At 63.3% G+C, this 50,791-nt stretch carries 51 protein-coding genes, 3 tRNA genes and 1 other RNA gene (1 of these 55 only partly in view); 40 read left to right on the top strand and 15 right to left on the bottom strand.

What is annotated here, in order from left to right; genetic code table 11:
- The 4 genes from Q8Q80_RS00550 to Q8Q80_RS00535 all read left to right on the top strand — a co-directional run.
- On the top strand, window positions 1–1,405 hold a 1,405-nt coding region (locus tag Q8Q80_RS00550; protein WP_305631058.1), incomplete at its 5' end, for a GTP-binding protein.
- 187 nt (window positions 1,406–1,592) lie between these two features.
- Window positions 1,593–2,675 carry a selenide, water dikinase SelD gene (gene selD, locus Q8Q80_RS00545; RefSeq protein WP_305631057.1) on the top strand — a complete coding sequence of 361 codons (1,083 nt, stop codon included), beginning with the start codon at window positions 1,593–1,595 and terminating at the stop codon, window positions 2,673–2,675.
- A gap of 79 nt (window positions 2,676–2,754) precedes the next feature.
- Window positions 2,755–2,839 (top strand) — tRNA-Leu (locus tag Q8Q80_RS00540).
- A gap of 173 nt (window positions 2,840–3,012) precedes the next feature.
- Entirely contained in the window at window positions 3,013–3,969 is a 957-nt protein-coding gene (locus Q8Q80_RS00535) for a tRNA-dihydrouridine synthase (protein ID WP_305631056.1), read from the top strand.
- A 26-nt stretch (window positions 3,970–3,995) separates the two neighbouring features.
- Here Q8Q80_RS00535 and Q8Q80_RS00530 read toward each other — a convergent pair whose 3' ends face one another.
- Window positions 3,996–5,132, bottom strand: a complete 1,137-nt coding sequence (locus Q8Q80_RS00530; RefSeq protein ID WP_305631055.1) for a hypothetical protein — start codon at window positions 5,130–5,132, stop codon at window positions 3,996–3,998.
- 312 nt (window positions 5,133–5,444) lie between these two features.
- Here Q8Q80_RS00530 and htpX point away from each other — a divergent pair, with 312 nt between their 5' ends.
- The 3 genes from htpX to Q8Q80_RS00510 all read left to right on the top strand — a co-directional run bounded on the left by htpX (window position 5,445) and on the right by Q8Q80_RS00510 (window position 10,066).
- Window positions 5,445–6,320 (top strand): protease HtpX, encoded by an 876-nt coding sequence (gene htpX / locus Q8Q80_RS00525; RefSeq protein ID WP_305631054.1) that lies wholly within the window; start codon window positions 5,445–5,447, stop codon window positions 6,318–6,320.
- A 43-nt stretch (window positions 6,321–6,363) separates the two neighbouring features.
- Window positions 6,364–7,353 (top strand): YcjF family protein, encoded by a 990-nt coding sequence (locus tag Q8Q80_RS00520; RefSeq protein WP_305631053.1) that lies wholly within the window; start codon window positions 6,364–6,366, stop codon window positions 7,351–7,353.
- A gap of 1,426 nt (window positions 7,354–8,779) precedes the next feature.
- Window positions 8,780–10,066, top strand: coding sequence for a putative bifunctional diguanylate cyclase/phosphodiesterase (locus Q8Q80_RS00510; RefSeq protein ID WP_371132657.1), 1,287 nt, complete (start codon window positions 8,780–8,782; stop codon window positions 10,064–10,066).
- A 66-nt stretch (window positions 10,067–10,132) separates the two neighbouring features.
- Here the strand turns inward: Q8Q80_RS00510 and ssrA are convergent.
- The 5 genes from ssrA to Q8Q80_RS00485 form a co-directional block, all read right to left on the bottom strand.
- Window positions 10,133–10,495: a transfer-messenger RNA gene (gene ssrA, locus Q8Q80_RS00505) on the bottom strand.
- A gap of 31 nt (window positions 10,496–10,526) precedes the next feature.
- Window positions 10,527–11,186 (bottom strand): HAD family hydrolase, encoded by a 660-nt coding sequence (locus tag Q8Q80_RS00500; protein ID WP_305631051.1) that lies wholly within the window; start codon window positions 11,184–11,186, stop codon window positions 10,527–10,529.
- Entirely contained in the window at window positions 11,179–11,886 is a 708-nt protein-coding gene (gene ubiG / locus Q8Q80_RS00495) for a bifunctional 2-polyprenyl-6-hydroxyphenol methylase/3-demethylubiquinol 3-O-methyltransferase UbiG (RefSeq protein ID WP_305631050.1), read from the bottom strand. Before ubiG ends, Q8Q80_RS00500 begins: the two co-directional genes overlap by 8 nt.
- A gap of 120 nt (window positions 11,887–12,006) precedes the next feature.
- A complete protein-coding gene (locus Q8Q80_RS00490; RefSeq protein ID WP_371132658.1) occupies window positions 12,007–12,747 on the bottom strand; it encodes an OmpA family protein in 741 nt (246 codons plus the stop codon).
- Between the two features lie 138 nt (window positions 12,748–12,885).
- Window positions 12,886–14,217 (bottom strand): TRZ/ATZ family hydrolase, encoded by a 1,332-nt coding sequence (locus Q8Q80_RS00485; protein WP_305631048.1) that lies wholly within the window; start codon window positions 14,215–14,217, stop codon window positions 12,886–12,888.
- A 190-nt stretch (window positions 14,218–14,407) separates the two neighbouring features.
- On the opposite strand from Q8Q80_RS00485, the gene gyrA reads away from it, so the two are divergent.
- The 32 genes from gyrA (at window position 14,408) to rpoS (ending at window position 44,262) form a co-directional block, all read left to right on the top strand.
- Window positions 14,408–17,032, top strand: coding sequence for a DNA gyrase subunit A (gene gyrA, locus Q8Q80_RS00480; RefSeq protein ID WP_305631047.1), 2,625 nt, complete (start codon window positions 14,408–14,410; stop codon window positions 17,030–17,032).
- A 7-nt stretch (window positions 17,033–17,039) separates the two neighbouring features.
- Window positions 17,040–18,125: a 3-phosphoserine/phosphohydroxythreonine transaminase gene (serC, locus tag Q8Q80_RS00475; RefSeq protein WP_305631046.1), complete on the top strand. Its 1,086-nt coding sequence runs from the start codon at window positions 17,040–17,042 to the stop codon at window positions 18,123–18,125.
- 3 nt (window positions 18,126–18,128) lie between these two features.
- Window positions 18,129–19,244: a prephenate dehydratase gene (gene pheA / locus Q8Q80_RS00470; protein ID WP_305631045.1), complete on the top strand. Its 1,116-nt coding sequence runs from the start codon at window positions 18,129–18,131 to the stop codon at window positions 19,242–19,244.
- Window positions 19,241–20,338, top strand: a complete 1,098-nt coding sequence (gene hisC / locus Q8Q80_RS00465; RefSeq protein ID WP_305631044.1) for a histidinol-phosphate transaminase — start codon at window positions 19,241–19,243, stop codon at window positions 20,336–20,338. Before pheA ends, hisC begins: the two co-directional genes overlap by 4 nt.
- A gap of 8 nt (window positions 20,339–20,346) precedes the next feature.
- Complete coding sequence (locus tag Q8Q80_RS00460; protein ID WP_305631043.1) at window positions 20,347–21,225, top strand: prephenate dehydrogenase/arogenate dehydrogenase family protein; 879 nt, start codon at window positions 20,347–20,349, stop codon at window positions 21,223–21,225.
- A gap of 52 nt (window positions 21,226–21,277) precedes the next feature.
- Window positions 21,278–22,573, top strand: coding sequence for a 3-phosphoshikimate 1-carboxyvinyltransferase (aroA, locus tag Q8Q80_RS00455; RefSeq protein ID WP_305631042.1), 1,296 nt, complete (start codon window positions 21,278–21,280; stop codon window positions 22,571–22,573).
- The gene (gene cmk / locus Q8Q80_RS00450; RefSeq protein WP_305631041.1) at window positions 22,570–23,268 is read left to right on the top strand and encodes a (d)CMP kinase; all 699 of its coding nucleotides are present in this window, start codon (window positions 22,570–22,572) and stop codon (window positions 23,266–23,268) included. The genes aroA and cmk overlap by 4 nt, the downstream gene beginning before the upstream one ends.
- Window positions 23,269–23,358: 90 nt before the next feature.
- Window positions 23,359–25,077 carry a 30S ribosomal protein S1 gene (gene rpsA, locus Q8Q80_RS00445; RefSeq protein ID WP_305631040.1) on the top strand — a complete coding sequence of 573 codons (1,719 nt, stop codon included), beginning with the start codon at window positions 23,359–23,361 and terminating at the stop codon, window positions 25,075–25,077.
- Window positions 25,078–25,172: 95 nt separating this feature from the next.
- A complete protein-coding gene (locus tag Q8Q80_RS00440) occupies window positions 25,173–25,478 on the top strand; it encodes an integration host factor subunit beta (RefSeq protein ID WP_305613115.1) in 306 nt (101 codons plus the stop codon).
- Window positions 25,479–25,490: 12 nt separating this feature from the next.
- Window positions 25,491–25,721, top strand: a complete 231-nt coding sequence (locus Q8Q80_RS00435; protein WP_305631039.1) for a lipopolysaccharide assembly LapA domain-containing protein — start codon at window positions 25,491–25,493, stop codon at window positions 25,719–25,721.
- A 17-nt stretch (window positions 25,722–25,738) separates the two neighbouring features.
- Entirely contained in the window at window positions 25,739–26,914 is a 1,176-nt protein-coding gene (lapB, locus tag Q8Q80_RS00430) for a lipopolysaccharide assembly protein LapB (protein WP_305631038.1), read from the top strand.
- A 3-nt stretch (window positions 26,915–26,917) separates the two neighbouring features.
- Window positions 26,918–27,877 carry a D-glycero-beta-D-manno-heptose-7-phosphate kinase gene (gene rfaE1, locus Q8Q80_RS00425; RefSeq protein WP_305631037.1) on the top strand — a complete coding sequence of 320 codons (960 nt, stop codon included), beginning with the start codon at window positions 26,918–26,920 and terminating at the stop codon, window positions 27,875–27,877.
- Between the two features lie 50 nt (window positions 27,878–27,927).
- Window positions 27,928–28,581: a ComEA family DNA-binding protein gene (locus tag Q8Q80_RS00420; RefSeq protein ID WP_305631036.1), complete on the top strand. Its 654-nt coding sequence runs from the start codon at window positions 27,928–27,930 to the stop codon at window positions 28,579–28,581.
- 27 nt (window positions 28,582–28,608) lie between these two features.
- A complete protein-coding gene (gene cysM, locus Q8Q80_RS00415; RefSeq protein ID WP_305631035.1) occupies window positions 28,609–29,511 on the top strand; it encodes a cysteine synthase CysM in 903 nt (300 codons plus the stop codon).
- Complete coding sequence (locus Q8Q80_RS00410; RefSeq protein WP_305631034.1) at window positions 29,495–31,504, top strand: hypothetical protein; 2,010 nt, start codon at window positions 29,495–29,497, stop codon at window positions 31,502–31,504. Before cysM ends, Q8Q80_RS00410 begins: the two co-directional genes overlap by 17 nt.
- Window positions 31,505–31,568: 64 nt before the next feature.
- Window positions 31,569–31,736: a hypothetical protein gene (locus tag Q8Q80_RS00405; protein WP_305613130.1), complete on the top strand. Its 168-nt coding sequence runs from the start codon at window positions 31,569–31,571 to the stop codon at window positions 31,734–31,736.
- A complete protein-coding gene (locus Q8Q80_RS00400) occupies window positions 31,733–32,143 on the top strand; it encodes a YdbL family protein (RefSeq protein WP_305631033.1) in 411 nt (136 codons plus the stop codon). The genes Q8Q80_RS00405 and Q8Q80_RS00400 overlap by 4 nt, the downstream gene beginning before the upstream one ends.
- 22 nt (window positions 32,144–32,165) lie before the next feature.
- Entirely contained in the window at window positions 32,166–32,957 is a 792-nt protein-coding gene (locus Q8Q80_RS00395) for a 3'-5' exonuclease (protein WP_305631032.1), read from the top strand.
- Between the two features lie 61 nt (window positions 32,958–33,018).
- Window positions 33,019–33,095: transfer RNA gene (locus tag Q8Q80_RS00390), tRNA-Val, on the top strand.
- A 207-nt stretch (window positions 33,096–33,302) separates the two neighbouring features.
- On the top strand, window positions 33,303–35,225 hold the full coding sequence (gene thrS / locus Q8Q80_RS00385) for a threonine--tRNA ligase (protein WP_305631031.1): 1,923 nt from the start codon (window positions 33,303–33,305) through the stop codon (window positions 35,223–35,225).
- Complete coding sequence (gene infC, locus Q8Q80_RS00380) at window positions 35,194–35,775, top strand: translation initiation factor IF-3 (protein WP_305631061.1); 582 nt, start codon at window positions 35,194–35,196, stop codon at window positions 35,773–35,775. The genes thrS and infC overlap by 32 nt, the downstream gene beginning before the upstream one ends.
- A 169-nt stretch (window positions 35,776–35,944) precedes the next feature.
- A complete protein-coding gene (rpmI, locus tag Q8Q80_RS00375) occupies window positions 35,945–36,142 on the top strand; it encodes a 50S ribosomal protein L35 (RefSeq protein ID WP_008062636.1) in 198 nt (65 codons plus the stop codon).
- 12 nt (window positions 36,143–36,154) lie between these two features.
- On the top strand, window positions 36,155–36,511 hold the full coding sequence (rplT, locus tag Q8Q80_RS00370; protein WP_305631030.1) for a 50S ribosomal protein L20: 357 nt from the start codon (window positions 36,155–36,157) through the stop codon (window positions 36,509–36,511).
- Window positions 36,512–36,580: 69 nt separating this feature from the next.
- On the top strand, window positions 36,581–37,612 hold the full coding sequence (pheS, locus tag Q8Q80_RS00365) for a phenylalanine--tRNA ligase subunit alpha (protein WP_305631029.1): 1,032 nt from the start codon (window positions 36,581–36,583) through the stop codon (window positions 37,610–37,612).
- Between the two features lie 12 nt (window positions 37,613–37,624).
- Complete coding sequence (gene pheT / locus Q8Q80_RS00360) at window positions 37,625–39,994, top strand: phenylalanine--tRNA ligase subunit beta (RefSeq protein ID WP_305631028.1); 2,370 nt, start codon at window positions 37,625–37,627, stop codon at window positions 39,992–39,994.
- 33 nt (window positions 39,995–40,027) lie between these two features.
- Window positions 40,028–40,336: an integration host factor subunit alpha gene (locus Q8Q80_RS00355; protein WP_069039919.1), complete on the top strand. Its 309-nt coding sequence runs from the start codon at window positions 40,028–40,030 to the stop codon at window positions 40,334–40,336.
- Entirely contained in the window at window positions 40,320–40,688 is a 369-nt protein-coding gene (locus Q8Q80_RS00350; protein ID WP_305631027.1) for a MerR family transcriptional regulator, read from the top strand. Before Q8Q80_RS00355 ends, Q8Q80_RS00350 begins: the two co-directional genes overlap by 17 nt.
- 71 nt (window positions 40,689–40,759) lie before the next feature.
- Window positions 40,760–40,836, top strand: a tRNA-Pro gene (locus Q8Q80_RS00345).
- Window positions 40,837–40,919: 83 nt separating this feature from the next.
- Window positions 40,920–41,663 (top strand): 5'/3'-nucleotidase SurE, encoded by a 744-nt coding sequence (gene surE, locus Q8Q80_RS00340; protein WP_305631026.1) that lies wholly within the window; start codon window positions 40,920–40,922, stop codon window positions 41,661–41,663.
- Entirely contained in the window at window positions 41,660–42,313 is a 654-nt protein-coding gene (locus Q8Q80_RS00335; RefSeq protein WP_305631025.1) for a protein-L-isoaspartate(D-aspartate) O-methyltransferase, read from the top strand. The genes surE and Q8Q80_RS00335 overlap by 4 nt, the downstream gene beginning before the upstream one ends.
- Before the next feature lie 89 nt (window positions 42,314–42,402).
- Window positions 42,403–43,305, top strand: a complete 903-nt coding sequence (locus Q8Q80_RS00330; protein ID WP_305631024.1) for a peptidoglycan DD-metalloendopeptidase family protein — start codon at window positions 42,403–42,405, stop codon at window positions 43,303–43,305.
- Window positions 43,306–43,308: 3 nt separating this feature from the next.
- Window positions 43,309–44,262 carry an RNA polymerase sigma factor RpoS gene (gene rpoS, locus Q8Q80_RS00325; RefSeq protein WP_305631023.1) on the top strand — a complete coding sequence of 318 codons (954 nt, stop codon included), beginning with the start codon at window positions 43,309–43,311 and terminating at the stop codon, window positions 44,260–44,262.
- Window positions 44,263–44,628: 366 nt separating this feature from the next.
- On the opposite strand, the gene fliR is transcribed toward rpoS, so the two are convergent.
- Genes fliR through fliO form a run of 4 tightly spaced genes read right to left on the bottom strand, consistent with a single transcriptional unit; the run spans window position 44,629 to window position 46,863 of the window.
- Window positions 44,629–45,402, bottom strand: a complete 774-nt coding sequence (fliR, locus tag Q8Q80_RS00320; RefSeq protein WP_305631022.1) for a flagellar biosynthetic protein FliR — start codon at window positions 45,400–45,402, stop codon at window positions 44,629–44,631.
- Between the two features lie 6 nt (window positions 45,403–45,408).
- Complete coding sequence (gene fliQ, locus Q8Q80_RS00315; RefSeq protein WP_305631021.1) at window positions 45,409–45,678, bottom strand: flagellar biosynthesis protein FliQ; 270 nt, start codon at window positions 45,676–45,678, stop codon at window positions 45,409–45,411.
- Window positions 45,679–45,691: 13 nt separating this feature from the next.
- Window positions 45,692–46,444 carry a flagellar type III secretion system pore protein FliP gene (gene fliP / locus Q8Q80_RS00310; protein ID WP_371132655.1) on the bottom strand — a complete coding sequence of 251 codons (753 nt, stop codon included), beginning with the start codon at window positions 46,442–46,444 and terminating at the stop codon, window positions 45,692–45,694.
- On the bottom strand, window positions 46,441–46,863 hold the full coding sequence (fliO, locus tag Q8Q80_RS00305; protein ID WP_305631019.1) for a flagellar biosynthetic protein FliO: 423 nt from the start codon (window positions 46,861–46,863) through the stop codon (window positions 46,441–46,443). The genes fliP and fliO overlap by 4 nt, the downstream gene beginning before the upstream one ends.
- Before the next feature lie 250 nt (window positions 46,864–47,113).
- Between fliO and Q8Q80_RS00300 the strand changes: the two genes are divergently transcribed.
- Window positions 47,114–48,001 carry a GGDEF domain-containing protein gene (locus Q8Q80_RS00300; RefSeq protein WP_305631018.1) on the top strand — a complete coding sequence of 296 codons (888 nt, stop codon included), beginning with the start codon at window positions 47,114–47,116 and terminating at the stop codon, window positions 47,999–48,001.
- An 85-nt stretch (window positions 48,002–48,086) separates the two neighbouring features.
- Here Q8Q80_RS00300 and Q8Q80_RS00295 read toward each other — a convergent pair whose 3' ends face one another.
- From Q8Q80_RS00295 to Q8Q80_RS00275, 5 genes are all read right to left on the bottom strand, one after another.
- The gene (locus Q8Q80_RS00295) at window positions 48,087–48,278 is read right to left on the bottom strand and encodes a YqaE/Pmp3 family membrane protein (protein ID WP_305615755.1); all 192 of its coding nucleotides are present in this window, start codon (window positions 48,276–48,278) and stop codon (window positions 48,087–48,089) included.
- A gap of 184 nt (window positions 48,279–48,462) precedes the next feature.
- A complete protein-coding gene (fliN, locus tag Q8Q80_RS00290) occupies window positions 48,463–48,906 on the bottom strand; it encodes a flagellar motor switch protein FliN (protein ID WP_305631017.1) in 444 nt (147 codons plus the stop codon).
- Window positions 48,903–49,928, bottom strand: coding sequence for a flagellar motor switch protein FliM (gene fliM / locus Q8Q80_RS00285; protein WP_305631016.1), 1,026 nt, complete (start codon window positions 49,926–49,928; stop codon window positions 48,903–48,905). Before fliM ends, fliN begins: the two co-directional genes overlap by 4 nt.
- A 29-nt stretch (window positions 49,929–49,957) precedes the next feature.
- Window positions 49,958–50,563 (bottom strand): flagellar basal body-associated FliL family protein, encoded by a 606-nt coding sequence (locus Q8Q80_RS00280; RefSeq protein ID WP_305631015.1) that lies wholly within the window; start codon window positions 50,561–50,563, stop codon window positions 49,958–49,960.
- Window positions 50,564–50,704: 141 nt separating this feature from the next.
- Window positions 50,705–50,791: the 3' portion of a flagellar hook-length control protein FliK gene (locus Q8Q80_RS00275; RefSeq protein WP_305631014.1), read on the bottom strand. 948 nt of this gene lie beyond the right edge of the window; the window shows 87 of its 1,035 coding nt (coding positions 949–1,035); the start codon falls outside the window, past its right edge — the gene reads right to left on this strand; its stop codon occupies window positions 50,705–50,707.

The following is a 50,791-nucleotide window of genomic DNA, read 5'->3' as shown; positions in this document are numbered from 1 at the left end:
CGACACGCCGGGCCACGAGCAATACACGCGGAACATGGTGACCGGTGCGTCGACGGCCGACCTGGCGATCATCCTGGTCGACGCCCGTCACGGCGTGCAGACGCAGACGCGCCGCCACAGCTTCCTGGTGTCGCTGATCGGCATCAGGCGCGTGGTGGTGGCGATCAACAAAATGGATCTGGTCGGCTTTTCGCAGGACGTGTATGACCGCATCGAGCGTGACTACCGTGCCTTCGCGGCGCAGATCGGGCTGAACGACATCCTGTGCATTCCGATGTCGGCGCTCCGGGGCGACAACATCACCGACAAGAGCGATCGCACGCCCTGGTATGCCGGCCCGACGCTGATGGAGCATCTCGAAACGGTGCCGATCGACGACATCCAGACGAGCGGCCCGTTCCGCCTGCCGGTGCAGTGGGTCAATCGACCCAACCTCGACTTCCGCGGCTTCTCCGGACTGATCGCTTCGGGCACGGTGCGCCCGGGCGACCGTATCCGCGTGCAGCCCTCCGGTCGAGACAGCACGGTCGAGCGCATCGTCGTGTCCGGTGGCGACATGACTGAAGCCGTCGCCGGCCAGTCGGTCACGCTGACGCTGAGCGACGAGATCGACTGCAGCCGCGGCGACGTCATCGTCGCGGCGGCGCAACCGTCCGGCGCAGGCGACAGTTTCGACGCCACGCTGGTGTGGATGAGTGACGAAGCGCTCGCCACCGGCCGCAGCTATCTGATGAAGAGCGGCACGCGCACCGTCGGCGCCACCATCAACGCGATCGAGTACCGCGTCAATGTGAACACGATGGAGCGCGGCGAGGCGGCTTCGCTGGCACTGAACGAAATCGGCCGCGTCACGCTGGTGACCGACCGCCTGATCGCCTTCGATCCGTATGAAGCGGTGCACGACACCGGCAGCTTCATCCTGATCGACCGCCTGAGCAACAACACGGTCGGCGCCGGCCTGCTGCACGGCGCCCGCAGCAAGCCGCGCGATCTCGGCTGGACGCAGCTCGACACCGGCCGCACCGCACGCGCGGCACTCAAGCAGCAGTCGCCGCTGCTGCTGTGGGCCGGCGAAGGCATCGACGCGACCCGGCTGGAGCAGAAGCTGATGTCGCTCGGCCGCCATACGCTGACCGTACCTGCCGCCACCGCCGACCTGCTGCGCGTCGCCGGGCTGTTGCTCGACGCCGGCCTGATCGTCGTCATCGATGCCGAATCGGCACAGCCGCCAAGCCTGGGTGCGGTGATCGCGGCGGGCGAGCACATCGAGCTGGCGGTCGCCTCCGGTACATCGCAGGCGGCGCTGGACGAAACCGGCAGCGTGCTGGCGGTACCCGATGGGGTCGCCGAAGAGCAGGTCGAGCAGATCGTCGAAACGCTGCGCAGGGCAGGGCGGCTGGGCTGACCGGCTTCCTGCCGCGGACGTGCGCGGCAGGAAGTCTTTCAGTGCAGACGCCCCCTGGAAGCCTCCTTCCGGGGGCTTGCCGTGCGTTGTTCCCCACGCCCTGCATCCGGTCTTTCCGCGTCCGGATGCGGCGGGGCAAGTTCTCGAATCCACACCACTGCCAGCGCTTCAATCACCGGATTGCCTGATGACCACCCCTTCGACCCCTGCCGCGCCGGGCATCGAACCCCGTCTGACCTCGCTGTCGCATGGCGGGGGCTGCGGCTGCAAGATCGCGCCCGGCGTGCTGTCGGACATCCTGCGCGGCATGCCCGCGATGCCGCTGCCACCGGAACTGATGGTCGGCATCGAAACGTCGGATGACGCGGCGGTGTACCGGCTGAACGACGAACAGGCACTGGTCGCCACGACCGATTTTTTCATGCCCATCGTCGACGATCCGTACGACTTCGGGCGCATCGCGGCCACCAACGCGCTGAGCGATGTCTATGCCATGGGTGGGCGGCCCATCATGGCGCTGGCGCTGGTCGGCATGCCGATCAACGTGCTGTCGGTTGCCACCATCGGCCGCATTCTCGAAGGCGGCGCCAGCGTGTGCCGCGATGCCGGCATTCCGGTGGCGGGCGGTCACACGATCGACTCGGTCGAAGCGATCTACGGTCTGGTCGCCATGGGGCTGGTGCATCCTGCGCAAGTGCGTCGCAATGCCGATGCCCGGCCGGGCGATCTGCTGGTGCTCGGCAAGCCGCTTGGTGTCGGCATTCTTTCGGCGGCGCTGAAGAAGGGCGTACTCGATGACGCCGGATACGCCCGCATGATCGCCACGACAACAAAACTGAATACGCCCGGGCCTGATCTTGCCGCGCTGCCGGGTGTGCATGCGATGACCGATGTGACAGGGTTCGGGCTCGCCGGCCATGCGCTTGAACTGGCGCGCGGTGCCGGCTGCGACCTGCACATCGACTGGGCGAAGGTGCCGCTGCTCGACGGCGTGCGCGCGCTTGCGCTCGCGGGATGCGTCACCGGCGCTTCGGGTCGCAACTGGGGCGGCTACGGCAGCGAAGTGTTGCTGCCGGAGGCTTTCGCCGCCGAAGACCGCGCCCTGCTGACCGACCCGCAGACCAGCGGCGGCCTGCTCGTGTCGTGCGAGGCGGCCAGCCTCGATGCCGTTTGCGCCGTGTTCGATCGCCACGGCTTTTCCGCGCCGGCGGTCATCGGCGAGGTGGGCAGCAAAAGCGCTGCACCGCGACTGAGCGTGTTGCGGCGCTGACCGGTCGGCGCGCCGCCTTGTGCGCACCCATGCTATTTTCGAGTCGCCTGCCACGGCAAACACGTGGCAGGCGACCGACGCCCGGATGGTGAAACTGGTAGACACAAGGGACTTAAAATCCCTCGACGCAAGTCATGCGGGTTCAATTCCCGCTCCGGGCACCACACATTACGCATGACGGTTCGCTCACCGTCTGATCGCCCGACCGCGTCATCGCGCGCAAGGACCGCCCGATGCGGCGATAATCGAGCTCCTTCCAGCGTTTCGCGCCCTGCCGGCGCCACCGGCCCGCATGTTTGTCCCGTCGCCCGACTCACCCCGATTGCTGCTTGCGCCGATGGAAGGCCTGCTTGATGCACGCCTGCGTGCTGTCGTCACGCAGGCGACGCGCTACGACTGGTGCGTCACCGAATTCGTCCGTGTCACCAATATGCTGCTGCCGGCACGCGTCTACACGCGGGTCGCGCCTGAACTGCTCGCACAGTCGAAAACGGCCGGTGGCGTGCCGCTGCGCGTGCAATTGCTCGGCTCCGATCCGGCCTGCCTCGCCGACAACGCAGACCTGCTGGCGCAACTGCATCCGGCGGGCATCGATCTGAATTTTGGCTGCCCGGCGCCGACGGTGAACCGCCATCGCGGCGGCGCGGTGCTGCTCGACGAGCCGGAACTGCTGTTCGACATCGTCCGGGAAGTGAGCCGTGCGGTGGCCGGCCGCGTACCCTTCACCGCCAAGATGCGGCTCGGCGTGAAGGACACCGCGCGCGCCATCGAGGCGGCGCAGGCACTGGCTGACGGCGGCGCGCAGATGATAGTCGTGCATGCCCGCACCAAGGCCGACGGCTACCGTCCGCCGGCGCATTGGCCGTGGGTCGCGCGCATTGCCGAATCGGTGAAGGTGCCGGTGATCGCCAATGGCGAAATCTGGACGGTGGAGGATTACCTGCGCTGCCGCGCGGAAAGCGGCCTGGGTGACGTGATGCTCGGCCGAGGCGCTGTAGCCGACCCGCTGCTTGCCGAACGCATCCGCCGGCACATCCGGGGTGAGGCTGCGACTGCGCCGGAGCAGGACTGGCTTTGCCTGATGCCGCTGCTGGCCGAGTACTGGCGGCGCGTGCTCGGCCATGTGGAAGCGCGGCACGCGGCCGGCCGGCTCAAGCAGTGGCTGAACCTGCTGCGGCGTACCTATCCACAGGCTGAGGTGCTGTACCAGCAACTGCGGCCGGTGCGCGCCAACAATGATATCGAGCGCATCTTGCTGGCCGCCGTCGAGCCCGTCGAGGCGCTGGCTGCCTGAGCGCTTCGCCGGCCCAGTGGTGTCGCTTATTCAGGCTTGCCGAGTTTGTCCACCATATTCATCAGTGTGCGGATCTGCGGCGCATCGCGCGTGGCGTAGCCGTGCAGGTCGGTCGGCGTGGTGTAGCCCCACCAGTCCCAGCAGCCCATCGGATTGCCAACGCTATCCCAGCTGCCGCGTTCCAGCGGCTTGATCGCGCCGACGCGCGGAAACAGCAGCACCAGACGGAGTGGCCCGGCCCAGCGCGTGTAGCCCCCGCCTTCGCTGAAGGCCTGGAAACTTTCGTCCGTCATGCCCTGCCGGCAACCGTGCAGCGCGACATGGATGCCGCACTTTTCGTCCCGGCAACGCTCGGGCACGAATACATGAGCCGATTCGGCCAGACCCAGCATGCGCATTGCGGCTTCGGGATCGGCCATGCCGGGTGTGACCGGAACGTAGTCGGCCTGGCGCAGCGCGTACCACTGGCCGGCGCCGTCGTCCGCCCGGGCGCGCGGCTTCTTGTACAGGCTGCGCAGCATGAAGCCGGCGGCATCGAAATCACAGCCGCTGACGAAATCCTCGTCGCTGGCGTCGCACGCGCCCTGCGCGGGATCGTTCGTCGGCAGGGTATGCGGCGTGGCGCGCGGCTCTCCGCGCACGATCAGACCGTTGAAATGCAGGAAAAAGGTGTGCTGCGCTGCCGATGCCTTGGCGCCGACCACGCGGTCTTCGCTGCCGCGGTATTCCCAGATGCGTTGGCCGGCCATGTTGGAGACAGGGTCGATGCGTTCGCGCTGCGCCAGCTTCTTCGTGTCGGCGATCAGGTCCTGCACTTCGATGTCGCGCTCGCCCGAACTGAACAGCGACAGCCCGAACATCGGTCCGAACAGTTCGCGCAACCAGGTGCGACCCAGCGTCAGGCAGTCATTGGTCGCCTTGGTGACGAAACCCTGCGCGCACAGATAGGGCGGCCCGGACACGATGCCGATGCCGCGCACCCGCGACGAATGCGCAACACCCATCTGCACCGCCATGGCGGCGCCGGACGACAAGCCCGAGACGGTGAAATGCCGTTGATCGAGGTTCAGCGGCGGCGGTGAGTCAAGCGCCGGTGCGAGCGGTGAGAGAAGAAGTGCGACGAGTGCTCCGAGCACCCGGATCCGTACAGCAGTGACAGGCATGAAAACACTCCGGCTTCGTTCAGGTCACAGTATGCGCATTCGGATGCTGCGGCGCAAAATCAGTCTGTGGCGGATGAGCGACGGACAGCGGACGATGCCTGGCTGTCGCGCCGGACCGGCGTGGATATGCGCCGATCTTCTCAAGTGGTCAAAACTTCTGAAAGAAGGAAGTTAAACGTAGTCTAGTTCGTATTGTTCGATGTTTGACGCAGCACTAGTATCGGACACTGACACGTGTTGCGCCCCGGTGCGCCACGCCGATTCACCGAAGGCGGTGCGCGTTGCCCGCCGAAGAAAAAGGAGATTCACGCCATGAAACGCGTCCTGCTGTTCCTCGCCACCAACATGGCCATCGTGCTGGTCCTGTCCATCACCATGCGTTTGCTGGGCGTCGAGCCCTACCTGAACGAGAACGGGCTCAACCTGGGCTCTTTGCTGATTTTCGCCGCTGTGATGGGTTTCGGCGGCTCGCTGATTTCGCTCGCCATCTCGAAATGGACGGCCAAGAGGGCGATGGGCGTGCGGGTGATCGAAACGCCGGCGAACTCGACCGAGTTCTGGCTGTATGAGACGGTGCGCAAGTATTCGGAAGAAGCCGGCATCAAGATGCCCGAGGTCGGTATCTACGATGCGCCCGACGTGAATGCGTTTGCTACGGGAATGAGCAAGAACAGTTCGCTCATCGCAGTGTCCAGCGGCCTGTTGCAGCAGATGACCCGTGCCGAGGCCGAAGCGGTCATCGGGCACGAGGTGGCGCACGCCGCCAACGGCGACATGGTTACGCTCGCGCTGATACAGGGCGTCGTGAATACCTTCGTGATGTTCCTGTCGCGCGTCATCGGCCATACGGTCGACCGGGTCGTGTTCAAGAACGAAAACGGTCATGGCCCGGCCTTTTTCGTCACCATGATCGTGGCCGAACTGATCCTCGGCGTTCTCGCATCCATCATCGTCATGTGGTTTTCGCGTCGTCGCGAATTCCGTGCCGACACCGGCGGCGCACGACTGGCCGGCCGCAGCAACATGATCGCCGCGCTGGAGCGCCTGAACTCGCTGCATCCGCAGCCGCTGCCCGACAAGATGGCCGCGTTCGGCATCGCGGGCGGCGGCAATGGCGGCCTCAAGCGCCTGTTCATGACGCACCCGCCGCTGGAAGAACGCATCGCTGCGCTGAAGGCTGCGCAATGAGTGCGTCAGCGATGCAGTCGAGTAACCCAACCGGAGTGACGGCATGAAGCCCGAAGAACAGAGCGCCCTGCTGGCCATCGTGCTGCATGCAGCGCTCGCCGACGGTAGCAAGCATGACCGCGAACGAGATGAAATCCGCCGTATCGCCGAATCCATTTCAGGGGAAGCGGGCGGCGCCGATCTGGGACGCGTCTATCAGGACGTGCTGCTCAGGCGCGTTTCGCTCGATGCGCGCATCGCCGCGCTGACCGACGTGGGCCAGCGCCAGCTCGCTTATGAAATGGCGGTGTGCGTCTGCGACGCCGATGGCCGGCAGAGCGAAGCGGAACAGCGCTTTCTTGGCGATCTGAAGACCCGTCTGCTGCTCGATGCGCAGCAGGTGGCCAACTTTGACGCCGAAGTCGATGCCATCGTGGCATCAAGCGAGGTGGCGGTGCCGGTGTCCGCCGGTGACGCAACGCGTCCGGTGGTGCCGGCACCTGCGGCGGTGGGGGCGACAGTGTTCCAGTCGTCGGTGCCGGAGGCCGAACTCGACAAATCCATCCTCAACCACTCGCTGATCAATGGTGCGCTGGAGCTGCTGCCGCAGTCCTGGGCGTCGATGGCCATCATCCCTCTGCAGGTCAAGATGGTCTATGGCATCGGCAAGGCGCACGGTGTGACGCTGGATCAGGGCCACATCCGGGAGTTCATCGCCGCGGCCGGCGTCGGGCTCACGTCGCAATACCTCGAACAGTTCGGCCGCAAGCTGCTTGGCGGCCTGCTGGGAAAGGCGGCCGGCAAGACCTTCGGCAAGCTGGGCGGCGCGGCGACCGGGATGGCGTTTTCGTTCGCCACCACCTACGCGCTCGGGCAACTGGCGAAGCGCTATTACGCCGGCGGTCGCGTGATGAATACCACGATGCTGCGCGATACCTTCCAGAACCTGCTCGCGCCGGCGAAGCAGATGCAGACGCAGTACCTGCCACAGATTCGACAGCAGGCCGAAACACTGGACATGGGCCGGGTGATGGCGATGGTTCGAGGCAACTGAAAGAGTGCCTGCTTGACACGTCAGGGGTGACGGGCGTGTAAGCAGCATTTGTCCGGGCGGGCGTCCCGCGTCCGCCATCCACAAGACCGGAAGCCGGAACGGCTGCACGATCGACCGCCCAATTCCTGGGTGCTTACAGGCGCTGCGACAGACCACCCCGCCGAATCTTCAGTGTTGAAGATTCAAGCCGATATCATGATCACGAGCTGGAATCCGGGCCATGATCAGGGAGGCGGTGCACGGCATGAAGGCGGATCGATCCTCCCGCGGCGCTCTGGCGTGAGTCTGCGTACGCGCATATTGCTGCTGGCGCTGGCGGCCTCCGTGTTGCCGGTGCTCGCCATGCTCTGGCTGCTGCTGGAAAACCGCAGCGCCACTGTGGCGCAGGCGCGCGAGCAACTCATCGCGCGTACCGACATCATTGCCGGCGAACTCGACGACAGGATCGCCGGCACGGCCCAGTTGCTTTTCGGTCTGGGTCGCGTGGGCGTCGTTGGCAGTGATGACGAGGTAGCGTGCTCGGCCTTTCTTGCCGACGTGCTGAAGGAACATCCCCAGTACACGGGCATCCTGACCATCCTGCCAGACGGCCGGCTGCACTGCGACTCGCTGCGCAGTGGTCGTACGCTGCAGCTGGATGACCGGGGCTACTTCCAGCGGGCGCTGAGCTCGGATGGCCCGGTGGTGGAACCGGTGATCGGGCGTCTGACCGGCAAGGGCGTGTTGCAGATCGCCTATCCGGTGCGCGCGGCGGACGGCGCGCTGCGCTACATCCTGCTTGCGTCGCTGGATATGGATACATACGGCCGCGCGGTGGCCAAGGCGCTGCCTTATGCGCGCATGCATTTCCAGGTCTGGAACCATGATGGTTCCATCGTCATGGATTTCCCCGGTGCTCAGCAGGCTGCGATGGATATCGGACCCGCGCCGCGCCGATTCATGCTGGCGGCCAGTCCGGGGCGCACCGAAACTCTGGATCCGGGATCGGGCGCCCGCATCTGGGCGCGTTCTGCGCTGCCGCGTACGCCGGCCGCAGATCTGCATCTCGCGCTGAGTGTGCCAGAGGCCGATCTGAACGAACGAATAGACAGCCAGTTCAGGCGGGCGCTCGGAGCGCTCGTTGCGCTGGCAGTGCTCATTTTTGCCAGCGCCGCCGTACTGGGCGAGTTTGCGGTGCGACGGCAGACCATGCGTCTGATGCAGGCGATCTCGCGGGTGGATGCCGGCGATTACAGCCTCCCGGGCGACGCGCAGTATCCGCGGGGCGAACTCGGCGAGGTCATGCAGGCACTTGACCGCATGGCGTGTTCGCTGGACCAGCAACGTCAGCAAATTGCCCGCAACAACGAGGCGCTGGAGCGGCAGGCGTGCATCGATGCGCTGACCGGCCTGGCCAATCGTCACATGCTTACTGACCGGCTAGGCCATGCACTGGGCCCACGCGCGACGTGTGAATCGCGTAGCGGGCGTGCTGATGCTGGACCTCGACCGGTTCAAGACGGTGAACGACAGCCTGGGGCACAGCCAGGGCGACCTGCTGCTGCAGGAAGTTGCGGGTCGTCTGAGCCGGTGCGTGCGCGAGGGCGATACCGTGGCGCGGCTGGGCGGTGACGAGTTTGTCGTCGTGCTCGCCGACATGGCCGATGCGGACCACATCGTGCCGGTGGCGCGGAAGATACTGTGCGCACTTGCAGCGCCGGTCGAGGTCGGTCTGCAGGTCCTGTCAGTCACGACCAGTCTGGGCATCGCTGTCTTTCCACGCGATGGTGCCACCGCCGATGCGTTGCTGCAGCACGCCGATACGGCGATGTACCGTGCCAAGGATCAGGGCGGGAACGCCATGGCATTCTTCACGCCCGAAATGATGCAGGTGATGGTTGAGCGTCTGCAGGTCGAAGCCGGCCTGCGCCGCGCGCTTGATCAGGGCGAGCTGCGACTGCACTTCCAGGCCATCATCGATGCGCGCAGCGGTCTTGTTACGTCGGCCGAAGCGCTTGTCCGCTGGCAGGATCCGCAGCGCGGGCTGGTGTCGCCGATCCAGTTCATACCGATCGCCGAGGAAACCGGGCTCATCGTGCCGATCGGCCAGTGGGTGCTGCGCGAGGCCTGCCGTCAGGCGCAGGTCTGGCGGACGCTCGGACTGGGGGATATTCCGGTGGCGGTCAATCTGTCGGCGCGCCAGTTCAGCGTACCTTCGCTCGATGAATCGGTCGCGCAGGCACTTGCGGACAGCCAGTGTCCAGCGTCGCTGCTGCATCTTGAAATCACCGAAAGCTCGATCATGGAGCACGTCGATCAAGCGCTCGAAACCCTGCACCGTCTTGCTGCGCTGGGTGTGCACCTGACCATTGACGACTTTGGTACCGGCTACTCGTCGCTCAGCAAGCTCAAGCAGTTTCCGGTGCGCACGCTCAAGATCGACCGCAGTTTCATCCACGACATCGAAGTTGATGCCAGTGATGATGTGCTGGTCGACGCCATCCTCGCACTCGCCCAGAAGCTCGGCTTGCGCACCGTGGCCGAAGGCGTCGAAACCCCGGCCCAGGTCGCTTTCCTCGAAAAACGCGGCTGTGACGCCTACCAGGGCTTCCTGTTCTCAAGACCCTGCGGATCGTCTGCCTTCATACAGATGGTGCGCGAACGAAATGGCGCAGCGGTTAATGGGCCTATGGATGCGGCGAACCACGCACCAGCCTGCGACATACCGACGTGAGGAAACCGTCCTGGTCAACGGCAGAAACGAAAAACCCACTGACGAATCAGTGGGTTATCGTTCGATTGGTGGAGGCGGCGGGAATCGAACCCGCGTCCGCAAGCCCTACACAGACAGTTCTACATACTTAGCCTGGCCATTTGGTCTAACCCGTCACCCGCCGACCCGGCAGGCTGATGAAAGGCGATCCGCTTGGTTTTCGTGATGCACCACGCGGCGGAGTGCATCCTTACTTTAGCTGTTAATGGCGCTGCGACCGGTTGCCCGGCCCGACCCGCTAATCAGTCGGTGCAGCGTCCGGCCTTAAGCGGCCAGAGCGTAAGATTCGTCGTTGGCGACTATCTAATTTTCGGTTGGATTTACGAGGTACTCCGACCCTCGGTATGCCCTGCGCTGCTTCGCGACCCACGTCGAGACCAGGTCGCCCCCTCAGCACGCATATGGTACCACCCGACGGTGATTACAAGAGGGTGAGCAGTTCGAGCGGGTGGTGGATGATGTGGTCGGCACCCCAGTCGCGGTAGTGCGTGCCGCTGCCGAGATAGCCGAAGGCGGCCGTAACGGTGCGCATGCCGGCGGCCCGCCCGGCGTCGATGTCGCGCAGGTCATCGCCGACGTAGATGCAGCGTGCCGGGTCAACTTCCATCTCCTCTGCCGCGAGAATCAGGCCTGCAGGATCCGGTTTCGGCACGGGGACGCTGTCACCGCTGACAATGCTGGACGCGCGTTCGTGCAGACCGAGTTCGCGCATCAATGGCAGCGTGAAGCGCGCCGCCTTGTTCGTGACTACGCCCCAGGGCAGGCTTGCGAGTTCGAGTCGGGTCAGAACTTCACCCATGCCTTCAAACAAGCGGGTCTGGACGCATAGCGCGGTTTCGTAAATCGTCAGGAACCGACTGGCGAGGGCGGCATAGCGCTCGTCGTCCGGGGTGATCCCGAATCCGGCGCCGATCAGGCCGCGTGCGCCGGCCGAAGTGTGTGGCCGCAGCACTTCGGGTGGCAGTTCAGGCAGGCCGGATTCGCTGCGCAACCGGTTCAGCGCGCCGCCGAGGTCGGGCGCGGTGTCGGCCAGTGTTCCGTCCAGGTCGAACAGCACACCACGCGTACGCAATTCATTCATCGCGCACGCATCGCATCAGGTAATTGACTGAGGTGTCGCGACCTAGCGAATACACCTTGGTAAGCGGGTTGTAACTCATCCCCATCAGCTCGGCTTCACGCAGCCCTGCCGCTCGCGCGTCCTGCGCGAGTTCGGACGGTTTGATGAATTTTTCGTATTCGTGCGTACCGCGCGGCAACAGGCGCAGGACATATTCTGCACCGACGATGGCGAACAGCCAGGACTTCGGGTTGCGGTTGAGCGTCGAGAAGAAGACTGTGCCGCCCGGGCGCACCATTGTTGCGCAGGCGCGTATCGTGCTCGCCGGATCGGGCACGTGTTCCAGCATTTCCATGCAGGTGACCACATCGTACTGGCCGGCATTTTCCCGTGCGTGGTCTTCGGCGGACTCGAGTACGTACCGCACGATGCGGCCGCTTTCCAGCAAATGCAGGCGCGCGACCGACAGCGCTTTTTCGCCGAGATCGATGCCGGTCACCACAGCGCCGCGCGCTGCCATGCTTTCCGACAGGATGCCACCGCCGCACCCAACGTCGAGCACTTGCTTGCCGGCGATGCCGACGCAGCGGTCTATCCAGTCGAGGCGCAGAGGGTTGATTTCATGCAGCGGGCGAAATTCCGATTCCGGATCCCACCAGCGGTGCGCGAGCTCGGAAAACTTTTCGAGCTCGAGCGGATCGGCGTTCTGTTGAGTAGTCATGTGCGTATGGACAGGGCAAGACGTTCATCGGTTTCAGCCGATGGTATACGCAGCCTCCGGAAAAGCCAGGCGAAAAAAAGCCCTGCACGAATGCAGGGCTTTTCAGATCAAGGGACCCGCTTACTTCTGGGTGCCGATGATTTCGATATCCACGCGACGGTCAGGCTGGAGGCAATTCACCAGCTTCTTGTTGCGGAAGTTTTCTGCGCCCATCTTCATGCAGGCATCGCCCGTAACCGGCTGCGATTCGCCCTTGCCTTCCGTGTACACACGGTTAGCTTCGACGCCCTTGCTGACGATGTAGTCCTTGACCGCAGCTGCGCGCTTCTCGGACAGCGTCTGGTTGTACTTTTCCTTGCCGATTCGGTCGGCGTGGCCGACGGCAATGATCACTTCAAGGTCGATGGAACCGAGCTTGCTGACCACGTCATCGATCTTGTCCTTGCCTTCTTGGCGCAGCACGGCCTTGTCGAAGTCGAACAGGGCGTCAGCCGACAGGGTGATCTTCTGCGCGGCGGGCTTCGGTGCCGGTGCCGGTGCTGGTGCCGGTTCGGCCTTCGGTGCCGGGGCAGCAACCGGAGCGGGCGGCTCGCAAACATCCTTCGGCAGCAGGTCCTTGTCGCAGGCGCAGCCGACTGCAGGCACTGACGCGGCGTAGGCCGGGGTCCAGAATCCGGTTCTCCAGCACAGGCCGGTTGCGCTGCGAACAACAACGCCGCGGCTGTCGATCACGTACGGGACGTGGGCCTGGATTTTCGGGTCGACCTTGATGTCTTCAGCCGCGGATGCATTCGAAGCAAAGCCGGCGGAAGCGGCGAGCAGAGCGATGAGCAGCGGTTTTTGCGTCAGTTGTTTTAGCATGATCCCCTCATATGAGACTTGAATCGGTTGTAAATCGGACCTTCCATGGATTCGCAAGATTCCGGTCGAAACGCCCGCAATGTCTTTGCTGAAACCACGATCACCAGCGATATCCGCCAGAACGGCAGCGGCAAGCCGTTATTTAATCACCTTAGTTTGCCACAGCCGCCCGCGCGCCTTCAATTCGTTGTTGTGCGGGTGCAACAGAATGCCACGGCTGACGCGGGCTTCTCCTGCGACCCATACTTCGCTGACATGTTCCCGACCGGCGGCGTAAACAATGTGCGAAAGGGGCGCGTAACAGGGCCGCGTTTCCATTGCGTCGAAGGCCACGGCGCAGAGATCGGCCGACTTGCCCGGGCTGATCGATCCGATAAGGTGATCGAGACCGAGCGCGCGCGCGCCACCCAGTGTTGCCATTTGCAACAACTGTGTCGCCGGCAACGCAGCCGCGTCGCCCGTGGTCAGCTTGGCAAGAAGCCCTGTCTGGCGCATCTCCTGAAAGAGGTCAAGCCGGTTGTTGCTGGCGGCCCCGTCGCTGCCGAGACTGACATTGACGCCCGCCCTCAACAGCGCTGTGACAGGCGCGGCCCCGCTTGCAAGTTTCATGTTGGAAGTGGGGCAGTGCGTGACGCTTGCACCTTCGCGGGCCAGCAGCGCGATTTCGTCGCCGTCCAGATGCACCGCGTGCACCGCGATCAGTCCGGGGCCGATCAGCCCAAGCCGGCGCAGACGTTCAAGCGGCCTCACGCCGTGTTGGGCAATGCTCTGCTCGATTTCGCATTGTGTCTCGTGCACATGGATGTGGACGGGCAGATCAAGTTGCTCTGCCAGAGTGCGGATGCGCTCGAACGTGGTGTCGGAGACCGTGTAGGGTGCATGCGGCGACAATGTGAAGTGAAGCAGCGGATGGGATTTGTAGTGATCCCTCACCGCGAGCCCTCGGCTGATGTACTGATCGGCGTCGCTGGCCCAGGCGCTGGGAAACTCGATCACCACAATGCCCAGGGCGGCGCGCATGCCAAGATCGATCGCAGCTTCGGCAGCAGCGTCCGGGAAGAAGTACATGTCGTTGAAGCAGGTGATGCCGCCGCGCAGCATTTCAGCGCAGGCAAGCGCGGTTCCGTCGCGGACGAAGTCGTGGCTCACGTGTTCCTGCTCGGCCGGCCATATGTTCTCGGTCAGCCAGCGCATCAGCGGCAGGTCGTCGGCGTAGCCTCGCAGCAGATTCATCGCGGCGTGGCTGTGTGCATTGACCAGGCCCGGAATCAACACATGCTCGTCCAGCGTCCGGAGTTCGACCGGTGCGTAGCGCTGGCGTGCTTCTTCAGCTGGCAGGAGATCAACGATGCGGCCGTTGCTGACCGCAACGGCGTGATGTTCGAGCAGCACCCCGGCCGGTTCGACCGGGATGATCCAGCGGGCCTCGATCAACAGGTCGATGGCGATGGGCGCTTGCGCTGTCTGCATGGGTGTCGGGCGGCGGAGAGGTCGGTGCGATTTGACGAAGTCTAGTCTGTCCGGGTGACGTGCGGCGGCCCCGGGGCGAGTGCAAGCGCATGTTAAACTTGCGGTTTGGCTGCACAAACCGCCCGCACAGACAGCACGCCGTCTGACTGGTTTCATACAACGACAGCCGCCGTCCGCCTCCCGCCCTCAGATGACCATTTCTTTTGCCAAGGAAACGCTGCCCATTTCGCTCGAAGACGAAATGCGGCATTCCTACCTCGATTACGCGATGAGCGTGATCGTTGGCCGCGCGCTGCCCGATGTGCGCGACGGCCTCAAACCGGTGCATCGCCGGGTGCTGTTCGCGATGCACGAAGCGAACATCCAGTGGAACCGCCCCTATGTGAAGTGCGCCCGCGTCGTCGGCGACGTCATGGGTAAATACCATCCGCACGGCGACTCGGCGATCTACGACACGCTGGTGCGCATGGCGCAGGACTTCTCGCTGCGCTACACGCTGATCGATGGTCAGGGCAATTTCGGATCGGTAGACGGCGATAACGCTGCCGCAATGCGTTACACCGAGTGCCGGCTCGACAAGATCGCAGCCGAACTGCTGGCCGACATCGACAAGGAAACCGTCGATTTCGGGCCGAACTACGACGGCAAGGAGCAGGAGCCGCTGGTGCTGCCCAGCCGTATCCCGAACCTGCTGATCAATGGCAGTGCCGGCATCGCCGTGGGCATGGCGACCAACATTCCGCCGCACAATCTCGGCGAAGTACTCGACGCCTGCCAGTTGCTGCTGAAAGAGCCGGATACGACGATCGAACAGTTGATCGACATCGTGCAGGCTCCCGATTTCCCGACCAGTGGATTCATTTACGGTCTTACCGGCGTGCGCGAGGGCTACATGACCGGCCGCGGCCGCGTCGTCATGCGCGCCCGCACGCACTTCGAGGACATCGATCGCGGCAGTCGCCAGGCCATCATCGTCGACGAGTTGCCCTACCAGGTTAACAAGAAGACCTTGCTCGAGCGCATCGCCGAGCTCGTGAACGAAAAGCGGATCGAGGGCATTTCCGACATCCGCGACGAGTCGGACAAATCCGGCATGCGCGTGGTGGTCGAACTCAAGCGCAACGAAGTGCCGGAAGTCATCCTGAACAACCTGTACAAGCTCACGCAGCTGCAGGACACCTTCGGCATGAACATGGTGGCGCTGGTCGATGGCCGCCCGCGCCTGCTGAACCTGCGCGAAATGCTGGACTGCTTCCTGTCGCACCGGCGCGAGGTGATCACGCGTCGTACCGTGTTCGAGCTGCGCAAGGCGCGCGAGCGTGGTCACGTGCTGGAAGGTCTGGCCGTTGCCCTGTCCAACATTGATGAAATCATTGCGCTGATCAAGGCCTCGGCGTCGCGCGCCGAAGCGCAGGTCGCGCTGATGTCGCGCCCGTGGACCTCACCGCTGGTCGACGAAATGCTTGCCCGCGCCGGTGCCGAAGCTTTCCGTCCGGACGGTCTCGATGCCGCATATGGGTCATTTGCCGACGGCTACCGCATGTCGGACGCGCAGGCCAAAGCCATTCTGGACATGCAACTGGCCCGCCTGACCGGGCTGGAGCAGGAAAAGATCATGTCGGAGTACAAGGAGGTGATCGCGCAGATCATCGACCTGCTCGACATCCTGGCCCGTCCGGAACGCATCAACTGGATCATTTCCGACGAGCTGCGCCAGATCCGCGACCAGTTCGCAGACGGCCGCCGTTCCGAAATCGTCACGCACACCCAGGATCTGGGCATCGAGGATCTGATCGCCCAGCAGGACATGGTCGTCACGCTGTCGCACGGTGGTTACTTCAAACGCCAGCCGCTGGCCGACTACCGCTCGCAGCGCCGCGGCGGACGCGGCAAGCAGGCGGCGGCGGTGAAGGAAGACGACTTCGTCGACCAATTGTTCATCGCCAACACGCACGACTACATCCTTTGTTTCTCCAGCCGCGGTCGCGTCTACTGGCTCAAGGTGTACGAAGCGCCGGAAGGTTCGCGCAACTCGCGCGGCAAACCCATCGTGAATCTGTTCCCGCTGATGGAGGGCGAGAAGATCACGGCGGTGCTGCCGGTCAGGGAATTCGACGAAAACCATTACATCTTCATGGCGACCGGCCGCGGCACGGTCAAGAAGACGCCGCTGTCGGACTTCGGCAACCCGCGCAAGGCCGGCATCATCGCCGTGGATCTGGACGAGGGCGACGTGCTGATCGGCGTCGCAATCACCGACGGCACCGACGACATCATGCTGTTCTCGGACGCCGGCAAGGCCGTGCGTTTCGCGGAGGCTGACGTGCGTCCGATGGGCCGCACTGCGCGTGGCGTGCGCGGGATGATGATCGAAGGCGGTCAGAGCGTGATCTGCATGCTCGTGTCGAAGAACGACGAACTGAGCGTGCTGACGGCAACTGAAAATGGTTACGGCAAGCGTACCCGGGTGACCGAGTATCCGAAGCATGGCCGCGGTACCAAGGGGGTCATGGCGATCGCGTCGAGCGAGCGCAACGGTGCGGTGGTCGGTGCGGTGCTGGTCGATACCCGCGACGAAATCATGCTGATTTCGACCGGCGGCGTGCTGATCCGCACGCGGGTGGAAGACATCCGGGAAATGGGCCGTTCGACCCAGGGCGTCACATTGATCAACCTTGATGGCGGCACCCGTCTTGCGGGCGTCGAGAAGGTGATCGAAAGCGACAGCGAAGCCGACGTCGATTCTGACGCCGATTCTGACGCCGAGTCCGAGTCCGCCGGTGAGACCGATGCCGGTGGTGAGGGCGCGGAATAGGTCTGACATGGGCGCCCGCGCGTACAACTTCGGGGCAGGGCCGGCGATGATGCCGGACCCGGTGATCGAGCGGATTGCGCGCGAGTGGCAGGATTTTGACGGGGGCGGCTACTCGGCACTCGAACTGGGACATCGCAGCGAACCGTTTGCCGATATCCTCGCCCGCGCCAAATCCGACCTGCGCGAACTGCTCGCGATTCCGGATTCTCACCACGTGCTGTTCCTGCATGGGGGTGCCACGCCGCATTTCGCGATGGTGCCGCTGAATCTGGCGCGTGAGGGGCAGAGCGCGGATTACATCCACACCGGTTACTGGTCCGACAAGGCGATGGCGGAAGCCGCACCGCTGGTCAATGTGCGCATCGCCGCCAGCGCAGCCGCAAGCGAGTTCGATCGCGTACCCGAGGCAGCGAACTGGCAACTCGATCCGCAGGCCGCCTATGTGCACATCTGTGCCAATGAAACGATAGGCGGCGTCGAATTTGCCGACTATCCGGATACCGGCAGCGTCCCGCTGGTGGCGGACATGTCGTCCAACATCCTGTCGCGCCCGCTGGATGTGTCGCGCTTCGGACTGATCTATGCCGGCGCGCAGAAGAACATCGGCCCGGCCGGGCTGGCCATCGTGATCGTGCGCGATGACCTGCTGCACCGCGCACGCGCTGCGGTGCCATCGGTGATGAACTACGCGCGCCACGTCGAGTGGGATTCGATGTACAACACGCCTGCGGCGTTCATGATCTGGGTTGCCGGACTGGTGTTCGAGCACCTGAAGAAGGCGGGTGGCGTCGCGGCGATGCAGCGCGAGAATGCGGCAAAGTCTTCGCTGATCTACGACGTGCTCGATGGCTCGAAGCTGTATACGAATCGCATCCAGCCCGGGTCGCGCTCGCGCATGAACATCCCGTTCTTCCTCCGCGAGCCGCGGCTGGACACACGCTTTCTCGATGGGGCGCGCCGGCGCGGGCTGATCAACCTGAAGGGGCATCGCGCAGTGGGCGGTGTGCGCGCCTCGCTGTACAACGCGATGCCGCTCGACGGTGCGCGGGCACTGGCCGACTACATGACTGAATTTGAACGCAGGTACGGTTGAACGATGGCATCCGATCCGACTTCCCCGACATCCACTTCCGAGCTTGAAGAATTGCTGAAGCTGCGCGATGCGATCGACGACATCGATCAGCGCGTGCTGCAGCTCATTTCCGAGCGGGCGCGTGTTGCGCACCGCATCGGCGAGATCAAGCAAGGGAACATTTATCGTCCGGAACGCGAAGCACAGGTGCTGCGCCGGCTCGAGGACAACAATCCGGGCCCGCTGCCTGGCTACGCGGTCAAGACGGTGTTCCGCGAAATCATGTCGCACTGTCTTGCGCTGGAGCAGCCGCTGACTGTCGCCTTCCTCGGCCCGGCCGGTACCTTTTCCGAAAGTGCGGCGCGCCGGCATTTCGGTTCGGCGCCGGCGCTGCTGCCTCTGGCCACGATTGACGACGTGTTCCGCGCCGTGGAAGCGGGCAACGCGGCATATGGCGTCGTGCCGGTCGAAAATTCGACCGAGGGTGCAGTCGGTCGAACGCTGGACATGCTGCTCAGTACCACGCAGATGGTGTGCGGCGAAGTCATGTTGCGCGTCGAACAGAATCTGATGAGTCGCGACACGCCGTTGAATCAGGTGCGCTGCGTCTATTCCCATTCGCAGTCGCTCGCGCAGTGTCATGAATGGCTCAACCGCAACTTGCCGGGCGTGCCGACAGTGGCGGTGGCCAGCAACGCCGAGGCGGCGCGTCGTGCAGCCGAGGAAGAACGTGCTGCGGCGATTGCGGGTGAGGCGGCGGCGCGTGCCTACGACCTGCACATCCTTGCCGCCAACATCGAGGATGACCCGGCAAACACCACCCGGTTTCTGGTGCTTGGTGAGCACGACGCCGGGCCGTCGGGCCGCGACAAGACCTCGCTCATCTTCACGGTGCAGAACCGGTCCGGCTCCGTGGTGCGTTTGCTGCAGCCACTGGCCGACGAAGGCGTCAGCATGACGAAGTTGCAGTCGCGTCCGGTACGCGGCTTCGGCAGCGGTGGCTGGCAGTACGTTTTCTATGTTGATATCGAAGGGCATCTGAGCGAGCCGGCCGTCAGCAAGGCAGTCGCCCGCATCCGTGGCGAAGCAGGCTCGCTGAAGGTGCTCGGTTCCTACCCGGTTTCGGTGAGCAGTTCATGAGTGTGTTCGACCGCGCAGCGGCGCATATCCGTTCGATTTCGCCCTATCAGCCGGGCAAGCCGATTTCCGAACTGGCCCGCGAAATGGGGCTGGAAGAGACTTCCATCGTCAAGCTCGCCTCCAACGAGAACCCGCTTGGCATGAGCCCGCATGCGCGTGCTGCTGCGCTGGCGGCGATCGACGAAATACCGCGCTACCCCGACGGCAACGGTTTCGAGCTGAAGCAGGCCGTGATGCGTCATCACGACATCAACATCGATCAGATCGTGCTGGGCAATGGCTCGAACGACGTGCTCGAAATGGTGGCGCGTGCGCTTCTGGGTCCGGGGAGCAGTGCGGTGTATTCGAAGCACGCATTCGCGGTCTATCCGCTGGCGACGCTCGCCGCGGGCGCCTTCGGCATCGAGGTGCCTGCCCGCAATTTCGGCTGCGATCTCGACGCGATGCGAGGCGCCATCCGCGACGACACGCGTGTCGTGTTCATCGCCAACCCGAACAACCCCACCGGCACATTCGTCGAAGCTGTGGCACTTGAGCGTTTCGTAGCTTCGGTGCCGGCCGACGTGCTGGTTGTGCTCGACGAGGCATACAGCGAATACCTGCCAGAACAGCTCGCGTACGACAGTGCGCGCTGGCTGGTGCGCTACCCGAACCTGCTGGTGTCTCGCACCTTTTCGAAGGCGTATGGGCTCGGGGGCCTGCGTGTCGGTTACGGCATTGGTCAGCCGCCTGTGATCGACCTGCTCAATCGAGTGCGGCAGCCGTTCAATGTGTCGAACGTAGGTCTGGCTGCAGCAGCGGCTGCGCTCGCGGATCAAGACTTCGTGCGCGCATCGGCTGCAGCCAACGCAGCGGGACTGCGCCAGCTGGAAGCGTTTTTCGACGCGCAGGACATCGAGTACATCCGCTCCTACGCCAACTTCGTCGCATTTCGCGCAGGCGATGCGGCGACCATCAACCGCCGATTGCTCGAACAGGGCGTCATCGTGCGTCCGATCGCCGGCTACGCGATGCCGGAGTGGCTGCGCGTGTCGATCGGCCTCGAGTCGGAGAACGCACGCTTCATCGATGCCCTGACAAGGGCGCGGACGTGACCTGCGCCATGACGAAGCCTCTGGTCGGACGTCTGCTGGTCTGCGGTGTCGGTCTGATCGGCGGCTCGTTTGCTGCGGCATTGAAGCAGGCGAAGCAGGTTGGCGAGGTGGTCGGCATCGGCCGCACCGCGGAAGGCATGCAGGACGCGCTGTCGCTCGGCCTCGTCGATCGCGTCGAGACAGACTGGCGGGCCGCCTTGCAGGGCGTCGACCTGGTGTTGCTCGCGATGCCGGTGGGCCAGATGGATGTCGTGATGTCGCACCTGATACCGCATCTGTCACTCGATACCGTAGTCACGGACGCCGGCAGCACCAAGGCCGACGTCGTTGCGGTGGCGCGGGCCCGATTCGGCTCCCGAATCGGGCAGTTCGTGCCCGGCCATCCGATTGCTGGCGCCGAGAAGAGCGGCCCGCAGGCGGCGCGCGCCGAGTTGTACAACAAGCGTCGGGTCGTGCTGACGCCGCTGGTCGAGAACGATGACGCTGTGATCGATCTGGTCCGCAAGGCCTGGCAAGTGTGCGGTGCCCAGGTATCGACCACTTCGCCCGAACACCACGACCGATGGCTGGCGTCGGTCAGTCACCTGCCGCATCTGCTGTCGTTCGCGCTGGTGTCTGAACTGGCTGCGCGGTCGAACGCAGACGAGATTTTCAGCCTCGCCGGCGGCGGCTTTCGCGATTTCACCCGTATAGCAGCCAGCCACCCGGAAATGTGGCGCGACATTTTCTTCGCCAATCGCGACGCGTTGCTTGCCGAACTGACGGCCTATGAAGAAGAACTCGCGCGCTATCGCACACTGATCGAACAGGGCGACTCGGCCGGCATCGAAAAGCTGCTCGGCATCGCCCGAGAAGCCCGCGTTGCCTGGGCGCAGCGCCAGAACTGATCCGACAGCCGGCCATCCTCATTACACGGTGCCGGCGGACCTTCCCGCCATGATGAAAAAAGAATTTCTCGATCTTCCTGCTGCCTCGACTGCCCGCGGTACGCTGCGGTTGCCAGGTTCCAAAAGCATTTCGAACCGCGTGCTGCTGCTCGCCGCGCTCGCGCGAGGCGATACGCTGCTGCACGACCTGCTGTCCTCCGACGACGTTGACCGCATGCTCGATGCCCTGCGCAGTCTTGCGGTGAATTGGCAGCACGCGGGCGGCAACGACTATCGCGTCCATGGAACCGGTGGGCGGTTCGCGGTACGTGAAGCGGACTTGTTTCTCGGCAACGCCGGCACGGCGTTTCGTCCGCTGACCGCGGTGCTTGCGCTGATGGGTGGCGAGTACCGCCTGCGCGGCGTGCCGCGCATGCATGAACGGCCGATCGGTGATCTGGTGGATGCGCTGCGCCAGGTCGGCGCGCAGATCGATTACGAGGGCAAGACCGGCTTTCCGCCGCTGCGCATTCATCCGGCGCGGTTACGGGATGTCGCGGCAGTCAGCGTGCGCGGTGATGTGTCGAGCCAGTTCCTGACCGGGTTGTTGATGGCGCTGCCGCTGACCGGGCGTGCCGTGCGCATCGACATCGATGGCGAACTGATTTCCAAACCCTATGTAGACATCACGCTGGCCCTGATGCGCCAGTTCGGCGTCGACGCCCGGCGCGATGGCTGGTCATCCATCAGCGTGCCGGCTGCGGCGGAGTATGTGTCACCCGGCGAGTGCTTCGTCGAGGGCGATGCGTCTTCGGCGTCCTACTTCCTCGCGGCCGGCGCGATCGGCGGCGGCCCGGTGCGGGTCGAAGGCGTGGGCCGCGACTCGGTTCAGGGCGATGTCGCGTTCGCCCAGGCGCTCGAACAGCTGGGCGCAGTGGTCCGCATGGGACCCAACTGGATGGAGGCATCCGCCCCCGCCAGCGGGCGTCTGCGTGCCTTCGATCTCGATCTGAACCACATTCCGGATGCGGCGATGACGCTGGCCATCTGCGCATTGTTTGCCGACGGCCCGAGCCGGTTGCGCAACATCGCCAGCTGGCGGGTCAAGGAAACCGATCGCATCGCTGCGATGGCGATCGAACTGCGCAAGATCGGTGCCGCGGTGGAGGAGGGCGCCGACTATCTGGCGATTACCCCGCCCACGGCGTTCATTTCCGGTGCATCGATCGATACCTATGACGATCACCGCATGGCCATGTGTTTCTCGCTGGTCACGCTGGGCGGCGTGCCATTGCGCGTCATGGACCCCGGCTGCGTCGCAAAGACCTTCCCCGACTACTTCACTCGCTGGGCAGAGGTGGCGCGATGAGCGGCGACGTCCGGGCACCAGTCATCGCGATCGACGGTCCGTCCGCATCGGGCAAGGGTACGGTCGCAGCACGTGTCGCGGCGGCGCTGGGCTTTCACCTGCTTGACAGCGGTGCACTTTACCGGCTGACCGCTGTGGCTGCACTGCGCGGCGGCGCGTCCCTGGACGACGCAGCGGTGCTGGAAACCATTGCCACCGCGCTTGATGTGCGCTTCGCCGACAATGCGACCTGGCTTGCCGGCGAGGAGGTGTCAGACGCGATGCGCAGCGAGGACGCATCGGTCGGTGCGTCGAAGGTTGCAGTGCATCAGGGCGTACGGCAGGCCCTGCTTGAGCGACAGCGCGCCTTCCGCCAGCTTCCCGGGCTGGTGGCCGACGGTCGCGACATGGCGTCCGTTGTGTTCCCCGATGCGGCGCTCAAGGTGTTCCTCACCGCCAGCGTCGAGGTCAGAGCGCAGAGGCGGTATAAGCAGTTGATCGAAAAAGGTGTTTCTGCTAACCTCGAGAGTCTTTCTCAGGATTTGCGTGAACGCGACGAACGGGACAGCAAACGAGCCAACGCGCCGCTGGTGCGCGTGGCCGGTGCGATTCCGCTAGACACGAGTTCGATGTCCGCAGATGCCGCCGTCAGGATGGTTCTTGACGCGTGGGAGCAAGTGAAGGCAGGGCAGCCGGTGCATCGAACTGATATCTGATGCGCCGTTGTCCGGCAAGTGCAGCCTGCGAATGTTCGCAGGTTGTTGTGTTCACCCCTAACCCGTTGCCGCGCAAGCGGCTTTTTGCCAATGTCCCAAGTTGCCCAGTCGTCCGAATCCATGGATTCCATGGAAAGTTTTGCCGCGTTGTTCGAGGAAAGCCTCCAGCGCCAGGAAATGCGCGCCGGTGAGGTCATTACCGCCGAAGTGATGCGCGTCGACAACAATTTCGTTGTCGTGAATGCCGGCCTGAAGTCGGAAAGTTATATCGCGATCGAAGAATTCCGCACCGATCGCGGCGAGCTTACGGTTGCGCCCGGCGATTACGTCAGCGTCGCGATCGAAATGCTCGAAGACGGTTACGGTGAAACCCGGCTGTCGCGTGACAAGGCGAAGCGTATCGCTGCGTGGAACGAACTTGAAAAGGCACTCGGCGACGGCACCATCGTCAAGGGACTCGTGTCGGGCAAGGTCAAGGGCGGCCTGACCGTCATGACCAACGGCATCCGCGCTTTCCTGCCGGGTTCGCTGGTCGATCTGCGTCCGGTGAAGGACACCGCACCGTACGAAAACAAGGAATTCGAATTCAAGGTCATCAAGCTCGACCGCAAGCGCAACAACGTGGTTGTTTCGCGCCGCGCAGTGCTCGAACTGACCGCAGGCGAGGAGCGCGAAAAGCTGCTCGAAAACCTGAAGGAAGGCACGATTGTCAAGGGTATCGTCAAGAACATCACCGACTACGGCGCATTTGTCGACCTCGGTGGTATCGACGGCCTGCTGCACATCACCGATCTGGCATGGCGCCGCGTGCGTCATCCGTCGGAAGTGCTGGCGGTCGGTGACGAGGTCGAAGCGAAGGTGCTCAAGTTCGACGCAGAAAAGAACCGCGTGTCGCTGGGCCTCAAGCAACTGGGCGAAGATCCGTGGGTGGGCATTTCGCGTCGCTACCCGCAGGGTACCCGTCTGTTCGGCAAGGTCACCAACCTGACCGATTACGGCGCATTCGTCGAAATCGAACAGGGCATCGAAGGCCTCGTCCACGTGTCCGAAATGGACTGGACCAACAAGAACATCCACCCGACCAAGGTTGTCCAGCTGGGCGACGAAGTCGAAGTGATGATTCTCGAAATCGACGAAGACCGTCGCCGCATTTCGCTGGGCATGAAGCAGTGTCAGGCAAATCCGTGGGAAGACTTCTCGATGAACCACAAGAAGGGTGACAAGGTCCGCGGTCAGATCAAGTCGATCACCGACTTCGGCGTGTTCATCGGCTTGACCGGCGCCATCGACGGCCTGGTGCATCTGTCCGATCTGTCGTGGTCGCTGACCGGCGAAGAAGCCGTCCGCAACTACAAGAAGGGCGACGAAGTCGAGGCCCTTGTGCTGTCGATCGATGTCGAGCGCGAGCGTATTTCGCTCGGCGTGAAGCAGATGGATGGGGATCCCTTCACCAACTTCATCGCCACCCATGACAAGAACAGCGTCGTGCGCGGAAACGTGAGGTCGGTTGATGCCAAGGGCGCGGTCATTGCGCTTAATGACGATGTTGAAGGTTATCTGCGTGCATCAGAGGCTTCGCGTGACCGCGTTGATGACCTGACCACCGTGCTGAACGTCGGCGACGAGATCGAAACGATGATCGTCAATCTCGACCGCAAGACCCGTTCGATCACGCTGTCTGTGCGTGCGAAGGATCAGGCGGACCAGAACGACGCGATCCACAAGATTCAGTCCGAAGGTTCGTCGGCCAGCAGTGGCACCACCAACCTGGGTGCGTTGCTCAAGGCGAAGCTGAAGAACCCCTCCTGATCGCGGTTTGCGATTGAGGCTTGGTGACAGCGCCGCCTGCGGGCGGCGTTGTCTTGTCATCATCCGGTTCCGTGCACCTGCTCAATCGATCTGTCATGACAAAATCCGAATTGATCACCCGGCTGGCTTCCCGCTTCCCGCAACTGGTGGCGAAGGATGCCGACTATGCAGTCAAGATGATTCTCGATGAAATGACAGCCGCACTGGCGCGTGGCGACCGCATCGAAATCCGTGGTTTCGGAAGTTTTTCGCTGAATCACCGGCCGCCGCGCGTGGGGCGCAATCCGAAGTCCGGCGAAAAGGTGCTGGTACCCGAGAAACGCGTGCCGCATTTCAAGGCGGGCAAGGAACTGCGCGAACGGGTCGATCAGGCTCTGGCTGCTGCGATTCCCGTATCCTGATTTCACCCGTCCATGGCCATCCTCAACTGGCTGCTGCGCATTGTTGTCTTCCTGCTGCTGCTGGGCCTTGCTGCGCGCAACAGCGATCCGGTCACCGTTCGGTGGTTCTTCGGCCACGAGTGGCGCATCGAACTGTCGGTCGTGCTGCTCGCATTGTTCGTGCTGGGGGTGCTGCTCGGTGCGTTAGCCGGCTGGACGCATGCGCGCAAGCCGCCCGTCCCGACTCCCTCTTCGGCTGACTGAGTCGGCTCCCACGGAATATGGATATCGAACTTTGGTGGCTGCTCGCGCTGCCGCTCTTCTTCGGACTCGGCTGGCTTGCGGCGCGCATCGATATTCGCCATCTGGTCAGCGAATCCAGAGCGCTGCCGCGCTCCTACTTCGCCGGTCTGAACTTCCTCCTGAATGAACAGCCGGATCGCGCCATCGAGTCCTTCATCGAGGCGACCCGCAGCGATCCGCAAACCACAGAACTGCAGTTCGCGCTCGGCAATCTGTTCCGACGCCGTGGCGAGACCGACCGTGCCATCCAGATTCATCAGGCGCTGGTGAAGCGGGAGGACATCAAGCCGGAGTTGCGCCTGAATGCCCGACTCGAACTGGGTCAGGATTATCTGAAGGCCGGTCTGCTTGACCGTGCCGAGGAGGTGTTCGTCGGTCTGCGCAATACGGCGCTCGACATGGCAGCGCTGCATCACCTGCTCGACATCTACCAGCAGGAGAAGGAGTGGGCGAAGGCAATCGAGATTGCACGTGCCTTGCCGCCGGACGAATCACACCGCGCGCAGAAGGACATCGCCCAGTTCCTGTGCGAGCTGGCGACCCACGCGCTGGCGCAGTCGCGTTTCGGCGATGCCCGGCCGCTGCTCGAGGACGCGCTGGCCACGCATCGCAAGTGCGTGCGTGCGCTGGTATTGATGGGAGACCTGCACGCCGCCGAGCAGCAGTGGGAACTTGCGATCGAACAGTGGCAGCGCGTCGAACAGCAGAATCCTGTCTACCTTGCCCTGGTTGCCGGCCGTCTGGCCGACGCCTATCGCAAGCTCGGGCGCGAACGTCAGGGCATCACGTTGCTGAAGAGCTATCTCGAACGCCACACGTCGCTCGATCTGCTCGACGTGGTGTTCAAGGAAGAGCTCGACACGGAAGGGCCGGCCGGTGCACTCGCGCTGGTGCGCGACGAACTGCGCCGCAATCCGACACTGCTCGGCCTCGACAAGCTGCTTGAAGCACAGATGCAGACGCTGCCGCCGGAGTCGCGCACCGATTCCGATCTGATGAAGGGCATCATCCATGCGCACACGCGCCGCGTGGCGCGTTACCGTTGCGATACCTGTGGTTTCAAGGCGCGCCAGTTCCACTGGCGCTGTCCGGCCTGTGGTGGCTGGGAAACCTATCCGCCCAAACGCACCGAAGAATTCGACCTCACGCCCTGATCGATGAGCCTGCCGTCATCCAGTTTGTCGTTGCCCGACACCTCGCGTGCCCGCATCCTCGTCGTCGGCGATGTGATGCTGGACCGCTACTGGTTCGGCGACGTGCAGCGCATTTCGCCTGAGGCGCCCGTGCCGGTGGTGAAGATCGACCGGGTCGAGGAGCGGCCGGGTGGTGCGGCCAATGTCGCGCGCAACTGTGCCGCACTCGGCGCGCATGTCAGTCTGCTGTCGGTGGTCGGCGCCGACGACGCCGGCAGCACGCTGCGTGCCCAGATGCAGGCGGCGGGCATCGACGCCAGTCTGCACGAGGACGCCGCGCTATCGACGACCATCAAGCTGCGCGTGATCGGCCGCCAGCAGCAACTTCTGCGCATCGATTTCGAGAACATGCCGACGCATGAAGTACTGCGCGCCAAGCTTGATGAGTTTGCCCGCCGGGTGAGCGACGCGGACCTGGTGATCCTGTCCGATTACGGCAAGGGCGCGCTGTCGAACATCCGCGACATGATGGAAATCGCCCGGGCCGTCGGCAAACCCGTGTTGGTCGATCCCAAGGGCGACGACTATTCGCGCTACGCAGGAGCCACGCTGCTGAAGCCGAATCGCAACGAGTTGCGCGAGGTCGTCGGACGCTGGTCGGATGATGACGACCTTGCGCGCCGCGCGCGCGCGCTGCGCGATGACCTGAATCTTGGCGCGTTGCTGCTGACCCGCTCGGACGCCGGCATGAGCCTTTACGACGCGCGCGGTGTCATTCACGAGCCCGCGCTGGCACGCGAGGTGTATGACGTGAGCGGCGCCGGCGACACGGTGATTGCCGCGATGGCCGTCATGCTGGCGGCAGGCAGTTCAATGACCGACGCGATGCGGCTATCGAACCGCGCGGCGGGCATCGTCGTTGCGAAGCTCGGCACTGCGGTATGCTCGCTTGACGAACTGGCGGCCGATCTGCGTCACACCTGATCCGACGGTCGCGCGACGTCCGTCTTCCATCTGCCTGTGGAGTTTGCGCCATGCGTCGCCTGATCTGTTGTCTGCTGTTTTGCCTCGCAGCCCCATGGGTGCTTGCCGCGCTCGATCTGAATACCGCCACCGAAGCGGACCTCGATGCATTGCCCGGCGTCGGTCCGAGCCGCGCCCAGGCGATCATCGAGCACCGCTCGAAGAACGGCCCGTTTGCCTCGGTGGAAGACCTGCGCAACGTGAAGGGCATCGGCGACAAGACCTTCGCCGAACTCAGGCCGCTGCTCACCGTCAGTGCCGTAGCCGGTGCATCAACCTCCGGAGCGACAGCGAGCCAGCCCTCTGCCGTACCGACCTCCGATGGCTTTCCCTGGTGGATCGTCGCGGTGATCAGCGTCGTGGCGGTGGTCGGCGTCGTGGTGATGCGCCGCCGAGCTTCACCTCCAGCGGTACAGACACCCGCTGCAGCACCGGCGGCTCCGGCGCCAGCAGTTCCGCCGATGCGAACCGCTGCATCGCCACCGCCGCGACCGGCGGGAGGTACTGCGGGTACGCCGCCTGCTCCGCCGGCACGACCGGCCGGCGCACCGCCGAGACCCGCAGGCAGTCCTCCCGCCCAGCCATCGGCAGATTCAGCGGCCGCAGGGTCCGCCGCTCCGCCCAAGCCGGCAGGCGCACCCCCCAAACCGGCCGGTTCACGCTGAATCGGCCCTACAGACATCAAGGCAGCCATGCACTACAAGACACTCGAAGATTTCGTCGGCAACACACCGCTGGTTCGCTTACAGCGCATTCCGGGCGCGGACAACGAGCGTCGCGGCAATGTCATCCTCGGCAAGCTGGAAGGCAACAATCCAGCCGGCTCGGTCAAGGACAGACCGGCGCTGTCGATGATCCGCCGCGCCGAAGAGCGCGGCGACATCAAGCCGGGTGACACGCTGATCGAGGCGACCAGTGGCAACACCGGCATCGCGCTGGCCATGGTGGCGGCGATGCGCGGCTACAAGATGATTCTGGTCATGCCCGAGAACCAGAGCATCGAACGCCGCCAGAGCATGGCTGCCTACGGTGCCGAACTGGTGCTGACGAGCAAGGCGGGCAGCATGGAACTGGCGCGCGATGTGGCCGAGAAGATGCGCGACGAAGGTCGCGGCATCATCCTCGACCAGTTTGGCAATCCGGACAATCCGCGCGCTCACATCGAAGGCACAGGCCCGGAAATCTGGCGTGATACCGATGGCCGCGTCACCCATTTCGTCAGCTCCATGGGCACCACCGGCACCATCATGGGCACTTCGACCTATCTCAAGGAGATGAATCCGGACATCCAGATCGTCGGCTGCCAGCCTGAGGAAGGTGCGCAGATTCCGGGGATACGCAAGTGGCCGCAAGCCTATCTGCCGAAAATCTACGATGGTGCGCGCGTCGACCGGCTGGAGTATGTCGGTCAGGCTGCGGCCGAAGACATGACGCGCCGTCTGGCCGCCGAGGAGGGTATCTGCGCCGGCATCAGTTCCGGCGGTGCGCTGGTCGTCGCTTTGCGCATTGCAGCCGAAGTCGAGAATGCGACCATCGTCACCATCGTCTGCGACCGCGGTGACCGCTATCTGTCAACGGGTGTATTCCCTTCCTGAACGACTGTTGCGGCCGCTGCACCGCTGCGTTGCCGCGCTGATTCTGTTCGGTGTGTATTCATCGCCGCAGGCGGCCATCGAACTGCGCTTCGAGTCTTTGTCGGCGCCTGCCGTCGAACTGAGCGATGTGCGCATCGCCGCAGCCGGTCTGGGCGGCGGCCGCGCGCGCATCACCGCGTCACGCGCGCTTGTGGCTGGGCGCACGCTGCAGCATGTCAAACTCGAATGCGGCGACTTCGCAGTGCTGCCTGAAGTGCACTGCAGGAGGGGGCGGCTGAGCGCCGAAGGTTACGGTCCGTGGCCGGTCGAGTTCAGCCTTCGCGGATCTCAACGCGCGCTGCGCGCAGACGTCCGCCTGAACGCCGGAGTCACGGCAACGGTGACAGGGGCGCTCGCTGGCGATGCGCCGCAGCTGCGGCTCGTATCGTCCGGCGTGCCGCTTGCGTTCTTGTTCGGCGAGCTTCCGGTGTTGAAACCGTACGGGCCGGCCGGACAGGTTGACGTCGACGCCACATTGACACTGTCAGGTGTGGCACGGACGCCACGGTTGCGTGCGACGCTCGTCGCGAGGGACGGACGGTTCGGCTCGGCAGACGGTCTGCGTGCGGCGGATTCGCTGTCTGCGGTCATCGATATCGACGTACAGCGCGACGGCCCTGACTGGCGCGGCACCCTTGTCACGGACTGGCGCGGCGGCGAGTTGTTGTGGGACAGCATCTATTTGACCGGCGGGGGCAGTGTGCTGTCGGCGGATTTCAGGTTGTCGACGTCTGCGCTCAATCTGACGTCGCTCGCGCTTGATCTTGCCGGTATCGGGCGTCTGACCGGCGACGCCACACTGGATCGCGCAAGTGCCACGTTGCGCGCTGCGCGCATGCAGGGCGCCGAACTCGACCTGAAGTTGCTCAACGAGCGCTTCGTCCAGCCCCTGTTTGCCGCGCGGGGCTGGCCGGCATTCGTCATGCAGGGGGACGCGGATGTGGCAGCCCGGCTTGATCCCGCCGGGTTGCACAGTGCGAAACTGATCGTACGCGGTGGCCACGTGAGTGACGCAGCCGGGCGGTATTCGCTGCAGCAACTGGACGCAGACCTGCCGTGGCAGCGTGACGGTGCGACACGCATGCATATCACCGCGGGCGAAGGGCGATTCGGCCGCGTGCCTGTCGGCCGCTTCGTGCTCGACGCCGAAGTCGCACCCGATCACGTCAATGTTCAGCCGGTGCGTATCCCGCTGCTCGACGCCGGCCTTCAGCTGAATCTGCTGCGCTTCGAGCGCGTGGATGGCCGGTGGACCGGTGACCTGTCTGCCGATCTGGAACCGCTATCGATGCCGGAACTGACGCAGGCGCTCGGCTGGCCGCGCATGGCGGGAAGTGTTGGCGCCAGCGTGCCGCATGTGCGCTGGCGCGATGGCGTGCTGTCACTGGACGGCCAACTGCTGATCCAGGTGTTCGGCGGCTACATCGCCGCGAGCGGTCTGCAGGTGATCGAGCCCTTCGGCACGACACCGCGTGTACTTTCCGACCTGCAGATGCGTTATGTCGATCTGGACGCGTTGACCGAAACTTTCAAGTTCGGTCGCATTACCGGTCGGCTCGACGGTGATGTAACCGGGCTGGAATTGTCGCGCTGGGTGCCACTGGCGTTCGATGCGCGAGTGCGGTCGAGTGAGGGTGACTATCCGCGGACAATCAGCCAGCGCGCAGTCGATAGCATCACTGCGCTGGGTGGGGCAGGGGCGAGCGCGGCGATCCAGCGCATCTTTCTTGGCGTGTTCGAACGCTTCGGATATCGGCGCATGGGTGTGTCGTGCCGCTTGCGCAATGGTGTGTGCGAAATGGATGGGCTGAGCGAGCGGAACGGCGGCTTCGTCCTGATCGAAGGCGGCGGTGTGCCGGCGATCAGCGTGGTTGGCTACAATCGACGCGTCGACTGGGAAGTATTGCTGGAACGGCTGGCGCGCGTGACAGAAACGAAACCGGTGCTTCAATGAGGTGGACATGAACAGGATGCATATACACAAGGCGCTCCCGCGAGGAGCACTCAGGTGCGGGCCGATGACCGTCGCTCTGGCTGCTGCGGCCCTGCTCGCGGGCTGCGTCACCATCAACATCTACTTTCCCGCCGCTGCGGCGGAGAAGGCGGCTGATCGCATCATCGACGAAGTCTGGCAGCTGAAGAACGGCAGCCAGACCCCGGCGACACCGGAAGGGAAACAACCATGAAGACAATGCACCGCATTGTTCTGCTTTGCCTGTTGTACGCGGGCGCAGTCTGGGCGCAGGGCAATCTGGAAATCAACACGCCCGCAATCAGCCAGTTGCGCGACGCGATGCAGGCACGTCACGCGCAGCTCGCGCCGCACTATGCATCCGGCGCGCTGGGTCTCACTGCCGATGGCCGGATAGCGCTGCGCGATGCCAATGCGGTGCCGCTCGCACAGCGCCAGGCGGTGCAGGGGCTGGTGGCGCAGGAAAATGGTGATCGCGATGCGCTGTATCGCGAAATCGCGCGCGCCAACGGTCATCCCGAATGGGAGGCGGACATCCGCTCCACCTTCGCGCAACGCTGGATCGGGCGTGCCCAGAGTGGCTGGTATGTCCAGTCCGGCGGGCAGTGGTCGCGCAAGTAATTTCAATCCTCACAGGACAGACATGGCCGCCGTACTCGTATTCGACATCGAAAGCATTCCGGACATCGCCGGTATCCGCCGGCTGCATCAGCTGCCGGACGAACTGTCCGACCCGGAAGTGGCCGAGTTCGCCTTCCAGCAACGCAGGGCCAGCGTCGGTCACGACTTCCTGCCGCTGCACCTGCAGCGCGTCGTCGTCATATCGTGCGCATTGCGCGATGCGCGTTCGCTCAAGGTATGGTCGCTGGCCGAGCCGGAAAACGGCGAAGGCCAGATCATCCAGCGCTTCTACGAAGGCATCGAGCGGCTGACGCCGCAGATCGTGTCGTGGAACGGCGCGGGCTTCGATCTGCCGGTGTTGCACTACCGCGGTCTGATCCATGGCGTCACTGCGCCGCGCTACTGGGAAATGGGCGAGGGTGATGGCCCGGACGCCCGTGAATTCAAGTGGAACAACTACATCAGCCGCTATCACTCGCGCCATCTGGACCTGATGGATCTGCTGGCGCTGTATCAGGGTCGCGGCAATGCGCCGCTGGACGAACTGGCCAAGCTGATCGGTTTTCCGGGCAAGCTCGGCATGGACGGCTCGGCCGTGTGGGGCGCCTGGCAGCGCGGCGAGATCGCGCAGATCCGCGACTACTGTGAAACCGATGTGCTCAACACCTTCCTCGTGTTCCAGCGCTTCCAGTTGATGCGTGGTGTGCTGGACCGAGCGCAGTACGATGCCGAGATCGCCTTTGTGCGTGAATGGCTGGCCACGCAGCCAGGCGCGCACTGGAAGGAGTATCTGGCCGCCTGGCAGGCACCGTGAAACAGCGTGCGAAATTTGTCTTGAGTCGCGCCGGATTCCGGCTATACTTGCGCGCTCTTTTAGGCGCGTAGCTCAGCTGGTTAGAGCACCACCTTGACATGGTGGGGGTCGTTGGTTCGAGTCCAATCGCGCCTACCAACATTCGCTGCAGGTTTTGAAAGGTTGCGTTATGACACCGCGAACGCGTTTCACTCCGGTATCTATCGCTGTCTGAGGCCTGCAGATCAAGACGCACGGAACGACTTCGTTCAAGCGTGTGCAAATGAAAAGTGCGGCTCAGGCCGCACTTTTTTTTCGTCCCGAATATTCGTTACATCCCCGTTACCGTTTTCCGGAGCAACGCCAATGGTCAATATCACCCTGCCGGATGGATCGGTCCGCAGCTTTGACGCTGCAGTCACCGTGCGCGACGTTGCAGCATCCATCGGCGCTGGTCTGGCCAAGGCAGCACTCGCCGGCCGTGTCGATGGCAAGCTGGTCGATACCTCGTTCGTGATCGAGAACGATGCGCAGCTGGCCATCGTCACTGACCGCGATGCCGAAGGTCTGGACATGATCCGCCACTCCACCGCCCATCTGCTTGCCTATGCGGTGAAGGAGCTGTTTCCCGATGCCCAGGTGACCATCGGCCCGGTGATCGACAACGGCTTCTATTACGACTTTTCGTACAAGCGCCCGTTCACGCCTGAAGATCTGGCGGCGATCGAGCAGCGCATGACCGAGCTGTCGAAGAAGGACATTTCCGTGTCGCGCGAGGTATGGCAGCGCGACAAGGCGGTCGACTTCTTCAAGTCGATCGGCGAGCACTACAAGGCGGAAATCATCGCGTCGATTCCGGCCGATCAGGATGTGTCGCTGTATCGCGAAGGCGAATTCGTCGATCTGTGCCGGGGCCCGCACGTGCCGTCGACCGGCAAACTCAAGGTGTTCAAGCTGATGAAGGTGGCCGGTGCCTACTGGCGCGGCGATGCGAAGAACGAAATGCTGCAGCGCATTTACGGCACGGCCTGGGCGAAGAAGGACGAGCAGGACGCCTATCTGCACATGCTCGAAGAGGCAGAAAAGCGCGACCACCGGAGACTGGGCAAGCAGCTCGACTTGTTTCACATGCAGGAAGAAGCGCCCGGCATGGTGTTCTGGCACCCCAAGGGTTGGGTCGTGTGGCAGCAGATCGAGCAATACATGCGTCAGGTGCTCGACGAAGCGGGTTATCGCGAGGTGAAGACGCCGCTCATGATGGACCGCGTGCTGTGGGAGAAATCCGGCCACTGGGAAAACTACCGCGAGAACATGTTCACCACCGAGTCGGAAAAGCGCGACTACGCCGTAAAGCCGATGAACTGCCCCGGCCATGTGCAGATCTTCAATGCAGCGCTTCATTCCTACCGCGACCTTCCGCTGCGTCTGGCGGAGTTCGGTTCCTGCCACCGCAACGAGCCGTCCGGCGCGCTGCACGGCCTGATGCGGGTACGCGGCTTCGTGCAGGACGATGCGCACATTTTCTGCACCGAGGCACAGATCACGTCGGAAGTGACCGCCTTCAACGAACTGCTGCTGCGCGTCTATCGCGATTTCGGCTTCCACGATCTGGCAGTGAAGCTTTCACTGCGTCCGGCCAAGCGCGCGGGCTCTGACGATGTGTGGGATCGCGCCGAGGCAGGCCTGCGCGAAGCGCTCGCTGCCTCGGGCATGCAGTGGGAAGAACTGCCGGGCGAGGGCGCCTTTTACGGTCCGAAGATCGAGTACCACATCAAGGACGCCATCGGGCGGTCATGGCAGTGCGGAACTCTTCAGCTCGATTTCGTGCTTCCGGAGCGGCTGGACGCCGAGTATGTCGCCGAGGACAACGGCCGTTACCGGCCCGTGATGCTGCATCGAGCGGTGCTCGGTTCGCTCGAACGCTTCATCGGCATCCTGATCGAAAACCATGCGGGCAACTTTCCGTTGTGGCTGGCTCCGGTCCAGGTTGTCGTGATGGGTATCACGGAGGCCCAGGCGGATTACGCTCAGGAAGTCACGAATGCTTTGCGCGCTGCGGGTCTGCGCGTCGAATGCGATTTGCGCGGGGAGAAAATTAACTATAAAATCCGCGAACATAGTCTGCAGAAGCTGCCTTATCAGGTCGTCGTAGGCGACAAGGAAAAGGCGGCAAAATTGGTGGCCGTGCGTGCCCGGGGAAATACGGATCTCGGGCAGATGACCCTGAGCGACTTCATGCAGCGTCTCGCTGATGAAATTGCTACGCGGGGAATCGATCGCACGGCCTGATTTTTTTCGCCTCGGGAGTACGAGCATCAGTCAGCAAAAATCGCAGCGCCTCAATTCGGAGATCAACGCCCCGGAAATACGTCTTGTTGGCGAAGAGGGTGAGCAACTGGGTATCATGTCGGCCCGTCAGGCATTGACGTTGGCAGAAGAAGCCGGTGTGGATCTGGTCGAGATTGCGCCGCTCGCCAAGCCGCCGGTCTGTCGTCTGATGGACTTCGGCAAGTTCAAGTACCAGGAAGCGAAGCGCGCTGCCGAGGCGAAATCCAAGCAGAAGCAGATACAGATCAAGGAAGTGAAGTTCCGTCCGGGAACGGACGAAGGTGACTACCAGATCAAGTTGCGCAACCTGTCGCGCTTCCTTCAGGATGGCGACAAGGCCAAGGTTACCCTTCGTTTCCGTGGCCGCGAAATGGCGCACCAGGAGTTCGGCATCCGCCTGCTGGAACGTGTGAAGGCCGATCTTGAGGCGCTGGCGGTGGTTGAGCAGTTTCCGAAGCTTGAAGGACGTCAGTTGATCATGGTGCTGGCACCGAGCAAGAAGAAGGTCTGATTCACTCAGCCTGAAGAAGAATCTGCCGGACCTGAAGTCCGGCGATGCGTGAGGTTTTGCCTCGCGTCGTCGCGATTGAAGAATCGCGGCATAACAAGTGTTCACGGGTATGAAAGTGCTGCGAAAGGTTCGCGGTCACCTGTGAAGATGACATAAATGGAGTTTTGTCATGCCCAAGATGAAGACCAAGAAGGGCGCTGCGAAGCGCTTCAAGGTCAGGGCGAGCGGCAGCATCAAGCGTTCGCAGGCGTTCAAGCGCCACATCCTGACGAAGAAAACCACCAAGTCGAAGCGCCAGCTTCGCGGTATGACGGCGGTGCATGCGACGGACGACGCACGCGTTCGCAACATGCTTCCCTACGCATAAGGAGCCCACGAGATGCCCAGAGTCAAACGTGGTGTAACGGCACGCGCCCGTCACAAGAAGGTACTGGATCAGGCCAAGGGTTACCGCGGTCGTCGCCATAGCGTCTATCGCATCGCCAAGGAAGCGGTGATGAAGGCAGGCCAGTACGCCTACCGCGACCGCCGTCAGAAGAAGCGTCAGTTCCGCGCGCTGTGGATCGTGCGCATCAACGCCGCTGCACGTGAAGTGGGTCTGACCTACTCGAAGCTGATCAACGGCCTGAACAAGGCGTCGATCCAGGTCGATCGCAAGGTGCTTGCAGATCTCGCGGTATTCGACAAGGCTGCGTTCGCCGCCATCGCGAATCAGGCCAAGGCCCAACTCGGCTAAGCGTGTTGCACGCAGAAAAAGGAGGCCTGGCCTCCTTTTTTTGTCCCCATATTGTTCGGATTCAAGTCGATGAGTGATCTGGAAGCGCTTGTTTCACAAGCGGAAACCGATTTTTCTGCGGCGGCAGACGCCGTGGCGCTGGAACAGGTCAAGGCGCGTTTTCTCGGCAAGTCCGGCAGCCTGACCGAACTGCTAAAAGGCCTCGGCAAGCTCGACCCGGACGCCCGCAAGACCGTAGGTGCGGCCATCAACATCGCCAAGCAGAAGGTCGAGGCAGCCCTTGAAGCACGCCGCGAGGCATTACGCAACGCCGCACTCGAGGCCCGTCTGGCGGAAGAGTCCCTCGACGTGACCTTGCCCGGGCGCGGTCATGCGAAGGGTGGTCTGCATCCGGTGACCCGCACGCTCGAACGCATCGAAGCGCTGTTCCGCGGCATCGGTTTCGATGTGGCAGACGGCCCCGAGATCGAAACCGACTTTCATAATTTCACTGCACTGAACACGCCGGAAAACCATCCTGCGCGTTCGATGCACGACACCTTCTATCTGGAGGGGGCGAGTGACGTGATGCTGCGCACCCATACCAGCCCGATCCAGGTGCGTTACATGCAGGCGCACGTGGCGCGTCATGCAGGCGCGGCAACGATGCCGGAGATCCGCATCATTGCACCCGGTCGCGTCTATCGCGTCGATTCCGATGCCACCCACTCGCCGATGTTCCACCAGGTCGAAGGCCTGTGGGTCGGCGAATCGGTGAGCTTTGCCGACCTGAAGGGCGTGGTGAGCGATTTCCTGCATCGCTTCTTCGAAGCCGATCGGCTGGATGTGCGCTTCCGGCCGTCCTTCTTTCCATTCACCGAGCCGTCAGCGGAAATCGACGTCGCATTTCCGAGCGGTCCGCTGGCCGGTCGCTGGCTGGAAATCGCCGGCTGCGGCATGGTGCATCCGAATGTGCTGCGCCATTGTGGCATCGACGCCGAACGTCATACCGGCTTTGCGTTCGGTTTCGGGCCCGACCGCCTGACCATGCTGCGCTATGGCATCAATGACCTGCGCCTGTTCTATGACGGCGATGTGCGTTTCCTGAGCCAGTTCCGCTGAGGTTTTTGCCCGATGAAATTTTCAGAAAAATGGCTTCGCGAGTTCGTTGACCCGGCCATCGATACGCAGGCGCTGTCGCACCTGCTGACCATGGCGGGTCTCGAAGTCGAGGAGCTTGATCCGGTGGCAGCCGCCTTTCAGGGCGTTGTCGTGGCGGAAGTATTGTCCGTTGCACCGCATCCGGATGCCGACCGCCTGCGTGTTTGCAGCGTGAATGCGGGCGGCGAGCCGCTGCAGATCGTTTGCGGTGCGCCCAACGTAGCCGCCGGCATGAAGGTGCCGTGTGCCACGGTGGGGGCCAGTCTGCCGGGTATCGAAATCAAGCGGGCGAAACTGCGCGGCGTCGAAAGCAACGGCATGCTGTGCTCCGCGCGCGAACTTGGTCTGTCGGAAGATCATGGCGGCCTGCTCGCGCTGCCCGCCGATGCACCGGTGGGTACAGACATCCGCCATTACCTTGATCTTGACGACAATTCTTTCGTCATCAAGCTCACGCCGAACCGCGCAGACTGTTTTGGCATGCTGGGCATTGCGCGCGAAGTGTCGGCGCTGACCGGTGCGCCGCTGTGCGTGCCCGATATCGTCGCCGCACCGGTCACGCTGACCGAGGTGCTGCCGGTCAGTATCGAGGCGCCAGATCTGTGCGGCCGTTTCTCGGGCCGTGTCATCCGCGGCGTGAACGCCGGCGCGGCCACGCCGGAATGGATGAAGCGCCGGCTGGAACGCGCTGGCATGCGTTCGATATCCGTCCTGGTCGACATTTCCAATTACGTCATGCTGGAGTTGAACCGACCGAATCACGTGTTCGATCTCGATCGCGTGCAGGGTGGCCTGACCGTACGCTGGGCGCGCGAAGGCGAGCAACTCGTGTTGCTGAACGAGCAGACCATCACGCTGACACGGGACTGCGGCGTCATCGCGGATGCGAGCGGCGTCGAGAGCTTCGCCGGCATCATGGGTGGCGCATCGACTGCGTGCTCGCTCGATACGCGCAGCATCTATGTCGAAGCAGCGTTCTGGCAACCCGATGCCATTCAGGGTCGCGCCCGCCGCTATGCGTTCTCCAGCGAGGCCGCTCACCGGTTCGAGCGTGGCGTCGATTTCGCCGATACCGTGGCCGGTGTCGAGCGCGTCACGCAGCTCATTCTCGAATTGTGCGGCGGCGAAGCCGGCCCGATCGATGACCGCATCACCGAGCTGCCGTTGCGCGAGCCGGTACGCCTGCGGCCGTCGCGCGTGTCCCGTGTGCTCGGCCTGCCATTTGAAGACGACGCCATCGAAGCTTGTCTCCAGCGCATGGCGCTTCCGTTCACACGCGATGGCTACGATTTCATCGTTCAGCCACCGACCTGGCGCTTCGATCTGCGCATCGAGGAAGATCTGATAGAGGAACTGGCACGACTGCACGGCTACGACAACATCCCGACCCATCCGCCGGTCGGCCGCCTGGCCATGCCGGACTTGTCCGAAGGGCATCGAAGCGCATCGAACGTGCGTCACCTGCTGGCTGACCGCGACTATCAGGAAGTGATCAACTTCGCCTTCGTCGAGCGGCGCTGGGAAAACGATTTTGCCGGCAACGACACACCGGTCGTGCTGGCCAACCCGATTGCGAGCCAGATGTCGGTCATGCGCTCGACGCTGATCGGTGGACTGGTCGACAACGTGGTGACCAACCGTCGCCGTCAGCTCGATCGCGTGCGGGTGTTTGAAATCGGCCGCTGCTTCGCACACGACGCACAGGCCGTGCCGGTACCGGGTTTCGCACAGACGTTGCGCATCGCCGGGCTGGCCTGGGGGGCGGCGCAAGCGGAACAGTGGGGCGCAGCGGCGCGTCCGACCGATTTCTTCGATATGAAGGGCGATGTCGAAGCGCTGCTGCTGCCGTATCAGGCAGTCTTCGTTCCGGCACGGCATGTGGCGCTGCATCCAGGGCGTTCGGCATCGATCAGCCTCAATGGAAACTTGGTCGGATTCATTGGTGAGCTGCATCCGGAACTGGTGCAGCGCTACGAATTGGCGAGCGCACCACTGGTGTTCGAATGCGATCTCGAACCGCTGCTCGGCAGCGCCGTACCGACGTACGAGACCGTGTCCAGACAGCCTGCCGTCCGCCGCGATCTGGCGCTGCTGCTGCCGCGTTCGACACCGCTTTCGCAGGTACTGGAGGGGCTACGCAACGCTTCTCCGGCCATCGTGCAGGACATCGCCCTGTTCGACGTGTATCAGGGTAAAGGCATATCAGATACCGAAAAAAGCTTTGCTTTCCGTATAGTTATGCAAGATACTCAACGTACTTTGGCGGACGCCGAAGTCGATGCGACCGTTGATCAACTGGTGATGTATGCACAGCGTGAGTTCGGTGCAAAGCTGCGCGCCTGAGGCGGCAGGGCGACAGGGTTACGAGGAAGCCGCATGACCACACTGACCAAGGCCGAACTGGCGGAAATGCTGTTCGAACAGGTAGGGCTGAACAAACGCGAGGCGAAGGATATGGTCGAAGCATTCTTCGACGAGATCCGTGACGCGCTCGAAAGCGGCGACGGCGTCAAGCTGTCGGGCTTCGGCAACTTCCAGTTGCGTGACAAGCCGCAGCGCCCGGGGCGCAATCCCAAAACCGGCGAGGAAATTCCGATCACCGCGCGGCGGGTTGTTACCTTTCACGCGAGCCAGAAGCTGAAGGCGGCCGTCGAGGGCATCGATTACGATGGAAACGACGAGTAAGGAGCCGCTGGTCCTGCCAGCGATTCCCGCCAAGCGTTACTTCACGATCGGCGAGGTGAGCGAGTTGTGCGGCGTCAAACCGCATGTGCTGCGCTACTGGGAGCAGGAATTCACCCAGCTCAAGCCGGTGAAGCGACGCGGAAACCGGCGCTATTACCAGCACCACGAAGTACTGCTGGTGCGCCGTATCCGCCAGCTGCTCTATGAAGAAGGCTTCACCATCAGCGGTGCGCGCAACCGTCTCGACGATTCCGATCCTCGCGCCGGGGCTGCGCCGGCTACAACGGGGAATGACGTCGACGTGGCACAGTTGCGTGCAGCACTTCAGGAAATTCTCGATCTGCTTGAGTGACACGCGGTTGCCGATTTTTGCGGGGCTTTCGGCTCAAGGCAGCCGGCCCCTGATATAATTTCGAGCTGAGTCGGGGCGTAGCGCAGCCTGGTAGCGCACTTGCATGGGGTGCAAGGGGTCGTGAGTTCGAATCCCACCGCCCCGACCAATTCTTCTTGCTTCAATCTGCTGTGGCCATTCGTTGCGACATCGGTTGCAACATCGTGCCGCATCATTCGCCTTCCGTTTCCCATGCGCATTCTGTTGTCCAACGACGACGGTTACTTTGCTCCCGGCCTCGAGGCGCTCGCACGGGCTCTCGGCGAGGTTGGAGATGTGACCGTCGTGGCGCCCGAAGCTGATCGCAGCGGTGCCAGCAATTCCCTTACCCTTGATCGTCCGTTGATCCTGCGCCGCGCGCGCAACGGTTTTCATTATGTCAATGGCACGCCGACGGACTGTGTTCATCTTGCGGTGACGGGCATGCTCGACCACCTGCCTGACATCGTCGTATCGGGTATCAATGACGGCGCCAATATGGGCGACGACACGATCTACTCGGGCACCGTTGCGGCAGCGACCGAAGGTTTCCTGCTCGGCGTGCCGGCGATTGCCATGTCGATGACGCGCAAGGGCAGTGCGCATTACGACACCGCGGCCCGCATCGCCTGCGATCTGGTGCGCCGGCTGACCGACCGGCCTTTCGCGACGCCGGTGTTGCTCAACGTCAATGTTCCCGATCTGTCATTCGAGGCCCTGAAAGGTGTTCAGGTAACGCGCCTCGGGCGGCGGCACAAGGCCGAGCCTGTGGTGCGCACCACCAATCCGCGCAACGAAACCGTCTATTGGGTCGGCGCTGCCGGCGCCGCGCAGGATGCCGGCGAAGGTACAGACTTCCACGCCACGGCCAACGGATTCGCATCAATCACGCCGCTGCAGATCGACCTGACCCACATGGCCCAGATGGGGCAGGTGCGCGACTGGCTGGGCGCATGAAGGCAGCGGACGCAAGTCTGACCCTCACGCGTGCGCGCGCCCGGATGGTTGAACGACTGCGTGTTTCGGGCATCCGCGACGAAGGCGTGCTGGCTGCAATTCAGTCCATACCGCGTCACCAGTTCGTCGAAGAGGCACTCGGTACGCGCGCCTACGAGGACACTGCGCTACCGCTCGGCTTCCAGCAGACCATTTCGCAGCCCTTTGTCGTCGCACGCATGATTGAACTTCTGCGCGCTGGCGGACGTCCTCTCGGCAAGACACTTGAAGTTGGAGCCGGGTGCGGGTATCAGGCCGCCGTGTTGTCGAAGCTTGCGAGTGATGTGTATGCGATCGAGCGCATTGCGCCGCTGCTGGAACGTGCCAAGCGCAACCTGCGTCCTTTGCGGTTGCCGAACGTTCGCCTGAAACACGCCGATGGCATGATCGGTCTGGCTGCAGAGGCGCCATTCGATACAATCATCGTGGCTGCGGCTGCGGCGGCGGTGCCCAAGGCCTTGCTCGATCAGCTGGCTGAAGGCGGGCGACTCGTGATTCCCGTCGGTACCGCCGACCAGTCACTGAGACTGATCGAAAGACAGCCGCAGCGCTATGTCGAATCGAAACTGGACGCGGTGCGCTTCGTGCCGCTGTTGCCGGGGGTTGAATGAATAGATCGTTGTTCGCGGTGCCGGTGTTGTGCCTGTTGCTTGCGTCATGCGCTGGCACGCGGCCGGCGCCGGTTGAAGTCCGTCCGCCGATGGGCACATCGTCCACTGCCGCACCGGCCACGCCTCCCGCTGCCGCAGCTGCTGCACAGCGTTCCGCTGTGCACGTCGTCGCCAAGGGCGACACGCTGTTCAGCATCGCGCTCGAATATGGTCAGGACTGGCGAGATCTGGTGATCTGGAATCGCCTCGAAAACCCCAATCTGATCAAGCTCGGGCAGGAATTGCGTGTTGCTGCACCGGAGGGAGGCATGGAAACCCGTCCGATCGCCGCGCCCGGCGTTGAATCGCGGCCTATTGACACGCCTGCTCCGAGCGCGCCTGCCGTGACCGAGCCGTCTCCCGCCGTAGCGGACGCGATGCTCAAGCGCGAGCCACGCGGCGGCGTTGAACCATACTCCGAAGCGACGCTCGACCGCATTCGTTCGGCCGGGATCACATCTCAGCCGCCCGGTGCAGCCGTCGTGGCCACAACGCCCGCGCCGCCGGCGGCAACGGCTGCTGCTGCAGGGACCAGCGCACCGGTCATCGTCACGCCGCCGGACGCTGTGCGTACGGAAGACGGCGTCGAGTGGAGCTGGCCGGCGAGCGGCCGCATCATCGGACGCTTCGGCGAAGGCAGCAACAAGGGCGTTGATGTTGCAGGGCGTACCGGCGACCCGGTTCTGGCGGCGGCTGGCGGTCGCGTGGTGTATGCCGGCGAGGCCATGCGCGGTTATGGCAAACTGGTCATCGTCAAGCACGACAACACGTTTTTGTCCGCTTACGCGCACAACAGCAAGATACTGGTTCAGGAACGCGACACGGTAAAGCGCGGTCAGCGTATCGCCGAGCTGGGCGACAGCGACACCGAAGCAGGCAAGCCCCGTCTGCACTTCGAAATACGGCGCCAGGGCAAGCCCGTTGATCCGATGAAGTATCTGCCACCGAGATAATCCATGTCCGATCTTTCGCAACCCGAAGACGCCGAACCGGCTGAGCCCGTCGACGACGATGCCGTCGCGGGCGAGCTGGATGGCGTCGAGGTCGCGGCCGAACCGGTCGAAGCGCCCGAGGCGGAATTCCTCGGCGATGCCACCCAGCTCTACCTGAACGAGATCGGTGCCAACCCGCTGCTGACGCCGGAGGAAGAACTTGCCCTGTCGCGCCGCGTGCGCCTGGGTGACTTCGAAGCGCGCCAGACCATGATCGAGCGCAACCTGCGCCTGGTCGTGAACATCGCAAAGCACTATCTGAATCGCGGCATGCCGTTGCTTGACCTTGTGGAAGAGGGCAATCTCGGCTTGATCCACGCGCTGGAAAAATTCGATCCGGAGCGCGGTTTCCGCTTCTCCACCTACGCCACCTGGTGGATACGGCAGAACATCGAGCGCGCGATCATGAACCAGTCGCGCACCATCCGGCTGCCCGTGCATGTGGTGAAGGAGCTGAATCAGGTTCTTCGCGCCATGCGCAATCTGGAGGCGCGCAGCGGTGGTGATTGTTGCGCCGAAGACATCGCAACCTTGCTGGCCAAGCCGGTTGAGGACGTGCGGCACATTCTTTCGCTGAACGAACACACTGCTTCGCTCGATGCGCCGCTCGACATCGATCCGTCCCTGTCGATCGGCGAGTCCCTTGCCGACGACAATCAGGAAGGGCCGGAAGAGCAGATCCAGAACGCCGAAATCGGCAGCCTGGTTCAGGCCTGGATCGCCCAGCTCAACGACAAGCAGCGCACGGTGATCGAGTATCGCTACGGCATCAACAACCGCGAGATCGCCACCCTTGAAGAGCTGGCCGATCAGCTCAGCCTGACCCGCGAGCGGGTGCGCCAGATCCAGCTCGAAGCACTTGCGCAACTGCGCAAGATCCTGCGTCGGGCGGGTGTGTCGCGCGACGTGCTGTTGTAACGTCGTCGGGGGGTGCCTGTTTGCGTCGGCTTTTGCCAAGTCGGCGGGTTCGGCAGGCGTAGCGCAGTGCGCTGCGAAACCCTGAGCTCGGGAGGCCGGCTTTGCACAGCCGGCCCGTTCAGCAGGCGCAGCGCAATGCGCTGCGAAACCCCAGAGCTCGGGAAGCCGGCTTTGCACAGCCGGCCCGTTCGGCAGGCGCAGCGCAATGCGCTGCGAAACCCCGGAGCTCGGGAGGCCGGCTTTGCACAGCCGGCCCGTTCAGCAGGCGGCGGGCAATGCCCGCCGAAACCCCGGAGCTCGGGAAGCCGGCTTTGCACAGCCGGCCCGTTCGGCAGGCGCAGCGCAATGCGCTGCGAAACCCCTGCCTCACCCCATTGCCAGTTGGGCTACGGTTTCGAGGCCGTATTCGAACAGGCGCTGCATCGCTGGCGCGACGAAGGACAGCGACAGCATCAGCATCACGAAGCCGGCGATCAACGTCACCGGAAAGCCGATGGCGAACAGGTTGAGCGCCGGCGCGGCGCGCGTCAGCACGGCCAGCGCGATATTCACGACCAGCAGCGCCGCGATCAGCGGCAGCGCCAGCATCAGGCCGGCGGAAAACACCGTGCTGCCCCAGCGCGCGATGGCCAGCCAGCCATTGGCCGGAAACAGGTCGGCACCGACCGGCCACCATTCGAAGCTGTTGCCCAGCACGGCCAGCAGCATCAGGTGGCCATTGATCGACAGGAAGATCAGCGTTGCCATCAGACCGAGAAATTCCGCGATCACCGGCGACTGGGACGCGTTGTCCGGGTCGTAGAACATCGCGAAGCCCAGGCCCATCTGCAGGCCGATCAACTCGCCGGCCAGATCGACCGCCGCGAACACGATGCGTATCGTGAAGCCGAGCGCGATGCCGATCAGCATCTGCTGTACCAGCGCCATGGTGCCCGGCCAGGAGCCGACGCTCAGCCCGGATGGCGGCAGGGTGGGCAGTATGGCAAACGTGATCAGCAGGCCGAGGGCAAGCCGGGCGCGCATGACGAAGGCGCGGTTGCTGAACACCGGCGCCGCGGCGATCAGCCCCATCACCCGCGCCAGCGGAAACAGGAAACTTGCCATCCACAGGTCGAGCTGGGCGGCGGTGACCGAAATCATTCAGTACTAGCCGAGCAGCGACGGGATCGATGAATACAGCCGGCGCATGTAGTCGGTCATGATGGTGATCATCCACGGGCCGCCGATCACCAGCACGGTGAACACCGCAATCAGCTTGGGAATGAACGAAAGCGTCATTTCGTTCACCTGCGTCGCGGCCTGGAAGATGCTGACGATGAGGCCGGTGATCAGCGCTGCGCCCAGCATCGGTGCGGACACGAGGAGCAGGGTCTCGACGGCATGGCGGCCGATGTCGACGACGGTGGTGGGCGTCATGGTGCGCAGTCCTTCATATCTGGCCGAAACTGGAAACAAGGGTGCCGAGGATGAGGTTCCAGCCATCCACCAGCACGAACAGCATGAGTTTGAACGGCAGCGACACGATGACCGGCGACATCATCATCATGCCCATCGACATCAGCACCGAAGCGACCACCATGTCGATGATAATGAAGGGAATGAAAATGATGAAGCCGATCTGGAAGGCCGTCTTCAATTCGGATGTGACGTAGGCCGGCACGACCACGCGCATCGGCAACTGCTCCGAATTGGCGACCTTCGGCGTGTTCGACAGACGCATGAACAGTTCGATGTCCGGCTCGCGCACCTGCTTCAGCATGAAGGTTTTCAGTGGCTTGGCGCCGGCGTCCAGCGCCTGTTCGAAGCCGATGCGGTTTTCGCTCAGCGGCAGATAGGCCTCGGCGTAGATCTTCTCGCCGACCGGCGCCATGATGAAAAAGCTCAGGAACAGCGCCAGACCGATCAGCACCTGGTTGGGCGGACTGGTCTGTGTGCCCATGGCCTGACGCAGCAGCGACAGCACGATGATGATGCGGGTGAAGCTGGTCATCATCAGCATGACCGCCGGCAGGAAGGACAGGCTGGTCAGCAGCAGCAGGGTCTGGATGGACAGCGACCAGTTGGTGCCGCCGCCGGCCGCTGGTGTACTGGTCAGCGCGGGCAGGGCCTGCGCCCACGTATCCGGCGCCGCGAAGCCGCCCAGCAGAGCCAGCCCAAGCGCTGGAAGCAAGCGCCGGGTCACGATCGACCCGCCTTCAACTTTGCCAGCAGGGCGCCGAAGTCAGCCGCGACCGGCTTCGCATCGGAGCCAGCCGGACTGATCTCTCCGCGCGGCAGCGTCGCGATGCCGGTGACCGAGCCGGGCGCCACGCCGACCACCAGCCAGTGTTCGCCGATTTCGAGCAGGACCACGCGTTCGCGCGATCCCACCGCGATGCCGCCCACGGTGCGGATCGGCGCGCTGCTGCCGGTCAGGCGACCGCCGGACAGGCGGCGCAGCAGCCACAGCACGGCGAACAGCGTCGCCAGCACCACACCGAGCGCGCCGACCATCTGCATGACCGCACCAGCGCCGCTGGCGGGCGACGCGGGGGCTGCGGGCTCTGCGGCCTGAAGCAGGCCGGCGGAAAAAAGAAGCAGGAGTGAAAGCCAGATTTTCATGCGCCAAGGCTAGCGCCCGACAGTGCCCGTTCAGCGCGGGAATAGATCGGTTTTAGGGCGGCAATTTCTGCCGCACGACATCCGTCTTCGTGCGCAGCTCGGGAGCGTCATTGCGCAGCGCGCGCGAGGCGTTGAACGTATCGCCTGCGCTGATGCCCAAGCGTGTGAGGTTTCAAGAATTAAGATGTGTCGATCGCGATCTCGACGGATGCATGACATTGCTCCGGATCCACCTGGTACCAAGCCGCCCATGACTTCAGATCAATCTGGCCAGGATCGTCCCGTGCTCGCCCCGCAGACTTTCAGACGGGCGCTTGATAAGAGCCACGAAGCGAAGGCAAAAGTCGAAGTCGTTGCCAACGAGCTCACGTCGGCAAACGATGCCGTCAAGGCAAAGATTGCAAAGGGCGTAACGTCCTTGCCCGTGCATGAAGCGCTGGCAGACAGCGAGGGGGTTGAAGTCAAGGTGCAGGATGTCGCGGGCGACCTGCACGAGGTGACGGATACGCTGTCTCAGGGCATCGAAGACCTGAAGGGTGTCGAATCTGCACTGAAGCGGTCCCGGAAAGCGTTGATCGAATCGGAGGCCGCTCTCGCGCTGTCACAGCGGGGAGAGCATAAGGCGAAGTTCGACGGGATGCACGACCCGAGGACCGGCCTGCCCAATCGCACCCTGTTCGATGACCGGCTTGCGCAAGCCATTTCGCTCGCCGAGCGCCATGGCTGGACGCTGGCCGTCATGTTTCTCGATCTGGACCGCTTCAAGACAATCAACGATACGCACGGGCATGCCGCGGGCGACCGCGTGCTGGAGGAAATTGCGCGCCGTCTGAACGGACACTGTCGCGACGAAGACACGGTATGCCGCAACGGGGGGGACGAGTTCCTCTACCTGCTGATGAACCCTCAGGGCCGGGAAAACATCGAGCGCGTGGCCAGTATGGTGCTGGCGAACCTCGGCGCCCCGATCGACATGGATGACCTTCAGCTCAACATCACGCCCAGCATTGGCATCGCGCTCTATCCGGAACACGGCGGGACCGTCGAGCAATTGATCGATCGTGCCGATATCGCCATGTATCAGGCAAAGCGGGCAGCGAGCGGTTTTGCGATCTTCGACGACGCCAGTCGAGGCTAGCCGTTTTCCGCCGCGATTGCGCAGACAGGATGCAGTCGGGCCGTGAGGTGACGCCGGTCACCTTGCCTCGAAACCGCTGTGCCGCCTACCGCTTGCCGAGCGCTTCTTCGATGCGCTTGTCGGTCTTGTACTGACTCAACGCATAGACCGCCCACAGCGCGGCCGGTATCCAGCCGATCAGCGTCAGCTGCAGGATGAGGCAGATCACGCCGGCGATCGGGCGACCGATGGTGAAGAAGACCATGAAGGGCAGAAAAATGGCGAGCAGCAGTCGCATGAGAGCTCCGTGAAATGGGCGATGGCTTACGATACCACCCGTTGCGCAGCCCGCGAACGCGGCTGCGTCAGCCTTGTGTAGTGGCCGTGACAGCGGACGCCGACAAAAAAAGAGCGACGCCATGGCATCGCTCTTTTCCATTCGCCGGACTCTGACTGATGTCCGGCCCGATCGGGGGCATTCGTCAGCGTTTCAGTTTCTTCATCCGTTCCGCCGGCGTAATGATGTCGGTCAGGCGAATGCCGAACTTTTCGTTCACCACCACCACTTCGCCCTGTGCGATCAGCGTGCCGTTGACGAGCACGTCCATCGGCTCGCCGGCCATGCCGTCCAGTTCCACCACCGAACCGTGGCCCAGTTGCAGCAGATTCCGGATCGAAATCTTGGTGCGTCCGAGTTCCACCGTCAGCTGGACCGGGATGTCGAGAATCATTTCGAAGTCGCGCAGCCCTTCGGATGACTTGTTCGCCGCATCACCGAACTGCTGGAAGATGTTGGCGGGCTGCACACCCTTCTCGGCCTCACCGTCGAGTGCCGCAAGCGCGTCGTCAGCCGTGGTCTGCTCGGACATCGCAGCGGCCCAGTCGTCATCGCTGACCTGCTCTTCCGCTTCAGCCAGATCACTCATGATGGTTCCTCACCCTTTTTCTTGCCCTGCACGTTCAGGGCGTGTTCGATCAGTTCTTCCTCGCCGGCCATGAAACGCTCGATCTTCAGCGCATAGCGGCCAGCCTGTATGCCGTACTTGCATTCCAGGACCGGAATGCCATCAACTTCGGCTTGCACAGTGTCTGAAATGGTTATCGGAATGATGTCGCCAACCTTTAGGTTGTTCAGGCCGCCCAGGGTCAGCGAGCCGCCCCCCAGCTGCACGTTCAGTTCCACCGCGGCATCCTGCACCTGACGGGTGAGCAGGTTGATCCACCGGTTGTCCGAACTGACGCTGTCGCTCTGCATCGATGAATTCAGCGTGTCGCGCAGCGGCTCGACCATCGAATACGGCAGGCAGATGTGCATTTCCGCCGACACGCCACCGAGCTCCAGCGTGAAGGTGGCTGCCACGACGATTTCCGACGGCGTGGCGATATTGGCGAACTGCGAATTCATTTCCGAGCGCACGTACTCGAAATTGATCTTGAACACCGGCTCCCACGACCGTTCGTACTCGGCGAAGAACACGTCGAGCAGGCCCTGGATGATGCGTTGTTCGGTCGGCGTGAAGTCACGTCCCTCGACCCGGGTGTGGAAACGTCCGTCACCGCCGAACATGTTGTCGATGACCAGAAAGACGAGGTTCGGATCGAACACCACCAGCCCGGTGCCACGCAGCGGCTTGACCTGTACCAGATTCAGATTGGTCGGCACGACCAGGTTGCGGATGAATTCGGAATACTTCTGCAGCCGGATCGGGCCGAGCGAAATCTCTGCGCTGCGTTGCATGAAATTGAACAGGCCGATGCGCAGGTAGCGGGCAAAACGCTCGTGTATCAGTTCCAGCGTGGGCATGCGCCCGCGCACGATTCTTTCCTGGGTGCCGAGGTTGTACGGGCGTACGCCGCCCGTGTCTTCGGCTTCGGCCACTTCATCGGCCTCGCCGGTGACGCCCTTGAGCAGGGCATCGACCTCTTCCTGGGAAAGAAAATCAGACATCGCGTTTCCTCGTGGCGACCGGTTTCAGCCTACTGGACGATGAAGGACGTGAACAACACGGCCTCCACGGGTCCGACGGGCTCTTCCGGCTCGCCCTTCTTGTTGGTCGGTACTTCGCCAACGATGGCATTGATCGAATTCCTCATTTCGCCTGCCAGTGCTTCCCGGCCTGCCGTCGTACCCAGCTCGGACGCTTTCTTGCCGGACAGCAACATCAGCACGTGGTGGCGGATTTCCGGCATGTACACCTTCAGGTTGTCGGCAGCAGGTTGTTCTTCCACCTTGACCGTAGCCTTGACCTGCAGGTACTGATCGACCTGCGTTTCGGGCGCCAGATTGACCGTGAAGGGGTCGAGTTCGACGAATACCGGCGGCAGGCCCTTGGCTTCTGTGTCCTTCTTCTTCTTCAGCTTGGCCTTCCTGGCGGCGAGGGCCTTTGCATCCGGATCATCCTCGCTCATTTCATCGGCGTGCTCGTCTTCGCCCTCTTCGGCGTGACTGCCGGTCATCATGAACATTGCGGCGGCACCGCCGATGACGACCAGCAGCGCAACGGCAAGGATGATGAAAAGCATTTTCTTGCTCTTCTTGGGTGCGTCGGCGGCGACGTCGTCTGCGGTGGCGGCTTTTGCCATGGTGTGCGCTCCTGTATGGATCGGGATTGTGGGCGGGTACTGATGCCTTTCAATGACCGAATAACGGCCGAATGTCCCGTTTTTTTAGCGCCGATGTAAGCAGCGCCGTCAGGAGCGTGTTCTCACCCGGTTGCCGGGGTGCTACGCGAACAGGTCAACAAGGCCGCTGCCGCGCCGCGCCGCCGGTGCGATCAGCAGTTCGCCATCGCCGTTCCCATCGCGCCCGCG

Source organism: Methyloversatilis sp. (genome assembly GCF_030698125.1).
Lineage (GTDB): Bacteria > Pseudomonadota > Gammaproteobacteria > Burkholderiales > Rhodocyclaceae > Methyloversatilis.
This window is presented reverse-complemented; position numbering and strand designations above follow the sequence as displayed.

Excerpts from the sequence above, each read along its gene's own strand:
- Q8Q80_RS00405 (WP_305613130.1), top strand. The coding sequence starts at position 31,569 with ATGACCGTCGCTCTGGCTGCTGCGGCCCTGCTCGCGGGCTGCGTCACC.
- lapB (WP_305631038.1), top strand. The coding sequence starts at position 25,739 with ATGGATATCGAACTTTGGTGGCTGCTCGCGCTGCCGCTCTTCTTCGGA.
- Q8Q80_RS00335 (WP_305631025.1), top strand. The coding sequence starts at position 41,660 with ATGAAGGCAGCGGACGCAAGTCTGACCCTCACGCGTGCGCGCGCCCGG.
- htpX (WP_305631054.1), top strand. The coding sequence starts at position 5,445 with ATGAAACGCGTCCTGCTGTTCCTCGCCACCAACATGGCCATCGTGCTG.
- Q8Q80_RS00510 (WP_371132657.1), top strand. The coding sequence starts at position 8,780 with ATGCACTGGGCCCACGCGCGACGTGTGAATCGCGTAGCGGGCGTGCTG.
- Q8Q80_RS00520 (WP_305631053.1), top strand. The coding sequence starts at position 6,364 with ATGAAGCCCGAAGAACAGAGCGCCCTGCTGGCCATCGTGCTGCATGCA.
- hisC (WP_305631044.1), top strand. The coding sequence starts at position 19,241 with ATGAGTGTGTTCGACCGCGCAGCGGCGCATATCCGTTCGATTTCGCCC.
- fliR (WP_305631022.1), bottom strand. The coding sequence starts at position 45,402 with ATGATTTCGGTCACCGCCGCCCAGCTCGACCTGTGGATGGCAAGTTTC.
- Q8Q80_RS00530 (WP_305631055.1), bottom strand. The coding sequence starts at position 5,132 with ATGCCTGTCACTGCTGTACGGATCCGGGTGCTCGGAGCACTCGTCGCA.
- Q8Q80_RS00460 (WP_305631043.1), top strand. The coding sequence starts at position 20,347 with ATGACGAAGCCTCTGGTCGGACGTCTGCTGGTCTGCGGTGTCGGTCTG.
- fliN (WP_305631017.1), bottom strand. The coding sequence starts at position 48,906 with ATGAGTGATCTGGCTGAAGCGGAAGAGCAGGTCAGCGATGACGACTGG.
- Q8Q80_RS00490 (WP_371132658.1), bottom strand. The coding sequence starts at position 12,747 with ATGCTAAAACAACTGACGCAAAAACCGCTGCTCATCGCTCTGCTCGCC.
- aroA (WP_305631042.1), top strand. The coding sequence starts at position 21,278 with ATGAAAAAAGAATTTCTCGATCTTCCTGCTGCCTCGACTGCCCGCGGT.
- cysM (WP_305631035.1), top strand. The coding sequence starts at position 28,609 with ATGCACTACAAGACACTCGAAGATTTCGTCGGCAACACACCGCTGGTT.
- Q8Q80_RS00350 (WP_305631027.1), top strand. The coding sequence starts at position 40,320 with ATGGAAACGACGAGTAAGGAGCCGCTGGTCCTGCCAGCGATTCCCGCC.
- Q8Q80_RS00355 (WP_069039919.1), top strand. The coding sequence starts at position 40,028 with ATGACCACACTGACCAAGGCCGAACTGGCGGAAATGCTGTTCGAACAG.
- gyrA (WP_305631047.1), top strand. The coding sequence starts at position 14,408 with ATGACCATTTCTTTTGCCAAGGAAACGCTGCCCATTTCGCTCGAAGAC.
- pheA (WP_305631045.1), top strand. The coding sequence starts at position 18,129 with ATGGCATCCGATCCGACTTCCCCGACATCCACTTCCGAGCTTGAAGAA.
- rpsA (WP_305631040.1), top strand. The coding sequence starts at position 23,359 with ATGTCCCAAGTTGCCCAGTCGTCCGAATCCATGGATTCCATGGAAAGT.
- pheT (WP_305631028.1), top strand. The coding sequence starts at position 37,625 with ATGAAATTTTCAGAAAAATGGCTTCGCGAGTTCGTTGACCCGGCCATC.
- rpmI (WP_008062636.1), top strand. The coding sequence starts at position 35,945 with ATGCCCAAGATGAAGACCAAGAAGGGCGCTGCGAAGCGCTTCAAGGTC.
- Q8Q80_RS00295 (WP_305615755.1), bottom strand. The coding sequence starts at position 48,278 with ATGCGACTGCTGCTCGCCATTTTTCTGCCCTTCATGGTCTTCTTCACC.
- fliM (WP_305631016.1), bottom strand. The coding sequence starts at position 49,928 with ATGTCTGATTTTCTTTCCCAGGAAGAGGTCGATGCCCTGCTCAAGGGC.
- Q8Q80_RS00330 (WP_305631024.1), top strand. The coding sequence starts at position 42,403 with ATGGGCACATCGTCCACTGCCGCACCGGCCACGCCTCCCGCTGCCGCA.
- Q8Q80_RS00440 (WP_305613115.1), top strand. The coding sequence starts at position 25,173 with ATGACAAAATCCGAATTGATCACCCGGCTGGCTTCCCGCTTCCCGCAA.
- Q8Q80_RS00435 (WP_305631039.1), top strand. The coding sequence starts at position 25,491 with ATGGCCATCCTCAACTGGCTGCTGCGCATTGTTGTCTTCCTGCTGCTG.
- Q8Q80_RS00395 (WP_305631032.1), top strand. The coding sequence starts at position 32,166 with ATGGCCGCCGTACTCGTATTCGACATCGAAAGCATTCCGGACATCGCC.
- cmk (WP_305631041.1), top strand. The coding sequence starts at position 22,570 with ATGAGCGGCGACGTCCGGGCACCAGTCATCGCGATCGACGGTCCGTCC.
- pheS (WP_305631029.1), top strand. The coding sequence starts at position 36,581 with ATGAGTGATCTGGAAGCGCTTGTTTCACAAGCGGAAACCGATTTTTCT.
- Q8Q80_RS00400 (WP_305631033.1), top strand. The coding sequence starts at position 31,733 with ATGAAGACAATGCACCGCATTGTTCTGCTTTGCCTGTTGTACGCGGGC.
- surE (WP_305631026.1), top strand. The coding sequence starts at position 40,920 with ATGCGCATTCTGTTGTCCAACGACGACGGTTACTTTGCTCCCGGCCTC.
- serC (WP_305631046.1), top strand. The coding sequence starts at position 17,040 with ATGGGCGCCCGCGCGTACAACTTCGGGGCAGGGCCGGCGATGATGCCG.
- rpoS (WP_305631023.1), top strand. The coding sequence starts at position 43,309 with ATGTCCGATCTTTCGCAACCCGAAGACGCCGAACCGGCTGAGCCCGTC.
- thrS (WP_305631031.1), top strand. The coding sequence starts at position 33,303 with ATGGTCAATATCACCCTGCCGGATGGATCGGTCCGCAGCTTTGACGCT.
- fliQ (WP_305631021.1), bottom strand. The coding sequence starts at position 45,678 with ATGACGCCCACCACCGTCGTCGACATCGGCCGCCATGCCGTCGAGACC.
- Q8Q80_RS00500 (WP_305631051.1), bottom strand. The coding sequence starts at position 11,186 with ATGAATGAATTGCGTACGCGTGGTGTGCTGTTCGACCTGGACGGAACA.
- rplT (WP_305631030.1), top strand. The coding sequence starts at position 36,155 with ATGCCCAGAGTCAAACGTGGTGTAACGGCACGCGCCCGTCACAAGAAG.
- Q8Q80_RS00485 (WP_305631048.1), bottom strand. The coding sequence starts at position 14,217 with ATGCAGACAGCGCAAGCGCCCATCGCCATCGACCTGTTGATCGAGGCC.
- rfaE1 (WP_305631037.1), top strand. The coding sequence starts at position 26,918 with ATGAGCCTGCCGTCATCCAGTTTGTCGTTGCCCGACACCTCGCGTGCC.
- ubiG (WP_305631050.1), bottom strand. The coding sequence starts at position 11,886 with ATGACTACTCAACAGAACGCCGATCCGCTCGAGCTCGAAAAGTTTTCC.
- Q8Q80_RS00420 (WP_305631036.1), top strand. The coding sequence starts at position 27,928 with ATGCGTCGCCTGATCTGTTGTCTGCTGTTTTGCCTCGCAGCCCCATGG.
- fliO (WP_305631019.1), bottom strand. The coding sequence starts at position 46,863 with ATGAAAATCTGGCTTTCACTCCTGCTTCTTTTTTCCGCCGGCCTGCTT.
- Q8Q80_RS00300 (WP_305631018.1), top strand. The coding sequence starts at position 47,114 with ATGACTTCAGATCAATCTGGCCAGGATCGTCCCGTGCTCGCCCCGCAG.
- Q8Q80_RS00280 (WP_305631015.1), bottom strand. The coding sequence starts at position 50,563 with ATGGCAAAAGCCGCCACCGCAGACGACGTCGCCGCCGACGCACCCAAG.
- Q8Q80_RS00535 (WP_305631056.1), top strand. The coding sequence starts at position 3,013 with ATGGAAGGCCTGCTTGATGCACGCCTGCGTGCTGTCGTCACGCAGGCG.
- selD (WP_305631057.1), top strand. The coding sequence starts at position 1,593 with ATGACCACCCCTTCGACCCCTGCCGCGCCGGGCATCGAACCCCGTCTG.